We start from the raw sequence: 56,919 nt of genomic DNA, 5'->3' as shown, positions 1-56,919 counted from the left end.
AGTGAAACTTTATAATTTAAAAGATTTTAAGTCCTTTTTTCAAAAAAGGAAATGAAAGTATAACCAATTAAACTTAAAAGTGTATTAAACAAAGGATTAAATAGTATAAATATTTGTGTAAGTATTTATATAAGTATAATGGGGGCTATATTTTAGAGCACTCGTAATTTTTATTTTTTATATTAACAAATTGACTTTTAAGTGTTTTAAAATCTGGAATATAAACATAACCGCTAAGCGTATCTATAACGATACAAAGAGCATGCTTTTTTGATAACAAACGTATAATGCAATCTGAATTATTCTTTGCTAAAGTTTTTTCATAGGCATAATTGGCATTTTTTAACGGAGAATACACTCTGCCCATTTCATCAAATACTAATCTAGTAAATCCTGAACAAGATCCTTTGAATTCAACCTTTTCTATTCCGAATCTTTTTGTAAGATTAAATCTTTGTGTAGTTTTTTCATCATCTTTACTAATAACTCCACTTTGACCTGAATTCATTAATTTGTTATGATTGATTACATCAACAGCAATTTCTCTATCTATATTGATTTCAGTTTTACCTAAATTAGCATTTCCATCGCCATTTTTATCCAAGAAAATAGTATATGTTTGATCATAACCTGTGGCAGCTGATTTTATAAAATAAATCTGCCATTTACTTTTAAACCACTCTCTTTTTGCAATAGTCAACTCATCAACTCTTATACCTTCTTGCATCATGGCTAAACTTTGGGTATATTGGATATCATTAAGAATTTGTATCGCACCTTCTAGTAGATTGTCTTTTTTTAAGTAAAGACTGCCTAAATTAAAAACTATACCTAAAATGAGAATTATAAACACAAATTCCAACAAACTGAAAGCTTTAATCATAGTTTAAAATCTGATATACTTTTTCATATTTTCCAAGTTTTACTTTAACAATTTTTTTGTCCATATCATGCTTATCGGCTTGTTTTAAAGCTTTTAAATAAAACTTATTGCTATTTTTTATTCCATAAAATCGCAATCTTTTTTGCAAACTTGGGGCTGTTGCAAGCTCTAAAACATCTTGTTTTTTTAATTCTAGTGCCAATTCTTTAGCAAAATGATAATTATTGGCAAAATGACGATTTGGATTGTTTATAAAATAATACAATAATTGATTAGCGACGATTAAAAAGTAACAAAATATCAAAAAAATTATAGAACATTCTATAAAGATTTTATACCTTAATCGAAAAACTGGTAATCTCACCCTATAACTTTGCATTAAAGTTTTTATAAGCAAAGGAGTGCAAATAACACAAAAAGGCAAAAAATCATCTAAAAAAAGTTTTTGTCTTAAAGAAAGCAACAAACAAAATACAAATGTTACGCTCATTAAAAACCATAATAAATTTTTATATTTTTGAAAAGTCAAACGATAAATAGTATAAAAAAAATACACAAAAACCAAAGGAGAAAAACATGCAGCAAAAATTCCTAAGGTATCTAAAAAATAACCTCTTGGACGACCACCTGTATCAAAACCATAAAAACTGATACTCGCTCCAAACAAAACAAGAGATAAGGTAAATAAAATAGCATTTCTTTTATAAATCCCAAAAAAGAAAAAAGTTAAAAATAAAATATTAAAAGATTTATCAACAAATAATACTATAATCAATAATATATAAAAAAGCCATTTTTTTTCATATTCGCAAGCACATAATATAGCAAGGGTTAAAAAAATCACCAAAGATGCGGCATTAACCAGTAAAGCACTTGCAACAGTACCCGGCAATAAAACAAATAACAATAAAGAAAAAAAAGCATCAATTTTAGTTTTAGTATATTTTAAAGCTAGCAAATACAAAAGCAAACAACTTAAAAAATGAAAAAATAAAAAAGGAAGCCTTAAACCAAAATCATTTTGCCCAAAAATAAAAGTTCCAAAATGAGATATATAATAAAGCAAACTATGAGAAAAAATAAGTGATTTACCCTGCTCACCAAAATAAATATCAGCTTCATCAGCACTAATACTCAGTGTTGAAGTTCCATAAAGCAAAGCCAACAAATCAAGACTAAGTAAAATGATGATAAGTTTATAATTTTTGATTTTTTCCATAATGAAAATTTTACAAAATTAAACTTAAAATATCAATGCAAATCATACAAATATCAAATATCTTAAAAATTAACATCAAATTGATTTTAGTTTTTATAAGTATAATTTTAAATAAAAGAAGGCAAAAATGCAAACTATTGATCAAATTTTTCAAACACAAATCGATATTAAAAAATCTACTTTCTTATCTTTTCTTTGCCCTTTTAAAGATTTTAAATTTTTAATAGAAACACTAAAAAAAGAACATCCAAAAGCCGTTCATTTTGTCTATGCTTATCGTGTTTTAAATGATTTCAATCAAATTGTAGAAGATAAAAGTGATGATGGAGAGCCTAAAGGAACTTCTGGAATGCCAACTTTAAATGTTCTAAGGGGCTATGATCTTATCAATGCGGCTTTAATCACTGTAAGATATTTTGGCGGTATAAAACTTGGTACAGGGGGACTTGTAAGAGCTTATAGCGATGCAGCAAATGCTGTGATAAATAATTCTTCTTTACTTTCATTCGAATTGAAAAAAAATACAACCATTGCTATTGATTTAAAAAATTTAAATCGTTTTGAACATTTTTTAAAAACTTATTCTTTTAATTTCACAAAAGATTTTAAGGATTGCAAAGCTATATTACATATCAAATTAAATGAAAAAGAGGAGCAAGAATTTGAAATTTTTTGTAAAAATTTTGCACCTTTTGAAATAGAGAAATTATAAATTCTTGCAAGTAAATATAAAAGCTCCAAAATGGAGCTTTTGATTAAATTGCGTTCAATAAATCATTTAACAAAGTATTATTCTTACTTTGTTCATTTGCACCTTGTTGTGTAAGATCATTATGAACGCTAGCACTTTGAGCTCTCATAGACAGCTCGCCTTCATTTTGTCTAAAACGATAAGCGTAAACATTTGACATTTGAGCATAATTACTTAAATTTGAATTTGAGTTTTGCGCATTGCTTTGAAAACTACTGCTAGAATTTAAAGCATCTCCGCTTGACTTCTCATCCGCCTTATTTAACATATCCATAAAATCAGAATCTCCAGATGAAGAATAATCTTCAATCTGTTTATCCACCTGTTTATACTGACCACTAATAGCATCGTATTCATACGAGCTAATCGTTCTATAATTTACCTGCATAGTTTTCTCCTTTCAAAATATGCAAAAACTATACAAGCAAAAAGCGTTCCTTTTTATGTAAAAATTAATGTTTTTTAATCATGGTGAGTAGGCAAATGCTCCACATCAAGCTCATTGTTGGCTATAAATTCCTCCTTGGCTTTTTTACAGTTTTCATCACGCATTTTGCGGTATTCATTGCGAATGGTGATTTCTTTATCGCTTAGAGGTCTATCTTCTAAAAAACTGATATGAAAATAAGTATCATCGCTCTTTGAATAAGTTTTATAAAAATCTATATAGTCAAAATAATCCTTGCCATTATCAAACTCTACGACCTCTTCTATATAAATCGTAGGTCCAAAACCCTTGTGATTTTGCGTATAGTGCCCAAAACCTGCGCTGTATTGAATTCTAAATTTAGCCATCATTTTCTCCTAAAAATTCTTGATAAGTTCCACGAAAATCCGTAAGCTTACCATTTTCTAAATGCCAAATTCTATTAGCAAAAGCAGAAACTAACTCCCTATCGTGGCTGATACAAAGCACTACACCTTTGAAATTATACAAAGCTTCACCTAGTGCAATAATACTTTCAAGATCTAAATGGTTATCAGGCTCATCTAAAAGCAAGAAATTTGGACGCTCTAGCATTAAACGAGAAAGCATTAAACGGTGTTTTTCACCCCCACTTAAACTTGCTGCCATCTTTTCTTGATCACTGCCACTAAAAAGCATTCTACCTAAACACTTACGGATTTCATCTAGATCTTTAAATTTTTCACTCATCAACCATTCATAAAGTTTCAAATTTTCACAAATTAAATTACTTGTATCTTGAGGAAAATATCCAAGCTCTATAGTTGCCCCAAGATGTATAGATCCACTATCTGGACTTATAGCATGGGCGATGATTTTTGCCAAAGTACTTTTGCCCACACCATTTGCCCCAATCAAAGCGATTTTATCATTTTTTTCTATTTTTAGCTCCAAATTTGAAAACAATTGTTTATCATAAGCCTTGCCTATACCTTTAATTTCTAAAACTTCATTACCTATTTCACGATTAGTTCTAAATACTATACTAGGATCTCTACGGCTTGAAATTTTAATCTCTTCAAGCTCTAGTTTTTCAAGCGCCTTAGCACGGCTTGTGGCTTGTTTTGCTTTAGAAGCATTTGCACTAAAACGGCGAATGAAATTTTCTAATTCTTCTCTTTCTTTTAAGGTTTTATCGCGTTTAAGCTCAGCTTGTTTTGCCAAAAGCGTTGAAGCCATATACCAATCATCATAATTTCCCGCAAAATCACGAATTTGTTTAAAATCCACATCCAAAATCCTTGTGCAAATTTTATTTAAAAAATGCCTATCATGAGAGATGACAACCAAAGTTCCTTCATGTCTTAAAAGTTCATTTTCAAGCCAAGAAATCGCCTCTAAATCAAGGTTATTTGTAGGCTCATCTAAAAAAAGCGCATCGGCACCTAAAAACAAAACTTGAGCTAACAAAACTTTAAATTTATCCGCACTTTGTAAGGTGCTCATTAAAGCATCGAAATCTTTAATCTTTAAAGAACTTAAAATTTTTTCACAACGTGTTTCACAATCATAATTTGGATCTTCTTCAGCCGTTATTATCTCAAGCTCACCTAAACGCTCATTGATCTCATCAGTAAATTCCTCGCTCATATAAAGCTTTTCTTTTTCTTTTAAGGCCTCATATAAACGCTTATTTGCACACATCACTGCATCTTTGATGGTGTAGTTTTCAAAAGCAAATTGATCCTGTCCTAAAACTGCGATTTTCAAGCCTTCATCAAATACTATTTCACCACTACTTGACTCAATTTCTCCTGAAAGAATTTTCAAAAAAGTCGATTTTCCCGCACCATTAGCACCGATAAGTCCGTATCTTTGTCCTCGAACAAGTTTTAAATTAACATTTTCAAATAAAAGCTGATTTGCAAAACGCATAGTAAGATTTTTTACTTCAACCATGATTTTCCTTAAATTTTTTACTTATAAAAATTTTTAAGAAATTGTATCAAAAAAAGACTTGAAATTAATTGAGTATAAAATATTAGTAAGTCATGAAATTAATTCTATTGACTTACTTTAATAAAAATATTATTGGAAATCTCCATTGATATAAGTTATATCTGTAATTTTCACTTGATTTATGTTAGAAACCTTATAAACAACACTCCAAAGACCTTTTCTCTGTTCCCCTTTTAATGCAGCATTAATCGTAGCCATACAAGAATCAAAATTAAGATCAAAATTTGAAATGGAATTAATTTCGATCATATCAGTGTAATTTACCATTCCATCATGCTTGGCTATTTCCTTGAGGCCTTTTGCATAATCTTCATAATCAATCCCTTGGGCTTTAAGTCCGGATAATTCATAAAGATTTTTAAAAATTTCACTAGGAATTTTTTCTTTAAGATTTGAAACAACTGCCGTATTATCACATTTGTCTAATGAGTTGGCCTGAAGCAAGGCAAACCCCATTAAGAAAAATAAAATTACTTTTTTAAACATATCTAAACTCCTCTAATTTTTAGGTTTTGCTACTAAAATACCATTTTTATATTCTTCTTCTCTTACAATCTCCCCTTTTTTATATTCTCTAAAGACTCCATTTTTAAGTCCATTTTTATAATTTTCTTCGTCTTCTAAGGCGCCATTTTCATCATAACGCTTTTGTACTCCATCAAATTTACCTTTATTATCAAAATTATAATCACACATTAAAGTTCCATTTTCATAATATTCCTTGTAATTACCTTCAAATTCTGGCATACCATCTTCATTATAGCCAAGTAGTTTTCCCTTTGCTCTCATATTTCCATTCTCATAATAGCTTGCAAAATCACCATATCCGCGATTATCTTTAAAATGCACCTCCTCAAGTAATTGCCCATTTCTAGAATATTCCCTGCTAATTCCATCTTTTTTTCCATTTTTATAATTTTCTTCAGCTCTTAGCTGACCATTGTCATAAAAAGCTCTTTTTAACCCATGTATTCTTGAATCTTTATTATAGGGAATTTCTTCTTTTAAATTTCCATTTGGATATTTGTTTTGCTGAACTCTAGCCACATCGCTAGGTTGTCCAGGAAAATCACTTCCACAACCACTTAACAACATCGCAATTAAACTACAAATGCTTAAAAATTTTGTCATTTTTTCTCCTATTTCTCATTTTTTTCTTTAATAATAATAGTTTGCTTAAAACTTCCCGTAAAAGACCATATTAAACAAACAAGCCAAACAATAATAGTCCAACCAAAAAACAAATTTAGCAAAGAAATTATCAGCCAATTAGAATGCTTTCTGCTCAAACCAATAATAGCGGGCAACATGTATAATACAAACAATAATATTGTTACAAAAATAGACCCGCCACTTGCACCTTCCATGTAATTCTCCTTAAATAAAAATTTTATAAAAACTATTATTCCATACTATAACTTAATTAATATTGAAATATTAAATATATTTTATATAAAAGATTGAATATTTCAAGTGTTTTTAATAAAGAAATTTTAATGTAAAATTTTTTAAAGGCTAAATTTTTAAGGTAAAAAATGACAAAAAAGAGCAAGCGTGATATGGCATATGAACTAGACATTGATGTTAGCACTTTATATAATTGGAGAAAATATAAACCCAATTTATATCGTATTGTTATGCTTGGCTTTAAATTTGATGAACTTTTAGATAATAGCAAAAAAACTCATGAAGAATTACTCCATATAGAACAAACCATACAAGATGAAATTGCTAAATTTAAATAAAATCCGCTTTTAAGCTTTTTTCTATACAATTATCACTTTTATTAAAATCAAGGATTTGATAATGTTTTTATTAGATTTTTTAATATCATTGAGTTTTATTTTTGAAATTTCAGCACTTGTATTATCCTTTTACTTTAAAAATTCAAAAATTTTCTTTTTAACTTTAGTGCTATTAGGAGCCAAGTTGCCTTATTTTTATACAAGTTTTTTTCAAGCTAATTTATTTGTAGCTTTATTTTTACCTATGATTTTTACTCTATTTTGCGTTGGAAAACATCATGTTTTAATTTTAAATAAAAAAAATATCGCTTCAATTACAACCCTTATTTTTATAGGCATTTTAAGTATCATTTTACCTAGAAATACTACTTTTAATAGTGCTGGTTTAGAATTTCATTTTATTGCATTAGATTTTTTTAAACCTGTGAGTGAATTAGGATTTTTATTTTTTTTAGTCGGCTTAATACTCATTTTTATCAAAACCTTTAAAACTAAAGAATATTATCTTCTTATCGCATTTTTTACTGCGTATTTTCAATTTTTATTCCAAGAAGGAGCAGGAATAAGATATTTTGAATTTGCAAGTTTGGTTTTTTGTTTTTATCTTTTAAATCACGCTTATAGGTTAGCTTTTTTTGACACCTTAACAAAGCTACCCAATGAAAAAAGCCTTACACGCTTTACAAAAGGAAAAAACAACTATATCATTGCCTTGCTTCATTTTAATGAACTAAAAGATACCAAAGAAAGCTATACCAAACTCATTTTAAAACAAATTGCAAAAATTTTAAAACGCTTTAGAGCAAAAATTTTTATCGTAGAAAATGATTTTATTTTAATTTTTAATGATAAAAATCAAGCTTTAAATCATCTTGCTTTTTTAGAATCCACCTTGAAAAACACGGAATTTAATTTAGAAAATGAAAATTTTAAACCGGATTTTAAATTGATTTGGCAAGAAAGTGAAGAAAATTTGGATAAAAATTTACAAAGTCTAAGAGCAAGACTCTTAGACTAAAAAATTATTTTTCGTTCGCTTCAACTTCGATATTTAAATTAATATCATCACTTAAAGTAATAGTTGAAGTACTTGTTGCAAATTTAAAATCAGAGCGTTTGATTTTTCCATTTAAAGAAAATCCTATTTTTTCTTTTCCATCTTTGCCTTTAGCTACACCGCCGATTTCAGCATCTAAAACGATATCTTTAGAAACTCCAGCTATAGTTAAAGTTCCTGTCATTTTGCCTTTTTCATTATCGATTTTTTCATATTTTTTCATTGTAAAAGTCATATCAGGATATTTTTTTGCTTTGAAAAAATCATCTTGTTGTAAGTGATTATCTCTTGTTTGATTTTCTGTATTTACAGATGCGATTTTTATAGTTACATCAAGCTTTTTAAATTCAGCACTCGCAGGATCAAAATCAATCACCGCAGAATAATCTTTGAAATTTCCTTTTACATTGCTAATTTGTAAATGTTTGATTTTAAAACCTACATCTGTATGTGCTTTATCTAAAGTATATTCTTTAGCAAACAAACCTGTGCTTAACAAAGACACCGCAACCAATGAACTCAATAAAACTTTTTTCATTTTTTTCCTTTTTTATAGTAATTTTCAATATAAAAATTTTATTAGATAAAACATAACAAATCATTAATAAAAATCAAAAAATTTTACTATTTAAAAATTTTACAAATTCTTCAAATTTAGGCAAATCAAGCTTTATTGTTTCTCTTTGCTGTTTTCCCCACATACACTCTGGAAAAAACGCATCTTCTTTAAATCTTGCCATAACATGAAAATGCACCCTTGGCACATAATTTGCAAAAGAGGCGATATTGATTTTTTCAGGTTTGTAAAATTCTATCATAGCCTTTTCACAAAATAAAATTTTTTCAAAAAGTTCCTTTTGCAACTCTAAAGGACAATCGCTAAATTCTTTATAAATTTCTTTAGTAAAAATTTTAAGCCAAGGCACTTGAGCCTCCTCTTTCTCTATATAAATCAAATCATTTTCATAAATCATTACATTCCTTTGAAATTGTATTTATGATTATTTTACAAAATTTATCAAATTTTTAAGTCAAAATGCGTTAAAATTCCTAAAAATTTAAAAAACAAAAAGGAGGATAAATGCAAATTAGTTCAAGTTATAACTCTTATGATTACTACTCTAGCAAACCTTCTTTTGATAAAACAAATCAATCTGATTCCACTCAAAAAGATGAAAAAAATCTTAGTGAAAATAAAGATGATAAAGAAAAAAATGGCGAACAAACCCAAATGGTTAATGGCGTAGAGCTAAGCCAAAAAGAAGTAGCTCAAGTTCGCGAACTCCAAAGTATCGATAGAAATGTAAAGGCTCATGAAGCTGCGCATCAAGCAGCGGGCGGCGGCTTAGCAGGTGCTGCAAGTTTTACTTATACAAGAGGCCCTGATAATCAAATGTATGCTACAGCGGGTGAAGTTCCTATCAGCATGCAAAAAGGAAACACACCAGAAGAAACTATAGCCAATGCAAGACAAATCGCAGCAGCAGCTATGGCTCCTGCTGATCCTAGCCCACAAGACTATAAAGTTGCAGCAAATGCTGCAAAAATGGAATTTGAAGCAAGAGCTGAAGCAATGAAGCTTAAAGCCGAAGAAGCCAAAGAAAAAGAAGAAGAAAATAAAGAAAAAGATGACAAAAATTCAGAAAATAGCTTAGAAAAAACAGATAAAGATTCAAAAAACAACGATAAAAATTCAAATTTTGATAAAGACTTTAAAAATTTTGTTGCTAGAACTTATCAACAAAACTCACAAAATAACGACATTAAATTCAATATCGCATCTTAAAATTCTTAATTTAAATAAAAAATTTACTCCAATCTTCCTTATAAATAAAGCTTTGTTTTAAAATTAAACAGATATATCTAAAAAATTTATCTTTTTTATTATCTGCTTTATCCACATTTGTAGTATTACTTTGTTTCTCTTCTTTTTTGGCTTCTAATTTTTTTGTATATTCTTGCTGTTCCATAAGCTTTAAAGTATCATATATTTGATGAACTTCCTTGGGTATACATTTATGGAAAACGATGGCTTGAATTTGCATGTAAAATATTTAACATTTTTTATCCTTTTATAATTTAAATTTTTGCATTTTCAAGCTTTTATATCTATACTTTTTGGTGTAGAATTTAAAGAAAGGATTTTATTAAATTCTCCTGCATCATCATCACTAAATTTCATACCAAAAAGAATTTCTAATTCTTTACTAGTGCTAAATTTACCTTCTAACAGTTTTTTTACAAGTTCGTTTCTTGTGCTATCATCTTTGTAAGTTTCTTTGTTTTTACTTTCTGCTTGTATAGGTTTAAAAGCTTCTTCTTTGTTTTCTTCTGAATTTTTTTGCGATGAATTAATATTTCTAAAATCGACTAAATATTTTTGTTGAAGCTCAAGATATTTTGTTTTAAATTCGTCTATATTTTTACTTGTATGAAAAACTTTAATATAAGCTTCATCATAACTCACCCCATCAACTTCCATCCAATGGGGTGATTTTGTATTTTCATCTATCCATTTAAATAAGCTTTTAACCTCAGATTCTGAAAATTCATTTTTCCTAAGTTTATCTTCTATTGATCCTTCAACCAATTCTACTTTATCGCTTAGTTTCACATAATCCTTGTACATATTTATAAAACTATTACCAAGTTTTTCTCTTGCTTCTTTTGTAAGCTCAGGATTTCCATTTTCAATACTTTCATCTTTAATTTTAGTAAGTGTCTGCAGAGGATTATTTCCAAAATATCTATTAAAAGAACTTAAAGTAATCATCTTGCATACCACCCTCCAAGAGCAGACTACATTTGCCTTTTTGTATAATTGTAGTTTGAATAAGAATTTATACCATTAATCATTTTTGCCTTCCTTGATATTATATACTATATCGGAAGAAAATTAAAAATTTATAATCTTGAGAGTTTTCAAAAACTCTCAAGTTATTATCAAGCTAAGCTTTTTCCACTTTTATGATATTTTAAAATACCTTCAGCACAGCGATAAGCCAAAGCTCCCACAGTATCAGTTGGATTATATCCACTATTATGTTGGAAATTTCCTGCTCCTACAACAAAAAGATTATCCGCATCCCAGTGTTGTAAATAAGTATTAACCACACTAGTTTCTCTATCTGCGCCCATGGTTGTTCCACCTGTGTTATGAGTAGATTGATAAGGCACAACGCTATAATCCTTAAGATAAGCACCTTTTTTGATTGATTTTACTCCTTGCATTCTTTTTGCTACCTCAGCTGTTTTATCTGTGATAAATTTATGCAAAGCTCTATCTTGATCAGTGAAATTATAAGTTAAGCGTAAAAGTGGCATACCAAAAGCATCTTTATAAGTTGGATCAAGACTTAAATAATTATTCTTATGAGGCAAAGAAGCACCTTGCCCTCCTACGGTAATAGCTCTTGTGAAATTATAGTTTAATGCTTTTTTAAATTCGGCACCCCAAGTTGGAGCTCCTGCTGGAAGTGGGGCTGATTGTATAGGGCGAGTTCCAAGCTGAACGCTATAAATCATAGCTCCATGAAGGAATTTTTCCTTAGAATGATCAAAATTATCTCCGTTAAAATCATCACTCGTAGTTCCTAAAGCACCTGAACCCATAAAGGTGTTAAATTGCTCATCAAAGAAAGCTGTTGTGCCCATATTCATTTGGTAACAATAATTTCTACCTAAAGTTCCTTTACCTGTTTTTGGATCGTATTGCTCACCTATGTTGCTTACCATTAAAAGCTTAGCATTGTTAAACATATAACTTGTAAGTACAACTATATCAGCAGGCTGGATATACTCTTTCATCGTTCTAGTATCGACAAATTTTACCCCCGTTACTTTTCCGTCTTTTTTAAGAATTTGCGTTACATTACTATAAGTGCGTATGGTGTATTTACCTGTGCTCATAGCCTTTGGAATTACTGTGTTTAAAGGACTTGCTTTTGCACCATACTCACAACCAAAACGCTCACAATACGCACAGTATTGACAAGGAGCTAAATCTTGACCATCAGGGTTTGTATAGCCACCTTTAGAATTTGAAGCTGGCAAACGATAAGTGTGTAAATTTGAACTTTTTGCTGCACTTTCAAATCGTTTAAGCATTTTAGTATTTTCAAGAGGTTCTTGTGGATAAGGACTGGATCTAAAAGCTCCCATTTTTTCCGCTAAAGGATTTGGTTCACCTGATACCCCACAGGTTTTTTCAAATCTATCATAATAAGGCTCCATATCCTTATAAGTCACGCCCCAATCTTGCAAGGTATAATCATTACCTAATTTATTACCATATCTTTGTTTGCTTAGGGTTTGAATTTCAAAGTCATAAGGCATAAACCTAAAAGTCCAACCATTCCAATGCACCCCTGCACCGCCAACATTATTACCCAATAAAAACGAACCCATTTTACGATAAGGTAAGGCTAAACCACTAAGATCATGGCGAAAAGTCACAGTGTCTTTTGAGCAATCTTGCATCAAACCATAATTAATCCCATATCTCCACTCATCATGGATATAATTAAAATTTTCAGTACTTTGCATATGTCCGCGTTCTAAACTAAGTACATTCAAACCTGCTTTAGTAAGCTCTGCAGCCACTATACCTCCAGTCCATCCTGCTCCAACTGTTACTATATCTACTTTTTTTAATACTTCAGCCATTTTAACTCTCCATATCTGCTAAACCCATAGGTTCAATGTTAAAAAATTCATCACTTGCAATTTTATCCACATAGCTCATTTGTGCGCCTGGATATTGCATCATTCTCCAACCATTTTTATTATCATTTCCGCCATAAATTGGATCAGCTAAAACTCCAGCTACTGTCATATCTCTTAAAAGTGTGAAAAAATAAGAAGATTTAAAACCTGTAGTTTGAATTTTTCCTTTTTCAAAATCGCTTAAAATTTTATCCTGATCTCCACCTTTAAGCAAAGAAAAAGATTTTTTATAACGCTTTTGAGCATTTTCTTCAAGAGCATGCACGCCTTCTAAAAAAATATCTTTGCGTTGCATAGGAGTTTGATAGCCTTGTTCGGCTTTGCCCTCCATGAAAGGCCCTTGCATATATTCTCTATCATTATAACCATAAGCACTAGCTAGCTGATTATCGATAAAATAAGGCACGCCTAAACCTATAGCTCCTTCTCCTTGCTCATCTTTAGGATAAATTCTTTCACAGGCTGCACTTAAGGTATCAAATTCAGTTTGAGTTTGAAAAAACATTCTACCTCTAATTTTATTTGATTTTCCTTGTGAAGCTTGATGCGAATGCGTAAGTTCTGCTGCCTTTAAAACAGCACCGCCACCTATAGTGCTAGCTGCTACTACAGAACCACCTAGAAGCCCTAGTTTAAAAAAGCTTCTGCGATCAATAATATTGTCTTGCATTACTTCTCCTTGATAATAATTTAAACAAGACTATATTAGTCCTATTAATATAAATTTAACTTTAAAAAGCGATAAATCTTGTGTTATTCTTAATTTTATTTAAGTATATCTTTGAAAGTAATGAAAATAGAACTTTTAATAAAGCTCTATATCTTTAGAATTAAGTTCTTTATAAGCTGCACAAGCTTCTTGATGTTTTTGATCACAAGCCATACCAAAATATCTTTTTGCCTTTGTTAGATCTTGTTTTTCTAGTTGATTATAGCGTCCTAGCAAATAACAAGCCTCACCAAAACCTAAAGTGCAAGATTTAGAATAAAAAGCAAGAGCAGATTTTACACTTGCTTTAACAAGCTCTCCTTTATCATATAAAGATCCTAACTGATAACAAGCTCTTGCATTTTTTAAATCACAAGATCTTTTATAAAAACTTGAGGCCATTTGTCCATCTTTTTCTTTTTCATAAAATAAAGCTATATTATTACAACTTAATGATTCTCCTAAAGTGCAAGCTTTATTAAAAGCCAAAAGAGCTTCATTTTCATAACCTTGATTTTGCAAAAGCAAAGCCATATTAGAACACGCATTTGCTAAACCCAATTTACAAGCTTTATCATAAAATTTATAAGCTTGATTTAAATCCTTACTCACACCCCTAGCACTTTCATGCATAAAAGCTAAAGAAAAACAAGCTTTAGAAATATCTTTTTCACAAAGACTTTTAAAAATTTCATAAGCTTTATCAAATTTATTTGCCTCGTAAAGTTTTAAACCCTCTTCTAGTTCACTTAATGCAAATAATGAATTAAAAAATAAAAATAAAGTTAAAAATATTCTCATTAATCTTCCTTTATACTTTCTCTAACATTTAAAATCTGTGCTCTTCTTTTTTGAAGCTCTGCTTTTTTAAGATCTAAAAATTTATTTTTTTCTTGGATTAAATTTTGACTTTGTTCTAAAAAATTTTTTGCAATTTTTGTCAAAATAGGCTTATTAATAAGCAAAGTTTCAAACTCATAAACATTTAATTCATTTAAAACTCTTTCATAAATTTCACTTTTTTTAGGATAAAAAAGTACAAATTCAGAACTATCAAGCTCATAAAGAACACGACTTTCATTGATTTTACGACTAAAAAATGCAAGGCTTAGTTTCGTAGCATTTTCATAATTTGTAAAAGCCTTAAGATTTAATTTTTCAAAAAATAAATCAAGCTCTAAAATACTTTTAAATAAAAGCTCCTTAAAATCTTTCAAAAAGTACTCATCACTTGCATTGCAAAAAGCTCTTAATTCACTAAAATTTTTATCACTTTGGAAAATGTGATCTTTTTGTATGTTTGAAAATTCTGCTTTAAAAAGCAAAATTTCTCTTTCAAGTATGTTTATAAAATCTTTTAATTTCATCTTGATTTCTTCAAAAGATTTATAAAGTTCATTTTTGATTTTTTTAAACTCTTTACTCATCACATCACTATTATAAAACATCGCCAAAAAAGCATCGTCGCTTGAAATATAAGGCGCTTTATAATCATATCTTGTGTATAAATCTTTCTTTAAAAATCCTTTGCTTTCTTTGTAAAAATAAGCATCTTTTTCCTTAACACTTGCAAAAATTTCACTAGAAATTCTTTCGCTAATGCTTTTAAGCTGTTCTAAAATCTGATGATTTAAAATTTCAATCTCTTTTAAAAAATTTTCATACGCTAAAAGTAAATGCTTTTCATAACTTTGAAATTGATTTAATAAACGATCAAAAATACCTACAAAAAGTTGGTTTTCATCTTCTAAAATTTCGCATAAATTTAAAATTTTTCTTTTAACAAATTTTTCTTTTAAAACTGTTGTATCTAGCTGAGTTAAAAAATCAAGCAAAGATTGAAAATTAGATTTTTCATAGCTTTGCTCATCTTTAGCTTCTTTGCAAGAAATAGCAATAAGCTCATTAAAATATTTTAAAAACACACTTTTTGCATAATTTAAAACATTATCTAGCTCTTCTGCGCTTAATTTATCTTTTTGATTTAATACACAAATGCTATTTTCTCCTAAAAGTTCTAAATTTGCTTTTATGGCATCTTCTTCACTTTTTTTACCTGCATTATCAATTAAACTTAACCAAATCGCCCCATGAATATTTTTAAGTTCATCAAGAGTTGTTAAAGTATCATTTTCATTTGCATTTAAACCTGGAGTATCTACAAGAGTGATTTTTTCAAGTAAAGGAATGGGTGCAAAAATATGCAAACTTTTTGCTTGTTTTACTTCATTTCTTTGATCCGTATAAAAGGCTAATTTTTCTATATTTGTGATAATATCACTTCCATCTTCAAATTCTACTCTTAAAAAATATTCTTTTGCATAGCGTAAAAAAGTAGGTTTAAAAGTAACAGGAACAACACCCGTAGGCAAACAATCACGCCCTAAGATCAAATTTAGCAAACTTGATTTACCACTTGAAAACTGCCCTATAATAGCGATATTAACATTCTTATCCAAAGAAAACACAAGCTCTTTTAATTCATTTTCTAAAGCATAACTTGCGTGCATAAAAGGCTCGTTAAGTTCCTTGCAAAGCTCTTGAATACGCCCTTTAAAACTATCATCAAAACTCACGCTATAGGTATTTTCATAGGCTTTTATAAAATCATTTAAAAGATTAATCTGCATTTAAAAGCCCCATTTCAAGTTGTTTTAATTTTTCAATTTTTTCTAAATTTTCTTCAAAAGAATTTAAAATATTAGCATCTTGATTTTTCAGACTCTGTAAAACTTTTTCAAGACTTTCTAATTTTGATTTTTGATTTTTTTCATAATGTTTTAATTTATCATTTAAAAACTCAAAAAATGCTCCATTGATATTTAAAGAGTTTAAAATTTCGCTCATTTTAAATTCTTTAAAAGTATCAAAAATAACCGTATCTAAATTCGTTTCAAGCTCATATAAATCTGATTTTAGATTGCTTAATTTTTCAATTTTCAATCTTAAAAGTGCAAATTTTTCGCTTTGAAAAATACTATCTATATTTTTTGAAATTCCATCTTTAAAACCTTCAAAACCATTATCAAAATCATCTTTTAAAAAATCATATTTTAAAGATAAATTTGTTTTAAGCTCCTCGATTTTTTTAATATTTTCAAATTTAATTTCTCTTAAAATATCATTAATCCCATCTTTTGTGGTAATATCAACTATATTTAAAATACGAGAAAGATTAAGCTTTTGTGCATTATTTTTCAAATATTTAAACTCATCTATCAAGCGTTCTTTTAATTTTTTAGCCAAAAGTAAAACAAGATTATCTATGCCACTATCTATATTTTTAAGTTTTGCAATGGAATTTGAAATTTCATCTTGTGCTTCTTTTAATAAGGTGTTTTGCTTTTGAAGTTCAAGTAAAAGCTTTTGATTTTCTTCACTTACACCTTGTTTATTCTCCTTAATAAGACGATTTTGCATTTCATATTCGCTTAGAATATTTTTAAGCTCTAAATGCAATTCTTTTTTGTAAGCTCTTAAGGCAATCTTACTTTTTTCTCCTGCATAAAGCTCGTTAAAAAGATAGTTTTCAAATTCTTGCATACCACTTTTTTGCAAGCTTTCCTTGGACGCTAAACCTTTATAAAAATCACTTGCCATTTTAGCGCTCACACATAAAAAATCAATCTTTTCCACTAAATTTTCATCTAAATCCACAAGTCTTGATTTTAAGCTTTCCTTGGTATAAACAATGACTTCTTCTAAATCCTTTTTGCTTAACAAATCCGCTTTAGTTAAAACAATTAAAAACTTACTCAGCCTTGAATTTAAAAGACAATGCACCAAAAAGTCTGCATCTTTTTGAGTCAAGCTTTGAGAAGCATTCATTAAATGAATTAAAAAATCACTTTCTCTAAGATACTCATTTGTAACAATTTCTCTTTGAACTACAACATCATCAAGCCCTGGAGTATCAACTATAGAAATATTATTTTTTAAAAATTCTAAATGACTTTTAATTTCTATTTTTTTAATTAAAGCTGAAATTTTATTTTTAGCAGAACTGAAATTTTTAAGCTCACAAAGTGCGATATTTTGTATCAAAGGTTTATCTTTAATAAAATCTTCTATATTTACACTCTTATCCAGCTTATCAATAAATTCTTTTAAATCTGCATTAAAGTGCAAACTTTCAAGTATATTTTGCCATTCTTTTTTATCCCAAAAATATATCTTTGCTTCTTCACTCTTACCATAGCTTAATACTGTTAAATTAGCTGTTTCAGGTATGTTTGAAACCCCTAAAAAATCTTCTTTTAAAAGAGCATTTAAAAGACTTGATTTTCCTGCATTCATCACGCCAGTGATGGCTATATTAAACTCTAAATTTTGAAATTTTTCCAAAGTTTTTTGAAGTCTTGATTTTAAATTTTCATCAAAACTTAGCTTTTGAAGCTCTAAATTAATGGTGTTTAATTCTTTAAAATCATTTTGAAATAAAGCTTTTTGATCTATACTTTGAACTTTTTCTTGTAAAATAAAATCAAATATTTCGGTATTTTTCGAAATTTTTTCTAAAATTTTTAGAGCCTTAAGTAAATCTTGCTTTGAAATAAAACCTGATTTAAAAAGATTTAAAATACAAATTTGAGCATTTTGCATACTAAAAATATCCACTCTTAAATCAATTTTTTTGCAAAGCTCTTGAAATTCTTTTAAGAGAAAATATCTTTCATAATTGTCTTTATTGACACTTAAAATAATCGCACACTCGGCTGTATCAAGTTTGCTTTTATCTTGAAATTTAGCATCAAAATTTAAAAATTGGAGTTCATTTTGCCAAATTTTTTGGAATAATTCTTTCACAATCTTCCCCTTAAAAAGGGGAAAGATTTATTTATTTCTTTGAGCGACAAGTTGTCTTCTCATATAAGCGATTTTACTTTGTAAAGGTAATTCTTTAGGGCAATTATCTTCACAAGCAAGCAATGACATACAACCAAAAACACCATCATCATCGCCTACTAATTCATAAAAATCTTCCACACTTCTATGGTCATGCGGATCTTGTAAATATCTAGCTGTTCTTAAAAGCCCTGTAGCAGCTATGAAATTTGGGCGCATAAGTTTAGTTGCACAAGAAGCTACACAAATTCCACACTCTATACAACGATCAAGTTCAAAAGTTTCATCCGCAACTTCTGGCTCAATGCGTTCTTCAAGTTTAGAAATATCAGTTTCTTTTTCATTATGCACCCAGCTTTCAACACGCTTACACATGTCTTCAAACCACTCGCCTGTATTCACGCTTAAATCTTTAATATGCCTAAATGCAGGCATAGGCATAAGCTCTATCACTCCATCAGGATAATCTTTAGTCAAAGTTTTACAAGCAAGTTTTGGCACTCCATTAATCATCATTGCACAAGATCCGCAAATCCCTGCACGACAAACAAAGTCAAAACTCAGATCTGCATCCATTTTTTCACGGATCAAAGTCAAACATACAAAAACCGTCATAAAAGGAGTTTCTTCAAGCTCATAAGTCACAAAATGTGGTTTAGAAATTTTGCTTAAAGGATTGTATTTAAATGCCTTTATTGTCAATTTTCTACTCATAATCAACTCCTATTCTTTGGTTTGGTGCTTTATATTTAGCTTGCAATTCATAAGGCATTAAGGCGTTTTGAATTTCATAACGACCTTTGCCTTCAGCTTCCATTTTTTCACGGATAGCATCCACTTCAGCTTGGCGTTTTTCACTTAAAGGATTTTCTATAATATTTCCTTTAGCACCGTATCCACGGAATGCTGGTGGAATTTCCATTTTCATAATATCAAGCTCTTCGTATTCTATGCGTGGTAAGGTTTCGCCTTCTACCCAAAAAGTATTGGTTCTTTTCATCCAATTTAAATCATCTCTTTTTGGATAATCTTCCCTATAATGCGCCCCACGACTTTCTGTTCTTAAAAGCGCTCCATAAGCTACGCAAAGTGCTATTTTTAACATTCTTGGCACTCTATACGCTTCTTCAAGCTCTGGATTTGCACAATCAAGTTCTTTACAATGTACTTTAACGTCTTGAGAATCTTTATAAAGTTTTTCAAGTTCATCTACTGCTTCTTTCAAACCTTCACCTGTTCTAAAGATGGCCACCTTATCCCACATGATTTCTTTCATTCTGTTTTTGATTTCAAAAACATTATGTTTACCTTCTTTATCTACTAAAGATTTTAAATATTGATACTCTTTAGTTAAGAAGTCTTTTACTACATTTGTGTCAATTACTTCACCATTATTTTTACAATAATCTGCAAAATAATCTCCCACTATCATACCTGCTACAACAGTTTCAGCACATGAATTTCCACCTAAACGATTAAATCCGTGCATATCCCAGCAAGCTGCTTCTCCACAAGCAAAAAGTCCGTTTAACCATTGACTTTCACCCGTTGGTTTAGTTCTAATTCCACCCATAGAATAATGCTGCATTGGAAGAACTGGCGCCCAACCTTTTGGACCCTCATCTGCTGGATCAATACCATTAAAAGTTTTACAAATATCTTGTACATCGCGGAGATTTTTTTCCACATGAGCTCTTCCAAGTATAGAAATATCAAGCCATAAATGATCCCCATAAGGGCTTTTTACACCTTTGCCTTTACGAATATGTTCCATCATTCTACGACTTACCACATCACGGCTTGCAAGTTCTTTTTTCTCTGGTTCATAATCAGGCATAAAACGATATCCATCCACATCGCGTAAAATTCCACCATCACCACGACAGCCCTCAGTAAGCAAAATACCGCTTGGCACAATAGGAGTTGGATGAAATTGCACTGCTTCCATATTTGAAAGTCTGCAAAGCCCTGTTTCAAGAGCGATGGCTGCACCTGTTCCTTCACAAATTACCGCATTTGTAGTTTGTTTATAAATTCTACCATAGCCCCCTGTTGCTATCATGGTTCCTCTTGCAATATAAGCAATGAGTTGTCCATTAGTTAAATCTCTAGCGATCACACCTAAGCATTTTTTACCATCATGGATAATTCTTACTGCTTCCATTCTATCAATAATTTTTACTTGATGTTTAATAGCTTCATTTGCTACACCATAAAGCATACAATGCCCTGTTGCATCTGCGATATAGCAAGTTCTCCATTTTTTAGTTCCACCAAAATCTCTAGCATTAATAAGCCCGTGCGCTTCTTCTTTTTCTTCAATCACAGTTTTTTGTGCATTGATTACAACAGTTCTTGGACCTTTAGTAACTCTAGTCCAAGGCACACCCCAAGCCGCAAGCTCACGCACTGCTTTTGGCGCAGTTTGAGCAAACATTCTTGCTACTTCTTGATCACAGCCCCAATCACTTCCTTTTACTGTATCTGCAAAGTGAAGATCTTCATTATCACCCTCACCTTTTGCCCCATTTGCTAAACTTGCCTGCATACCTCCTTGCACCGCTGCAGAGTGAGAACGCTTCACTGGACAAATACTTAAAAGTGTTACACTTTGGCCACTCTTTGCTACTTCAATAGCCGCTCTAAGACCTGCTAATCCTCCGCCTATTACTAAAGCATCACTATATTGTATATTCATAATTTGCTCCATTGTAGTTTTTTATCATCGCAGTAGTTTGGGTTTGATTTTGGTAGTTTTCATAACCTATTTTTATAAATGCTGCAAGACTTAACACACCTAAAACTAGGAAGAAAATACTGATTATCCATTTAGCAGTTTTAAGCTTTTTGCGACTTTCTTTTACATTTTTTCCTTCAAACCAACCCCATTTAACACAAAGTCTATAAAGCCCTATACTTCCATGAAGTTCAACACAGACTAAAAGAACAGCATAAAAAAGCCACATAAAATGACTTACAACCCTATCTCCTGACATATCGCCGCTGATTTTATCTGCATTGGTTACAATAAAAATAAGATGAGCAGAACCTAAGAAAAACATAATAAAACCTGTAAAAGCTTGAACCCACCATAACGAAGTATCGCTGTGATTCATTTTTTTACTGTGTGTTCTTAGTATTTGATACTGACGGTAATTAATAGGAAATTTTCTCATTGCAAGTAAAGCATGAACGAAAAAAACCACTAAAACACAGGCGGCTAAAAATGAAGTAAGATAACTCATAACAGGATTATCGTAAACAAATTTTAATTCTAAAAAATGCACTACAGAATTAAAAAAATCCTCACTGACTAAAATTGTAGAAACAAAAAGCATATGCACCCACATAAAAAGACCTAAAAAAAGCCCTGAAGCACTTTGGATAAAGTCTAATTTCGCAGGCATTTTACTTTTTTTGCCCTCAATGCTCTTACCCAAATAACCTTCGATAAGCTCACGCATCTTTACTCCTTTGTAAAAAGAAATTAAAAAAAATCCATTTCATTATATTACAAAAGTCTTTAAGATAGATTAAATATTTACTTTTTTAAACTTTATACAAATATAAACTAACAAAGCTGTTATAAACATTATAAAACTTAAAATTTGCCCCATACTCATACCCCATAAAACAAAACCTATATCAAAATCAGGCTCGCGATAAAATTCACATATAAATCTTGCCAATGAATAAGCACCAGCATACACAAGAATCAATTCCCCTTGAAAGCTTTGCTTAAATCTTGCTAAATAAACTATAATAAAAACAACAATACCTTCTAAAAATGCTTCATAAAGTTGCGATGGATGGCGCAATACTCCATCAACATAAATTCCCCAAGGCACATTTGTAATGCGACCAAAAAGCTCTTGATTTAAAAAATTTCCTATACGACCAAAAACATAAGCCAATGGAACACTTAAAGCAACCAAATCAAGAAAAATCCAAGGATTTGTTTTATATTTTTTACAAAACAATAAAGTAGCTATCAAAAATCCTATAATTGCTCCATGATAACTCATACCTCGAATACCTACAAATTCACCATTAATATAAGGATTAAAAATTTGCCAAGGATGAGTAATATAATACATAGTATTTGCATCATAAATCAAAATATATCCAAGTCTTGCACCTAAAATAACCCCTATTTCAACCCATATAAAATAACTATCCAAATGTTTTTCATTAATGTCTAGTTGAAATTTTCTTACAAAAAATTTAGCCAAAAGCAAAGCCAAAAGCAAAGCTATAACATACATAATGCCATACCAATGCACCTTTAAACCAAAGATGCTAAAAGCTATAACATTAAAATTTGAATAAATATGCTGCCAAAATTCCATATATCTTTCCTAATTTTCCTTTATAAAAATATAACAAAAAAACTTTAACTTGCTATAATTAACACAAACACATTAAATAAAGGTAAAAAATGAAAAAATATATTTTACTTGCTAGTAGTATGTTAATTTTAGCAGCTTGTGGGGGTACAAGTAGTAATTTTGTCAATGTTTCTATGCCAAATTTTAAACCCCAAGTTCCAACAAAGGTTGAACCTATTAATTCTGGAGTAAGCATTGCTCTTGAGCCTATTAATATAGAACAAAATAACAATTATTCTGATTATTTTGAAAATTCAGTGCTTAAAATTCGCATAGAAAAAGAAATTGATCTTTTAAAACAAAATTTAGAAGAGCAGATCAAAACCATCGCTCAACTAAAAGGCTATAAAATAGTTACTACTAATCCAGACTACACTCTTAAAAGTTCAATCAGTATTTATACGGAAGAAAAAAATGCACAAAAAACAAGCAATTTTATGAGTGGAGATTATGTAAAATCCAATTTAGGTATAAATTTTAAAGGTAAAATAGATTTTATAGATGCACACAATCCACAAAATTCAACCAATCTTTCAAGTAGTACTAAACTAGATTCTTTAGTTGCACTTAACTATCCTATTAAAAATGATGATGGGGTTAATATGTTTAAAACTACTATCTCCACTGTACCAACTCAACTCAATAAAGGTTTAGAGCAACCTGCTTTTGAAATTGATAAAAGTTTTTTAGCTTTTTATAAAAATACATTAAATACACTTTATAACAATCTACCAAAAGCAACAGACATAGGCAAAACTATACCTAATACAAATAGTGGTTTTAATAGTTTTGATGGCGATGCTACCTTTGAAGAAAGCTTACCTCAAACAAATTCTAATCAAAATAATACAATTGAAAACACGCCTACACAAAATATTCCTACAAATCCATCTTCAACAAATCAAAATAATCAAAGTAAAAATCAAGATGGGGTAGAAATATTTGAATGATAAAACTTGTGAGAAAATTAAACTTTCTCACACAAAAAATAAGATTTTCTTATACAAAAAAATAACTATCATTCTACTTTAAAATCAATGCCTGTTGCATTGCATTTTTTATCATCTCTCTTTTATCTCGTATTTCAAAAAAAAGCTCAAAAGCAAAAACCCCTTGCCATAAAAGCATATCAAGCCCATCTTTAATTTTTAAATGATACTCTTTACACAATCTATAAAAAGGTGTTTCTCTGCCATAAATTACCTCAAAAGCAAATTTAGCTTTAGGTAAAATTCCATCTAAAAGCTCTCTATCACAAGGTAAATTTTCATCTTTTAATCCAGCAGAAGTTGAATTTACAACCAAATCAAAGTCAAAATCTTGCAAGTTTTTATAAAGATAAGTTGGATAAGCTAAGAAATCTTTAAATCTTTCTTTACTACGATTAGCTATATACACTTCTACGCCTTTTTGTTTTAATGCATAAGCAAGCGCCAAAGCTGTACCTCCAGCACCCAAAATCAAAGCTTTTTTTATATTATCAAAATCCTTAATAGCTTCTAAAAAACCTAAAGCATCAGTATTATAAGCGTAAATTTTATCTTCTTTTAAGCATAAAGTATTTGCAGAGCCAATATTTCTAGCAAAATCATCCTTCACATCAGCAATATCTAAAGCTTTTTCCTTAAAAGGCAAAGTAATATTAGCTCCACTAAGTCCTAATTTAAAAAAATCTTCTCTTAAACAGTTAGCATTTCTTAAATGATAGCGTGTATAAATGCTATCAAGTCCTAAGGCTTTGATAGCATTATTATGCATTCTAGGCGATTTAGAGTGAGAAATAGGATCGCCTATAACTGCTAAAAATTTCATTTTAAAGTAAAAGAAAAAGCATCTTTTGCAATATCCTTACGGATTTTAGCAAGTTCTGCTGCAATATCTGCCTTTTCAAATGGTCCTATTAAAACCTTGGTAATTTCTTTACCTCCAACTGTAGTTTTATAAAGTTTATAATCATAACCTTTTTGTTTTACAGAAGCAAGTTCTTTTGATTTTTGATCCAAATTACTTACTGAGAAAATTTGCACATAAATACCCGATGCTAAACCACTTGGATGTACAGGTTTAGCATCAACATTTTTAAATAAATCATTTGTATTTTGTTCTTTTTTAGGGATTTGTTTTGTACTTTCTTTTTCTTTTTTTACAGCTGTTTGTTTTTTTGCTTCTTCTTTAGGTTTTGCAGTTTGTGTTACTTCTTGTTTAGGAGTACTTGCTTGTGGAGTGGTATTTTCTGAAGTAGTTGCTGTGGGTTCTGCTGGAACTTCTTGATCAGGCATAGCAAAATTTGTAGTATCATTGTTATTTGAACTAGAGGTTGTTGTATTTTGAGTTGTATTTTGTTCATCTTGAAATTGTTTTCTTAATGCCTCAAATTGATCTTCTGCTGAAGTATTATCTGTAATTGGCATACTTTCAAAAGAAGTATCATTGTTATTGTCTTGAGTTGCTATAGGTTCACTTGGCAATACACTTTGATTTTGCGTATTTTCATCACCACTACCATTAATAAGCTTCATAACTATCATGATAGCTAAAAACAAAATAACTAAAGCAATAACTCGTAAAAGAATTTTTTTTACTTTTTCACTTTTATTACTTTTTTCTAAAATAATATCATCAAATTCATTTTTTTGATTTTCCATAATTTGTCCTTTCTTACATATGCTTAGACCAAGAACTTCCTCGTTCTTTTTGATAAACCTCATAAGGCAATATTAAAATATTAAATTCCCTAGGTACATCCATACTAGGAAACACCTTCCATTCTACTGGCATTTTACTTGCAAACATCATTGAAAGTTTAGACGCTAAAGAATAACCTTCGTTTAACGCCGTGTGTCCTTTGTGAATATAAAGATGTAAATGTCCTGGAGTTTTAGTCTTATAGGCTGTGAAATTTATAAAACCTTCTTCTCTTAAAATAAGTTGTGCACGGTGATAAAATCTTTCAGCATTAAAACCATTATAATCAAAGACAATATTTTCTACTTTATTATCTTTTGTTATTAAATCATGAGCGACAACAATTTTTTTAGCAGCGTGTTCTCTCATGACATTTAAATTTAAAGGAGCATCAACTCTTTCAAATTTATCAAAAAATAAGCGACCTCTATGTGTAATTTTATTTACAATTTTATCGCGTCTTATATAATAATGATCGCCAATTATTTTAATTAGCGACATATCCATTGGTGAAATCAAAACATAGCCCTTTCATAAATAATAAAATTACTTGCAAGTTTTTTTAATTCTTGTTTAATATTCTCTTGTAATTTTTCATTATTAATATCATCTAAAATATCTGCAATATAATTTGACACAATTTCCATTTCTTTTTCTTTAAAACCTCTGGCAGTAAGCGCTGGAGTTCCAAGTCTTAATCCACTTGTGATAAAAGGACTTCTAATCTCTCCTGGAACGGTATTTTTATTTGCAGTAATACCTGCATTTCCAAGAGCTAAATCTGCATCTTTTCCACTAAATTCACGATCTAAAAAACTCATTAAAACAAGGTGATTATCCGTTCCATCGCTAACAAGTTTAAATTTTCTATCCATTAAAACATTAGCTAAAACTTGAGCATTGGTTCTTACTTGTTTTGCATAAACTTTCCACTCATCGCTAAGATTAAATTTAAATCCTACTGCTTTTGCAGCAATTACATGCATCAAAGGACCACCTTGAATACCTGGAAAAATGGCAGAATTAATTTTTTTAGCAAGCTCTTCATCATTTGTCATAATAATACCACCTCTTGGACCACGCAAAGTTTTATGTGTGGTTGAGCTTACTACATGAGCGTGCGGAAAAGGACTTGGATGCTCGCCTGCCACAACAAGACCTGCAATATGTGCTATATCAGCAAAAAGATAGGCACCTATTTCATCAGCAATTTCTCTAAATTTAGCAAAATCAATCACTCTTGCATAAGCACTAGCTCCACAAACTATTAATTTTGGCTTTTCTTTCTTAGCGATTTCTCTTACTTTTTCATAATCAATTCTTCCATCAAGTTCTACGCCGTAAAAACAACTTTCGTACATTTTACCCGAAGAACTTACTTTTGCACCATGAGTTAAATGTCCACCATGACTTAAATCCATTCCTAAAATTTTATCACCTGGATTAATCAAAGCCGCATAAACACCTTGATTAGCTTGAGAACCTGAATTAGGCTGAACATTAGCAAATTTACAATTAAAAAGTTTTTTACATCTTTCAATAGCTAGAGTTTCAATCTCATCAACAAATTCACAACCACCATAATATCTTTTACCTGGATAACCTTCTGCGTATTTGTTCGTCAAGATACTTCCCATAACTTCCATTACTTCAGGTAAAGTGAAATTTTCACTCGCTATCATTTCAAGACCTTCGCATTGACGCTCTAACTCTTTGTTTGTTAAATCAAAAATTTCTTTATCAAACATTTCTAAACTCATTCTTTCTCCTTTAGTTCTGATTTTAATGGACGCATTGCAGGAAACAATATCACATCTCGAATAGATTTTTTATTTGTCAAAAGCATAACAAGTCTATCTATACCTATACCCTGCCCTGCCGTTGGAGGCATTCCATAACCCAAAGCATTTACAAAATCTTCATCCATTTCGCAAGCCTCTTCATCGCCTGCATTTTTAGCTTCAATTTGTTTTAAAAATCTCTCATATTGATCAAGAGGATCATTAAGCTCATTAAAACCATTTGCCAATTCTCTTCCACAAATAAACAACTCAAATCTCTCAGCAATCTGAGAATCCTCATCGCTACGTCTTGATAAAGGACTTATGGAAATAGGAAAATCAATCACAAAAGTAGGATTGATCAATTTTTCTTCCACATAATTATCAAAAAGTTCAGCTTGTAAATGTCCAAGTTCAAGCTTTTCATTCGCTTCAAAACCATCTACTTTTAATTTAGTAAGAATTTTTTCCTTATCTTCAATTAAATCCCTATCCAAACCACCATATTTACAAAGTGCATCTTTGTAAGTAATTCTTTCAAAAGGTTTAGAAAAATCTATCATTTTTCCATCAAATTCTATTGTTTTTCCCAAATTAAGTTTATCTAAAAGTAAAGCAAAAAGTTCTTCAGTTAAATCCATTAAATCTTTATAATTATGATAAGCCCAATAAAATTCTATAGTTGTAAATTCAGGATTATGGGTTAAATCCATACCTTCGTTTCTAAAACAACGATTGATTTCAAAAACTGCCTCAAAACCACCCACTACAAGTCTTTTAAGATAAAGTTCTGGAGCAATTCTTAAAAATCTTTCTACGCCTAAAGAATTGTGAAAAGTTACAAAAGGCTTAGCGTTTGCTCCACCTGCAATCGGATGCATCATAGGAGTTTCTACTTCTAAAAAGCCTTTATTTTCAAAAAAATGACGAATCAAACTCACCACTTTAGAACGCACTAAAAAATCTTTTCTAACTTCTGTATTCATTATCATATCAACATAACGTTTACGATATCTTTGCTCAATATCTGTTAATCCATGATATTTTTCAGGTAAAGGAACAATAGCTTTTGTAGCGAGTTTTACTTCACTTGCATGCAAACTAAACTCACCTGTTTTAGTTACAAAAGGAAAACCTTTAACCAAAACAATATCACCTACTTCTAAATTCTTTTTCAAAATCGCATAAAGTTCTTCACCTACACTATCTTTATTAAAATAAATTTGCAAATTTGTATCTTCATCTTCAATGTTTGCAAAAATCGATTTCCCAGCTATACGCAAAAGTTTCAAACGTCCTGCAACAACAGCATTGACACTTTCATCTCTTTTTTCAACTTGCTCTAAAATATAAGAAAATTTATCCTTAAAAGTCTTTAAAGACATTTCTTTTTCTAAAAAATGAGGATAAGGATTGATCCCTAAATTTTTTAATTCCTTGGCTTTTTCTATTCTTTGCTGCTCTAAAATATTATCAAACATTTATATTTTTACCTTTGCTTTTTGATTATTACAATCACCACAAACACCATAAAGCTGCATCAAATGCCCTGTAAGTTTAAAACCATGTTCTTTTGCAATCAAGGCTTGCTGTCTTTCTATAATAGGATTTTCAAACTCTATAATTTTTCCGCAATTTTTACATATCATATGATCATGGTGAGGTTTATTGGCAAGCTCGTATTTTTTACCTGCTGAACCAAAAGAAATGGAAGTTACCATTTCTGCTTCTTCAAGCAAATTTAAAGTACGATAAACAGTTGCAATTCCTACATTTAAATCGGGTTCAGCTTGTTTGATTTCCATATATAAACTTTCGGGTGTGTAATGAGTATCACTGTGATAAAGAGTTTTTAAAAGTACTTCTCTTTGCTTGGTATATTTAAGTCCGCCTTGTCTTAATATTTTTTTAAATCTCTCAAGTAAAACATCATATTCCACATTTTCTATCAGCATATCACTCCCCTTTTTGAGTATTGTTTAAATCACTTACAATATCTTGCAACTTTTCATTAGCATGATCTAGACTATTTTCTGTTAAAGGTTGATTCATAATAAAAGATCCAGTTTCTTTAAGCAAATTCAAAGTATAGCTATTTTTAGCAAAATTATCTAATTTATCATTTAAAAAATCGATTCTTGCTACACAAAAAACTAAAATTGCAAAAATTAAAAAGATTTTTGCCCCACCAAATATAAAGCCACCAATACGATCTAAAAAACCTAGGCCACTTAATTTGATCAACTTAGAAAGAAAATTACCTGCCAACAAACAAACTATCCAAAAAATAATTAATATGGCCAAAAATCCAGCAAATCCAGCTAAGCTTTGATTTTCTATCTTATAAAAAGTACTTTGTATAAATTCAGCCGCTTGAGTTGCGTATTTTGAAGCAATAAAAACACCACCAATAATACCCAAAAGTCCAAAAATTTCTTTTATCAAACCATTGATAATACCCTTAAGCCCTAAAAGCAAGGTAAATCCTAAAATAAAAGCATCAAACCAATAAAAATTCATTTCAATCACTCTCTGATTTTTTTTGTTTTAAATTTATTCTACAAATAAGCACTAAATGCTAAGTTAATCATTCTATGATTTTAGGAACAACAAAAAAATGTTCTTGTTTTTTTGGAGCACAATCTAAAACCTCATCAATAACATTGCTATTTCTTATCTCATCAATCCTCAAAGGAGCTCCACCTTTTATAGTACTCACAGTAATCTCTTGGGAATCTAGATCAAGTTCGTTTAATTTTTCAACAAAATTCACAATTTCACTTAACTGTACAATGGTTTCATTTCTGTTTTTTGTTATTTGTAAAGCACTTAATTTTTCAAGCTTGCTTAATAATTTCTCATCTATTTGCATTTCTTAAACCTTAATAAAAAAGTTAAAATTTTGAAAATTATATCATAAAAAGCTTTAAATTGTTTAGGATATTTTGCAATTTATATGATACAATACCATAATTTTTCTATACAAAAATAAAAATATTTTTTCAAGGATAAATTTTGGGACTAAAAGATAATTTAAAAGCTGTTAAAAATGAACTTAACACAGAAGAACAATTTATAGAAAATTTTATCAAAGGAGAGAGATTTATACGCAAGTATAAATTTTATATATCTGCTGTTGTGATAATTTTAGTTGCTTGGTTTGCTGGAAATTTTATAATCTCAAAAATAAACGATTATAAAACAAAAGAAGCAAATGAAATTTATGCCAATCTAATACAAGATCCTAGCAATAAAAATCTTTTAGAACAACTTAAAAATAAAAATACCAATCTTTACGCTATCTTTTTACTAAAAGAAAATATTAATGATTTTAATAATACAGCTCTCCAAAATGAACTAAAACAAATTTATAATAATGCTCAAACAAACACTTTACTTAAAAATATTATCGCATTATCTTTAAGGGATAAATCGATATTTTTAAAAAATTATGATAAATTATTAGAAGCTTACAAACTTTTAGAGCAAAATAAAATCGAAGAAGCTAATGTTTTACTTTCTCAGATAAAAGAAAATTCAAGTTTAAATCAAATAGCTAAAAACCTCAAACATTATCAAGGCATTACACAATGAAAAAAATATTTTTAACACTATTTTGTTTAATATTTCTATGTGCTTGTGGCACCAAAAGACAATATTTTGAACCAAAACAAACCGATGGAGATTTAAGTCATAATAGCAATTTAAAAAGTAAAATCGTTGATTGGAATCTAGTTTCTGCAAAACTTAGCAATAATACAGCTATCTTAAAAAATAATATCTCCATAGACAAGTTTAAACTTCCTAAAAATTATATGCTTCTAGCTTATCAAGATGGGGAATATTTTACTGCAGATAATAATGGAAATTTAAAAATTTTTGACAATTCTTATAATGAAATTTATAATTTTCAATTTGACGCTAGTGTTGTAGGAGTAGCTTCTAATGGAGATGATTTAGCCCTTGTACTTGCAAACAATACTATAGTTCTTGCAAATCGTTCTTTGGGTATTAAATTTAGTCAAACCCTAACCTCAGCTCCAGCTCAAGACAGTCGTACCGCTAATCCTATATTTTTAGACAATATCATCGTATATCCAACGCTAGATGGCAAAATTTTAATTCTTTCAAGAAGCAATCTTCAAGTCATTAAAGATGTGGTTATTTCAGCAGAAAATTTTTTCAACAATGTAATCCATCTAAGTGTAATCGGAGATAAACTTATAGCAGCAACAGCTAAAAAAATCATTGTTGTAAGCCCTGCTAGAACTCTTTATCTTGACGCTGACATAAAAGATGTTGCACTTAGTGATGATGGTATTTTTATACTAGAAAAAGATGGCACTATTATTAAAACTGATTATAACTTAAGAAAAATTGCAGAAAAAAAATTTGAATTTGCTATTTTTGTAAAAAGCAATATATACAATAATTATTTATATATTTTTGAAAAAACAGGCTATCTTATCAAAATGAATCTAAATTTAGATAATACACAAGTATTTAAACTTTCAGAAGCTGTTGATAAAATTTCTTTCATGGGGAATGGTAAATTTTACTACGGAGATAAAATTTTAGATTTGCTATGATAAAAATTTTAGAACAAACAATAAAGTCTTTAAAATTAAATTTAAAGCCCTATGACTTAAGTATGTTGACTAGAAAAAAAAGTTATATTTGTGCTAAAGATCAAAATAACATTCTTTTTATGTATACAGGAAAAACAAAATTTTTAATGAAAGATGCCTTATTTTTAGAAAATCTAGCACAGCAAATTAACATAAATAACAAATATTTTTTTAGTATGGCTTCTCTTTGCTCTAAAGCAAAAAATCATCTAGAAATGAAAGGATTTAATATCTATGTTGCTCTGTGATATTGGGAATTCAAATGCTAATTTCCTAGATGATAACAAATATTTTACTCTTAGTATAGATCAGTTTTTAGAATTTAAAAATGAACAAAAAATTTTTTATATCAATGTCAATGAACATCTCAAAGAACATTTAAAAAATCAAAAAAATTTTATCAATCTTGAACCTTATTTTTTATTTGATACAATTTATCAAGGATTAGGAATCGATCGCATAGCAGCTTGTTATACTATTGAAGATGGGGTTGTTGTAGATGCAGGTAGTGCTATTACAATTGATATTATTTCTAATTCTATACATCTTGGTGGTTTTATCTTGCCAGGTATTGCAAATTATAAAAAAATTTATAGCCATATTTCACCGCGATTAAAAAGTGAATTTAATACTCAAGTTAGTCTTGATGCATTCCCGCAAAAAACCATGGATGCTTTAAGTTATGGTGTTTTTAAAGGAATTTACCTACTGATAAAAGATGCCGCTCAAAATAAAAAGCTTTATTTCACTGGTGGAGATGGGCAATTTTTAGCAAATTATTTCGATCACGCAATTTATGATAAACTTTTAATCTTTCGAGGAATGAAAAAGATTATAAAAGAAAATCCCAATTTACTTTATTAAAAATGTTACAAAAATTCTCATTGATATCAAACCTTAATGAAATTTAACTTTTTGTAAAACAAATTCAATTAAACTTCTATTTAGAAAAAAGTTTATTAAAATAAAAAAAGGAAAAACAATGAGCCAACAAGAATTTGATGTGCTTGTCATCGGAGCTGGAATTTCAGGAGCAGCATTATTTTACGAGCTTGCAAGATATACAAATATTAAAAATATTGCTTTGATAGAAAAATATAATACAGCTGCAACATTAAATTCTAAGGGAACGAGTAATTCTCAAACCATTCATTGTGGAGATATTGAAACCAATTATACTTTAGAAAAAGCGCGAAAAGTAAAAAGAACAGCTGATATGATAGTTAAATATGGACTCATGCAAAATGCGCAAAATAATTTCATGTTTTCTCATCAAAAAATGGCTCTAGCTGTTGGAGATATAGAATGTGATTATATGAAAAAACGCTATGAAGAATTTAAAGAACTTTATCCTTATATAAAATTTTTCAATAAAACAAAAATCAAACAAATTGAACCCAAAGTTGTTTTAGGAGAAGATTGCAATCAAGATAGACCTGAAAATATCTGCGCCATGGGTGTTGAAAGTGGCGAGGTTTTTACAACTGTAGATTTTGGGAAAATGAGCATAAATCTAATAGAACAAGCACAAAAACAAAATAAAAATACTTTCGTTGCCTTTAATCAAGAAATTATTCACATAGAAAAAAAAGATGATATTTTTATATTAAAAACCTCAAATCATCAAGAATACCATGCCAAAAGCGTAGTTGTCAATGCTGGGGCGCACTCTTTATATTTAGCACATAAAATGAACTTAGGTATGGATAAGTCTTGTTGGCCTGTTGCAGGAAGTTTTTATTTAACCAAACAAAAACTTTTAAATGGCAAGGTTTATATGGTGCAAAATCCTAAACTTCCATTTGCAGCTCTTCATGGAGATCCTGATTTGCTTGCTGATATGAACACTCGCTTTGGACCTACTGCACTTGTTATTCCAAAACTAGAACGTTATCATGGTCTAAAATCAGTTCCAGAATTTTTTGAAGCACTAAAACTTGATAAAACTGTTTTAAAAGTAACTTTTAATATGTTTAAAGATGCAACAATTAGAAATTACATCTTTTATAATTATCTTTTTGAACTACCTTTTATTGATAAAAGCTTATTTGTTAAAGATGCCAAAAAAATAGTCCCAAGTCTTAAAGCAAGCGATATTTATTATGCAAAAGGTTTTGGAGGCGTAAGACCGCAAGTTATTGATAAAACTAAAGGAGAATTAATGCTAGGTGAAGCAAGCATCACAGAAACCCCTGGTATTATTTTCAATATGACTCCAAGCCCTGGAGCAACAAGTTGTTTAGGAAATGCTGAAAGAGATGCAAAGCTTGTATGTAATTATCTAGGAATGGAATTTAACGAAGATAAATTTTCTTCAGAATTATTGTAATCATTTTGTTTCTATTTTTAGCTACAATAATTTCAAAAGGAGTTTACCATGCTTAAAAAAACAAAAATTGTAGCCACAGTAGGTCCAGCAAGTGAAAAGGAAGAAATTCTACGCCAAATGATTATCAATGGTGTAAATGTTTTCCGTTTAAACTTTTCTCATGGAACACATGAGTATCATAAAAAAAACTTAGATACCATAAGAAAAGTAGCTAAAGAATTGCATATTCGTATTGGAATTTTACAAGACATTAGTGGTCCTAAAATTCGTACAGGTGAACTTAAAGAACCATTTGAATTAAAAAAGGGTGATAGACTTGATTTTTATCGTGAAACAATTTTAGGGGAGAAGATTGCTCAAAATCATTATAAAATCAGTATTAATCAAAAATCTATTTTAGATATGTTAAAAATTGATGAATATATTTATCTATATGATGGATCAATTCGTGCTAAAGTAGTAAACATAGATGATCAAAAAATTGAAACCATTATAGAAAATGATGGTTTTTTAAACTCAAATAAAGGTATTAATTTTCCGAATACTAAAATCAATATTGATGTTATTACACAAAAAGATAAAAATGATTTACTTTGGGGTATAAAAAATGAAGTAGATTTTTTAGCAATATCTTTCGTACAAAATGCGCACGATATTGATGAAGTTCGTGAAATTTTAGCACAAAATAACGCAAAAATATCTATTTTTGCAAAAATTGAAAAATTTGATGCAGTAGAAAATATTGATGAAATTATTAAATCTAGCGATGGTATAATGGTTGCAAGAGGAGATTTAGGTATTGAGGTGCCTTATTATAAAGTTCCTAATATCCAAAAAGAAATCATACAAAAAGCAAACAATGCCTCTAAGCCTGTTATTACTGCGACTCAGATGCTTTTTTCATTAGCCAAAAGCAAAACCGCCACAAGGGCTGAAATTTCAGATGTTGCAAATGCTGTTTTAGATGGAACAGATGCAGTAATGCTAAGTGAAGAAAGTGCCGTTGGTATAGATCCTGCAAACGCTGTTGGTATAATGTGCCAAACTATAATAGAAACAGAAAAACGCTATCCATATAACAAATTTAATGATTTTAATGATTTAGACAATACAGATAAAATCATGCGTTCTTCAGCTCATCTTGCAACAGATCTTAACGCTGATGCTATTTTTTCTTTAACAAGTAGCGGAAAATCTGCTATTAAGATTGCGAGATATCGTCCAAATATAGAAATCATAGCAGTAGGGCATTCTGAAAAAACCTTAAACTCTTTAAGTATAGTTTGGGGAGTTAATCCTGCAATCTTGGTTAATAAAAGTAATGAACTTACAGAATTATTAAAAGACTCTGTAAGATCAAGTGTTGAAAAAGGTTTTATGGATGAAGATAAATGCTATCTTCTAACTGCAGGCTTTCCAACAGGAGTAGAAGGTACTAGCAATCTTATCCGCATTCTCAATAAAGAGCAAATTGCTTATTATCTACAATAAAACATTAAATTCCTTTGAAAATAAGGAATTTAATGTCCTTATAAATTTTTTAAGTCAAAAGTCGATATAAATCAAAGCCTCACACAAAGGAGCAAATATGCAAGTGAATACTTTTTCAAATATCGCTAGCATGGCACAAACACAAGTTAGCAATAAGAAGGCAGATGATGCTAAGGAAAACACAAAAGACAAAAATGTTCAAAGTGCTAATTCTAGCAAGGATGTAGATAAAAATACCCTTGAAAAATTAAATGCACTTGGTGGAAAGGGCATTACACAAATTTACCTAGTTCAGTTTCAACAGCAAACAATGAATGCTGTAATAGGTTCGAGCAATGCCCAAACTGGACTAGATAGTCTTTTAAATGGTGCCAATTTAGATACTGCGAAATCTATACTTACAAATATTGATTTTGCATCCTTAGGCTACAGTGGCAAAAATCCACTTGATATGAATACAGATGAACTTCAACAACTTGTAAGTGAAGATGGTTTTTTTGGAGTGGAAAATACAGCCAATCGCATCGCGGATTTTGTTATTAAAGGCGGTGGCGACGATGTTGAAAAATTGAAAAAAGGTCTTGAAGGTATGAAAAAAGGATTTGAGCAAGCAGAAAAAATGTGGGGTGGAGAACTTCCTCAAATCAGTCAAAATACAATAGATGCGGCACTTAAAAAAGTTAGCGATCGCATTGATGAACTAGGCGGAAAAACTCTAGATCTTCAAGCTTAACTAAAAATGCTTAGAAATTTCTAAGCATTTTTAGTTGTTATTAATATCAAAAGTAAAAAATTCACTCTTAAAATTATTAGGTAAAGTTTTATACTGAGATATTGCAGCTTCATAGTTCTTTACTTCTTGATACAACATACCAAGAGCTGCTTTACTTTCTTTGTTATTTTTATCTGTAAGTTTAGAAAGCTGCAAAAGCGCTATAGCTGAATTTGGATTATTTGCACCTATGGCTGCTACGGCTGCTAAAAATAAAGTTTTAGTATCTTTAGCTCCATAATCATCAATCAAAGAATTATAAAGCGCATAAGCCTCCTCGTATTGCTGTGCAAAAATATCCAAATAAGCTAAAGTTTGTAAAATACCCTCATCTTTTGCTCCTGAAACATTAATCAACTCTTTAATTTTCTGTCTTTCTAAATTTAAAAGCCCTGCAATATGCATTAAATTAACATAAAATTCCCTAGCTATATTTGGCCCACCAAAAACACTACGATAATCAAGTTTTAAATTTTTAAAATGAATTTGAGCATTTTGAGCATATTCTTTAATATTTAAATTTGAATTTAAAGAATTAAAATACAAAATATTTGCCAAAATATCTTCAGGCAACTCTGAACGCAATTTAGCAATTTTCACATCTACTTGATTATTAAGGTTATTATTTTTAGCAACAATAGCTTCAAAAATCAAACTCAAAGGCGTGTCTTTTTTTGTTTCATCTAAATAAGGAAGCATAGAAATATAATTATTATTAACTAAAAACAACATACTTTTTTGCATATTAGCTTTAAAATTAGAATCAGCAGCTATATTATCAAGAATTTCATTGTAAAGTTTAGTTGTATCAATATCAATTAATTTTGCACAAAACATAGCAAAAGCACCTGCTAAGTAATTTTTAGGATTAAGATGATATGAACTTGAAAAATGCTTATAAGCAAGTTCATAATTTTGCATTTGGGCATAAGTTAAAGCCAAATTATAATGTAAAATACTATGTTCTGGATAATCCTTGATAAGTTTTTGAAATTCTTGGTTAGCAAGGCGTAACTTCTGATTTAATGCATAGTTAATAATATTGGCAATTTTTACATTGGTAGATGAAAGAGCCTTGCTTGTATTAAGATAAACTCCCGCATCAGCACTATCATCAACGAAATCTGTAACATTAGCTTTTTTAATATATAAAGCAGCCTGCTTACTATCAAAAACTTGATAAGGCGCAAAATAAAAAAGCAAATCGAATTGATCTTTTTGTTTTTTTAACAAATCTTTTGAAAAAGAATTTTGAGCAACTGCTATATTAAAAAGATCCTTATTTAAACGAACTTGAATTTTATAAGCATCTAAAATCTTATATCTATCTTTATCATTATCATAAGAATTTTGTAAGCGCGCTAACATATCTTGATAATTTCCTGTTTTAATATCAACCAATGTTAAAGCCGCCAAACTCTGATTAAAATCTCTTTCAATTTTCATCGCTGTACTTAAAGCGACTTTAGCTTTAGCATATTCTCCTATTCTAGCGTATAAAAGACCTAAAGATAAACTAGATTCAAAATTGCCTTGAGAATTTAATTGCTGTATAGCCTTGGAATCAAAGTCCATTTTTGCATAAATTTTAGCAGACAAATACTTTGCAACATCAGAATACGGCTCCATATCTGTTCTTTGTAACATTTGTAAAGCCTCAGGGTAATATCCTTTGTAATAATTAATCAAGCTTAAATAATAATCATATAATTTTGATTTTCCTTCTTTTGGAAGATACACTTGAGCTAAATCAATATAATATCTAAATTTTTCCTTATCATTAAGCTTTAAAGCACAAACAGCAGCATTGATAGCAGCTACACTTTGATTTTCTCCATTGGCTATAGCTTTCTTGAAGCTTTCAAAAGCTTCTTGGAATTTATTCTCATTCATTTGAGAAACGCCTAAATTATAATTAGATAAAGATTCATTATATACGGCAACTTGCTCATAAACTTTTAAAGCCTGTTCAACCTCACCCTTTAAATATAAAGCATTTGCTTTTTGGATCATACCATCAATTCTTTGCATATCATTGTATTTATATGATTCATCAGGCATAACAACAGGTTGTTCTAAAGGCTTAGAAGCTATAATATCTGGTTTAATTTTTCCTTCACTAAAAGTTAAATAAAAAAGCGTAAAAACTAAAATACAAATAATCCCCAAAGATAAACCTACAAGAGACATAAACTTACGATCTTTATACCAAGGCGTAGGCTCTTGACTTTCAACTTCTTCAAAAGTTGATACATCTTCAGGCGCACTTTCTCTTGTAAATTTAAAACCACTTTCACTATTTTCTTGAGGTAATTCTTCTGGCAATGATGCAAATTCTTCATCTTCTGGAGCTTGCCCCTCTTGCCCTTTAAATCCCTCTAAACTCTCATCAAGTCTTGGTTGATTTAAGCCATCTTCGGGTTTTTCTAGTATTATATCTTCTTGTTCAGCCATCTATACTCTTTAAAAATATTTTTTCAAAACATCAGGAATATGAATTTTTCCTTCTTTATCTTGATAATTTTCCATAATCGCTACCAAGGTTCTTCCTACTGCCAAAGATGAGCCATTAAGAGTGTGAACAAGTTCATTTTTTCCTTGTTCGTTTTTATAGCGAATTTTAGCGCGTCTTGCTTGAAAATCACGACAATTTGAAACCGAGCTGATCTCACGATATTTATTTTGTCCTGGAAGCCACACTTCAAGATCTACAGTTTTTGCCGCACTAAAACCCAAATCTCCGGTGCAAAGCATCAAATGTCTATGCGCTAAACCTAAAGAACTCAGTAAATCACTTGCACACTCAAGCATTTCATTAAACACGCTATCACTTTGCTCAGGTTTAGCAATACTTACAAGCTCTACTTTTTCAAACTGGTGTTGTCTTATAATACCTCTTGTATCACGCCCTGCACTGCCTGCTTCTTTTCTAAAACAAGCGCTATAACAAGTCATTTTTATAGGTAAAGTTTCACTAGCTAAAATTTCCCCGCTGTAAAGATTGGTTACTGGAATTTCAGAAGTTGAGATTAAATACAAATCCTCATCATCTACCTTATACATATCTTCTTTAAATTTTGGCAACTGACCCGTCCCAAACATAGTAGCACCATTTACCAAAAAAGGTACATTAACAAATTCAAATCCACGACTTCTATTAAAATCTATCATATAATTTACCAAAGCACGGCTTAATAAAGCTCCTTCATTTTTAAGCACACAAAAACGACTTTGTGAAATTTTTACCCCACGCATAAAATCAAACCAATTTAAACTCTCGCCTAATTCAAAATGTTCTTTTGGAGTAAAATCAAAGCTAGGTGGATTTAAAACTTTTTTAAGTTCCACATTTTCATCTTCATCTTCACCCACAGGCACACATTCATCAGGGATATTTGGGATGGCATGAGCGATTTCTTCAAGCTCATTTTCTAAAACATTTACTTTAGCGCTTTGCTCATTAATTTTGCTTTTATTTTCACTTAATTTTGCTTTTAAACTTTCTTTATCTTCGGCTGTAGCAAGCTCTTTACTGAATTTATTTTGAAAAGCTTGAAATTCTTCTAAAGCTGTTTTTTCTTTTTTTAAACTTGCAAAAAGTTCAGCAAGTTTTTTTAAGATATTTTCATCAACTTTTTTATTTTTTAACTTTTTAGCCACTTCATCAAAATTATTTTGCAAATTTTTTAAATCTAACATTTTCTACTCCTTAAAGTCCGATTTTTTCATAAATTTTTTGCATTTTTTCTTGGGCGATTTTTCTTGCTTTTGTCGCACCAAAATCTAAAATTTCTTTCAAATGCGAAGGCTTTTCTAAAAGCTCATTATATTTTTCTCTTGCTTCTTTAAAATAAGCATTTGCAAGTTCATTTAAATACATTTTAAAATGTCCATAACCCTCGCCACCTTTTTCATAGCGTATTTGTAATTCTTTTTGCCCTGCTTCATCTAAAAAAAGCTTTGCGATTTTAAAAACATTGCAGTTTTTAAAATCTTTTGGATCTTCTAAAGCGGTGCTATCTGTAACTATGGAAGAAATTTGTTTTTTTAAGGTTTTTTCACTGCTAAAAATATCTATAGTATTTTGATAAGATTTACTCATTTTTGCCCCATCAGTGCCTACAACTACAGCTACTTCTTCATTAACTTTAGCCTCTGGAAGGGTAAAAATTTCACCCCATTCATTATTAACTTTTAAAGCAATATCGCGTGCGATTTCAACATGCTGGATTTGATCTTTTCCTACAGGGACAATTTGTGTATCAAAAAGCAAAATATCAGCTGCCATTAAAACAGGATAAGAAAAAAGCCCATGTGAAGCACTAAGCCCCTTAGCAACTTTATCCTTATAACTATGCGCACGCTCTAATAAACCCATAGGAGTAAATTGCGATAAAATCCAATAAAGCTCCATAACTTCCTTAACATCACTTTGCAACCAAAAAACGCTTTTTTGAGGATCTATACCAAGGCTTAAAAAAGCCGCAGCAGCTTTTAAGGAATTTTGTTTAAGTTTTTCTCCATCTTGAGAAGAAGTCATGGCATGATAATTAGCAATAAACATAAACATTTGGCTTTTTTCTTGTGCATCTACCATTTGCTTAATCGCACCAAAATAATTACCTATATGCAAATCGCCACTTGGCTGAAGGCCTGTTAATACTCTCATTTTATCACCTTTTTAATCTCGCTTAAAAGCTCATCTATATTTTTATTTTCTATATTTAAAATAAAATTTGCCTTTTGTTCATACTTGCTTAAACGCTCATTATATAATTTTTTTGCTTTAATTTCATCATAAAATAAAGGTCTTTTAGAAATTTCATCTTTGTCTAAACGCTTTTTTAAATATTCAAAATCTGCTTTTAAATAAATACAAAAACCTGCTTTTTCTAAATTTGAAACATTAACAAAACCCCCACCTGTAGCAATACAAGCTTTCTCACAAGAACTAAAAAAATCAGCCATTTTTTGCTCTTGTTCTCTAAAAAAATTTTCCCTTTTTTGTTCAAAAATTTCACTGACTTTTTGATTAAATTTTTGTTCTATTAAAAAATCACTATCTAAAAAAACAAGATCTAAATCCTTAGCTAAAGCTCTTGCTAAAGTGCTTTTTCCAGAACCCATAAATCCTATAAAAACGATATTTTTAGCTTTCATCATTTTCTTTACTGCCCTTTTTACGCGAAGCAATCACTAAAGGCACACCTTCAAAATTAAATTCTTTTCTGATTTGATTTTGTAAATAACGCTTATAGCTAAAATGCAAGGCCTTAGGACGATTCATAATAAGTGCAATTTTTGGCGGTGCTAAGTCATATTGTACTGCATAATAAATTTTAACCAATTTCCCATAATCATGCGGCAAAGGATGTGCTCTTGTGGCATTTTCTATCAAGGTATTAAGCTTAGAAGTTTGGATTTTTTGAGTGAAATTTTCAAAAATTTGCAAAATTTTATCGAGTAAAACATGCACCCTTTTTCCACTTAAAGCTGATACGCTAATCACGGGTGCGTAAGCTAGAAATTTAAAACGATCAAGACGCAATTCTTTTACAGTCTTATCAAAATCCATCTCACTTTTATCCCATTTATTTAAAACAATAATCACACCCAAATAATGCTTAGCCACAAGCCCAGCAATGCGTTCATCAAGCTCGTTAAAGCCCTCATGCGCATCTAAAACCAAAAGTGCTATTTGAGAATGAGATAAAATTTTTTCCGTGCGATTTAGGGCAAAGCGTTCGAGTCCTTGAATTTTACCCCTTTTTCTAATACCTGCAGTATCAACAAATTCTATCACTTTATCTTTATGAACTACACTTTCATTAACAGGATCTATAGTAGTTCCTGCAATAGAACTTACAACACTGCGTTCTTGTTTAACCAAAGCATTTAAAAGACTTGATTTTCCAACATTTACACGCCCTACAATACCCACTCTGATATGATTTTGATCGACTTCTTTAAATTGAAATTCTTTTCCTTCTTCATAATACTCTAAAAAATCTTCTAAATTTTCTTCTTCATCGGGGATTAAAAACTCTTCATGTAAAAATTTTTCAAGCCATTCATAAAGTTCATCTAAGCCTACATTATGGGTTACTGAAAGATTAAAGATTTCCTTTACGCCAAAATTTGCAAACTCCCAAGCCCTTTCTTCATCTTTTTTATTATCTACTTTATTAATCACTAAGGCTATAGGTTTTCCAAGTTTTTTTAAAGAATAAAAAAACTGTCTATCCTCATCATCAGGCGCTAATTTCCCATCAACTAGATAAAGTATGATATCGCTTTCTTTAGCTACTTTTAAAGTGTTTTTTTTCACATTTTTAAAAAGTTCATCACTTTCATCAAGCCCTCCACTATCAATAAGCATGGCTTTTTTTGAATGAATATGAATTTGCGTTTTATTTGTATCTCTAGTTGTGCCTGAAATATCACTTGTAATAGCTATTCTTTGTCTTGCCATTCTATTAAAAAGGCTTGATTTTCCCACATTTGGCTTACCTATAAGTATAATGCTTTGCATTTTTTTCCTAGAAAATTATATTTTTAAAATTATATAAAATTTGGCTTAATATTAAGCAAAAAAGACTAGAATTAACCCAGATTTTAGTCAAGGAAAAAAAATGCTAAAAGTAATCAAGCATAATTTAGGAATTTATTTCATGATTTTAGCATGTTTGGATTTTGCACTTATGGGAGCTTGTGCAAAAATTCTTAGCAAGGAAATGAGTTCTATAGAAATTATGTTTTTTAGAAATATCATAGGAATTTTTTTCATAGTCTATCTTTTAAAACGATCTAAGGCACATAAAGAAGGGGGATATTTTTGGCTCTTGGTATTTCGTGGAGTAGTAGGCACGCTTTCACTATATATGTTTTTCTATAATGTTTCAAATATTACACTAGGTGGAGCTTTTGCTTTTCAAAAAACTGCTCCTATTTTTATTACTTTAATAGCTTTTGTTGTTTTTAAAGAAAATATTGGCATCAAAGGCTGGATAGGAATTTTAATAGCATTTGGTGGAGTGCTTTTAATCGCTCAGCCTTGGGCTCATAATTTAAATCATTCAGGCTTTGATTTAAAAAATTCAGTTATAGGTATCACGAGTGGATTTTTAGCCGCTTTAGCTCTTACAAGTGTAAGAGAACTTAGAAAATCTTACACTACAGAACAAATTGCCTTTTCTTTTATCCTTTTAGGAACCTTAATGCCTTTAATTTCTATGATCAGTGCTGAATTTTTTGAACCACAGCATCTTGATTCTTTACATTTAGATTTCATTCTAGCACCTTTTGTGATGCCAAGTCTTACAGCTTGGCTTATCATTGCCATTATGGGAACTTTAGGCACCATTTATCAAATTCATGTCACTAAAGCTTATGGTATCGCTAAACAAGCAGGAGTGGTTGCCGGAGTTAGTTATCTTGATGTAGTATTTAGTATGATAGTTGGGATAATTTTGGGAGATAATTTACCAAGCACTATGGTTTTTTTAGGTATAATAGGCATTATTTTTGGTGGATTAATTTTAGTTAAGAACAAAGGAAAAAAATGAAAAAAATGATACTCATTGCTGGTCCTTGCGTGATAGAAAGCAAAGATTTGATTTTTAAAGTTGCTGAACAGTTAAAAAATTTTAATGAAAATCCAAATATAGAATTTTATTTCAAATCAAGTTTTGATAAGGCCAATCGCACAAGTATTAATTCTTTTCGAGGTCCTGGTCTTGAAGAAGGATTAAAAATTTTACAAAGCGTAAAAGATGAATTTGGTATGAAAATCTTAACCGATATACACGAAAGCAATCAAGCAAACCCTGTAAGTGAAGTAGCTGATGTCTTGCAAATTCCTGCTTTTTTATGTCGTCAAACCGATTTACTTGTAGCCGCAGCAAAAACTAAGGCAAAAATTAATATCAAAAAAGGACAATTTTTAAACCCAAGCGATATCAAATACAGCGTTAAAAAAGTTCTACAAACCCGTGGTATAGAAGATGAAGGCTATGAAGCTGCTCAAAGAAATGGTGTTTTTGTAGCTGAAAGAGGGGCTAGCTTTGGCTATGGAAATTTAGTAGTAGATATGCGTTCTTTAGTTATCATGCGTGAATTTGCTCCAGTTATTTTTGATGCTACCCATAGCGTACAAATGCCAGGGGCTGCAGGTGGAAGTAGCGGAGGGAAAAGCGAATTTGTAGAACCTTTAGCAAGAGCGGCAGCAGCCGTAGGCATAGATGGCTTTTTCTTTGAAACACATATTAATCCTTGCGAGGCTTTATGCGATGGACCTAATATGCTTAATCTTACACGCCTTAAAAATTGCGTTAATACATTACTAGAAATACAAAATATCATAAAGGAAAACAAATGAATATTATTGAAGGAAAATTAAATTTAGACTCAAATACAAAAATTGCTATCATTAATGCAAGATTTAATCATATCATCACAGATCGCCTTGTAGAAGGAGCAAAAGATGCTTTTTTAAGACACGGGGGCAAAGAGGAAAATCTAAGCCTTATACTTGTTCCTGGTGCTTTTGAGCTTCCGTATGCATTAAAAAAAGCTATAGAAAGCAAAAAATTTGATGCAATTTGTTGCGTAGGTGCAGTAATTCGTGGCTCAACTCCGCATTTTGACTATGTTTCAGCAGAAACCACCAAAGGCATAGCCAATGTGAGTTTAAATCATAATATCCCTGTAAGCTTTGGTGTTTTAACTACAGATACAATAGAACAAGCCATAGAAAGAGCTGGAAGCAAGGCAGGTAATAAAGGCTTTGAAGCTATGACAACTGTAATCGAGATGTTAAATTTAAGCAAGGAGCTTTAATGGCAACGCGTCATCAAGTTCGCCAAAGCGTCATCTCCTTACTTTATGCTTTTGAATTAAATTCTCAAAACAACGTTTTTGTAGATGAAATTTTAGATGAAAAAAAAATACGCAATGAACAAAAAAATTTTACTTTAAATTTATATCATGGAATTTTAGATAATTTAAACAATATTGATGAAACCTTAAATTCATTTCTAAATGATAATCAAATTACAGCTTTAGGACATATAGAAAGAGCTATACTAAGACTTGGAGCTTATGAGTTACTTTTTACCGATACTCCTAGCGCCATTGTTATCAATGAGGCTATAGAACTTGCCAAAGAACTTGCCAATGACAATTCTCCAAAATTTATAAATGGAGTTTTAGATGCCTTAATAAAGGCTAAAAAATGAAGCTTTGTGTTGCACTTGATCTTTCTACAAAAGAAGAATGCTTGCAACTTGCCAAAGAATTAAAAAATTTAGACATATGGTTAAAAGTAGGTTTAAGAGCATATTTAAGAGATGGCTTTAAATTCATAGAAGAACTTAAAAAAGTTGATGATTTTAAAATATTTCTTGATCTTAAAATTCATGATATTCCCAACACTATGGCAGATGCTTGCGAAGAAATATCAAAACTTGGTGTTGATATGATCAATATCCACGCAAGTGCTGGAAAAATAGCCATGCAAGAAGTTATGACACGGCTTAGCAAATTTTCAAAAAGACCTTTAGTTTTAGCAGTTTCTGCTCTTACGAGTTTTGATGAAGAAAATTTCTTTAGTATTTATAGACAAAAAATCGAAGAAGCTGTAATTAATTTTTCAAAAATATCCTATGAAAATGGACTTGATGGTATGGTATGCTCTGTTTTTGAAAGTAAAAAAATTAAAGAGCACACAAGTTCAAATTTCTTAACCCTTACTCCTGGAATTCGTCCTTTTGGAGAAACAAGTGATGATCAAAAACGTGTTGCTAATCTTGCAATGGCTAGAGAAAATTTGAGTGATTATATCGTTGTGGGAAGGCCTATATATAAAAATGAAAATCCTAGGGCTGTATGTGAAAAAATTTTAAACAAAATACACAGAAAAAATATAAGCGAAAACGATATAGAGCAAAATTATGAAGTAATTCAGCAAAAAGAATGGGATATGTGTAATCACTTTGAAGAATGGATTAAAACTCAGCCTGATAAAGAACATGCTTTAAAAGAATTTTATGCTAAGTGTGGGATAAAATATTGAATTATCAACAATTAGAATGCGATTACTTTAATCTTTACAATCAGTTTCTTAGCGTGGATTTTCAAATTTCATTATTTGAAAAAGATCATAAAGGTTTAATTAAAGATTTTATATTTTTTTATTATCAAATTTTAAAACAAAAAGACTTGAGCTACTTGCTTGAGGTAAGAAATAAAATTTCCCTGAAAGTTTATAATTATATGCAAGAGCACTCCACTTCTCCAAAAGATTTAAGTCTTATTTGTCTAAGAGAAAATAAACATATTGAATTTTTTCAAATATTTTACAAGGCTCTCGCTTATTTTGTAGCCTTTAGAAAAAAACTTGATGGAGAACAAAAAATTAAAAATTTGATTTCAAATATCAATGACTGTTTTGGCTATCATTTCTTGAATTCTGACTTTAACAATCTTCAAAATTTTCAAAAAAGCGATTTGTTCACCTTACCTGAAAAACATCTTAAATATTTTCACTTCGCCATGATTCATCTTTGTTTCATGGTTTTAAATCCTTTAAATTTTAAAGACTCTAATCGGCATCTTGATAAAGCGATTAATTATCTTGTCGATGGAACTTTTGAAATTTATGAGCTCATCTTTAAAGAATATTTTTTATTGTTTTCAAAAGATAAAGAGCTCAAGGATGAACTTAGAAAATTAAAAAAATTAGAATTTAAAATTCTAATGCAAGAAACTTCAAAAATTAAACTACTTAATCACTATAAAGAATTTTGCGAAGAAATATTCTACAATATAGAACTTGAAAAAATCACACAAAATTAATCCTGTATTAACATTGTTATAGTTTAATAATAAAAATTTTTAACAAGGAAAAATTATGATTATAACTCCTGAGAATTTATATAAAAAAAGAAGAGATTTTTTAAAACTTGGAGCGGGTGCTTTAATAAGTTCAAGCGTGCTTGCTTCTAAACTATCTGCTTTAAATTTCACAAGCGATACTAATCCAAACAAACTTGAAATCAGCGATGAAGAACTGGCTACAAATTATGTCAATTTTTATGAATTTTCAACAGATAAAAGAAAGGCTGTATCATTGGCACAAAATTTCAATACTCAAAATTGGAAAATCGATATCAGTGGAGAAATAGAAAAACCTTTAACTTTAAGCATGGAAGATATTTTAAAATTTCCACTAGAAGAAAGAATTTATCGTTTTCGCTGTGTTGAAACTTGGTCTATGGTGGTACCTTGGGTAGGCTTTGAATTGCGTCGTTTGATTGAAATGGCAAAACCTACAAGCGAGGCAAAATTTGTTAAATTTACCACTCTTTTAGATAAGAGCCAATTTCCCGATCAAGACGCTTTATTTCCAACTATAGACTATCCTTATGTAGAAGGACTTCGCATGGATGAAGCTATGCATCCTCTTACCTTGCTTGCAGTAGGAATGTATAAAAAAGCCTTAAAGCCTCAAAATGGCGCTCCAATACGCCTTGTTGTTCCTTGGAAATATGGCTTTAAAAGTATTAAATCCATAGTTAAAATAGAATTTACCAAAGAACAGCCTAAATCCACTTGGGAAAGTTACGCTCCAAGTGAATATGGTTTTTATGCTAATGTCAATCCTAATGTTTCTCATCCTAGATGGTCTCAAGCTAACGAGAGGGCTTTAGGAGACTTCTTTACCAAACCTACTTTAATGTTTAATGGATATGAAAAAGAAGTGGCAAGTTTATATAAAAACATGGACTTGAAAGTGAATTTTTAATGCAGACAAAATACTTTAAATTTCTTGCTTATTTTAGCTTTATCATAAGTTTAATCTATGGCTTTTATCATATCATAAAAGCCTTTGATTTTGTAAAAGAAGCCTATATTTACACTGGAATATTTGCTTTAATCTTTTTAAATTTAAGTCTTTTATTTTCTTTACCTAAATTTAAAAAAACAAAAAATTATCCTAAAATTTTAGGTATTTTTGCAGCTTTTTGGGCGATTTTGCACTTTTTAAATTATTTTATTTTTGATAGAAATGCTCAAATTTTAAGGCTTTTCGATGATATTTCACATCGTTTATTAGAAGCAAGTGGATTTATCGCATTTTTAATCATATTTTTAATGCTTTTAAGTTCTTTTAAAATCTTTAAAAAACTTAGTAAAATCAGAAAACTAGGATATTTATGCTTAGTTTTGGCAAGTTATCATTATTTTTTAACCCCAAAAATTCCTATGTTTTGGGAATGGAGTGCTTTAATTATAGCTTTGTTTTATTTTATAGTTCGCTATACAAAAACATTAAAAAAGTTAAAATCCAACAATCTTACTTTTATCAAAACTTGAATTTAATTCTTTTTGTATGCTTTCTATAAAATCTTGCATTTTAAAAACCCCATCTTTTGATACAGCTACTTTCAAAGCTGTATTCTTCACCACCATTAAAATTTGTGCTCCACTTAATTCATAATTTGATAAAATATTTATATCAAAATCTTTTTCAAATAATGCTTTTTTAGGTAGAAATTTTTCCCAAATTTTAAGCCTATCTTTAAAATCAGGTTTTTTAAATTCTATCTTATAATCAAATCTTCTTGAAAATGCACTATCTAAGCTTTCTAAAAAATTTGTCGTAGCGATAATCACACCACTAAAACGCTCAATTTGCTCTAAGAATATATTTTGCATTTGATTATGCATTTTATCGCTACCACTACTTCCATCTACACGCGTACTTAAAAACTGATCAGCTTCATTGAGAAGTAAAATAGGACTTTGTTTACAAGTTTGCACGATATTTTTATAAGTATCAAAAATTTTTCTTACATTTTGCTCACTCTCTCCAACCCATTTGCTCAAAATTTTAGAACAGTCAAAACTAAGAACAGATTTTTTCATTGATTTAGCCATAGCTAAAGCTGACATAGTTTTTCCAGTACCAGCAGGACCATAAAAAATAATTTTAGCTTCTATATTTTTATTACTCTTTATACCCCAAGAATGAAGTCTTTCTAGGACTTTTTTATCTTGTTGTTTTAAAATATTTTCTAAAAGCTCTTTTGTATTTTCAGGCATAATAATATCATTGATGTCAGTGCTTGGTTCTATAAGCTCGAAAATATCTTGATCTTTTAAAACACTTTCAATTTTGATTTTTTTACTTTGTTTTGGTTCAAAATTTATAATTCTTTGTAAAATTTCATCGATAATAAAAAAACTTTTAGAAATATCTCCAAAAGCATTTAAATATTCATCATACTCGATTAAGTTTAAAAGAGGAGCATTTTCTTGTAATAATTTTTTATTTTTATGCCTTTCTAAATCATTTTCACTGATTAAAGAAAGTAAAGAATTCATTTCTCTAGAAATCGAACTTTCATTACTTAAGGCGTATTCTTCTTTTAAAAGTGCTAGAAAAATAATTTGTTCTTTATGTTCAAGATTGTATTCTTTAAAAATATCAGCCAATACATTATAAAATTTACTTTTTTTTAGTCTTTCTTTGATATGTTTTTCATAAAGTTTAATTTGATTTTTTATTTCACTATTATAAGCACTTTTTTGTATAAAACTTAATCTTTCGTATAATTGAATACGCGCAAATTCATCTTTTAAATATTCTAAATAATCTGCATAAGCCTCTTGTTTCTCAAAATTTAAACGAGGTTTTGCTTCTAAAAATTCTAAAAAATATTCACTTAGACTAAGCTCACTTTGCAATAAGGCAAGAGTTAATGTTTGAGTTTTATTATTTTCTAAACTTTTAAAAAAACTCGAATTTTGATTTACAAAACCTCTTTCGATAAGTTTTTTTAAATCCTCCAAAGCATCAAGATAAAGATACTTATCATTTCCAAAAATTGTCGATAATAAAGTAAAGGCATTGATAGAAGAAATAGAAACGACATAATTTCTACAAAGTTCTCTAAGAATCAAAGCCTCATTTTTAGCACACTTAAGCTCTTTATAAATTTGAGTATCTTCTATATTTTTCAAACTTAAAAAATTTTTTAATTTTTCCATTATTTTTTAAATTCCTTAAGCTCATCTTCGTTAAATTCTACGCAAATATTTTCATCTAAAAAATGACCTTCAAAAGGTAGATAACAAATTTTTAGTTTTCCATTATTAAGCAAAAAATTATTATTAAATTGTAAATTTTGCAGATCTTCAAAACACTCATCACATGTATTTTTAAGCTTCTCATGTAAAAGATTTTGAAATTTTTGATTTTCAGTATTATACAAATCATTTAGTTTTACAAATGCGTGAGCATTAATATCATAAACAAAATTATTTAACTCTAAAATAGCACGGCTCATACCATCTTCATAAAAATAATACCATTCTTCAAAACTAATTTTTCCATCTTGTAAAAAAATAGGTTTTTGGCGAATTTGTTCAAAACTAAATACACCCTTATGAACAGGATGAAATTCTTTAAAATCATCATTAAAACCTATAAAATCAAGACTACGCTTTATACGAATGCCATCTTGCGTTTCGACAAGTTCTAAAGTAGTTGTTCCTAAATTTTCTCCTTGAAAATTTTTATTATCATATGTAAGCATTTTAGAAGAATTGATTTTATATTTTTTACGCTCATCTTGCCAAAAATCATTTATCTTAACGAGTGGAATCTCTAAATTTCCATTTATATCATCAATAATTAAAAAACTAGAACTTGTTTGATTTTTATCCCTGTCAAAAAGTGGAGTCATAGGCGCATTATCATAAACTATGGCAAAAATTTCTTTATCCTGCAAATGATAAAAATACAATTCACCTTTATAAACTTGCGCTAAAGCTAGATTTACAAAGCAAAATACCAGTAAAAAAAATTTCAAACTCTATCCTTTAATTTTGAATATGCGTTAAGATAATTTTAGCATGTGAAATTTTATCAAAAAAACTTACTTTATTATCACAAACTTGATAAAAAATTTCATAATTTTTTGCTTTTAAATTTTGTTCAAAGCCACAATCAGTTTTTTCTAAATTTTTACCCTGCCATAAAGCATTTGCCTTTAAAATATCACTTAAAATATCATCATAATATACATTTTTAAAAAATTTTTGATTAAACACTTTTTTATCATAACACACTGCATTGATACAAATTTTATCTTTGATTTTGAGTTCAAAAAAAGCTTGCCCTAGTTTATAAACTTCTAAATTTAAAGCATTATTTTCTTTTTTTAAAAAAGCTGCGTCATTGATTTTTATCATAGGAGAAGCAATCAAAACCATCAAGCTTTGACTCGAAAAATTTTGATTTTTCACACTACAAGCACAAAGAAAAAAAATAAAACACAGAGCTAAACAATGCTTCAAATTTGACCTTATTTGAGATTTTTAAAACTGATATTTAACTCTAAATCAAGCTCTTTTACAAGCTTCATCACAGCTTGTAAATCATCGATTTGTTTTGCTGCAACACGAATTTCTTCACCACGAATCGAAGAATTAACTTTAAGTTTGCTATCTTTGATAGCTTTATTGATTTTTTTAGCATTTTCACTATCAATAGCATCGTTTGCTTTCAAATTTAAACGAAACATTGCTCCACTTTCACGAGAAAGCTCTTTAATAGCATTAGGATTAATTCCTCTTTTGATAAGTTTAGAAATCACTATATCTTTTAAAACATCAAGCTTTCCTTCACTAGAAGAACTGAGTTTAAAAATACTCTCTTTTTCGCTTAAATCAATCTCACACTTAATTCCTTTTAAGTCATAACGACTATCAAGTTCTTTTTTAGCTTGTTCAAAAGCATTTTTTAATTCTTGCTTATCTAAAGCTGCTGAAATATCAAAACTATGCTCACTTGCCATTTTCTATCCATTCTTTTAAATTATTATAAACTATATCCATTAAAGCATTTAAAGCTTCCTTACTCGCCCATGCAACATGAGGGGTGATAATAAGATTTTCTTTATTTTTAATGCTTAAAAGCGGATGATTTTTCATCATAGGTTCAATTTCTAAAACATCAAGCCCTACACGAATATTTTTTTCATCTATGATTTTAGCTAAATCATTTTCATTGATAATCCCACCTCTTCCTACATTAATCAAAATCGCATTATCTTTTAAAAGCTTTAATTCTTCAAAGGTGAGTAAATTTTTAGTTTTTTCATTTAAAGGTGCGTGGATACTAATAATATCACAAGTTTTCAATAAATCTTTTAATTCCAAATGTACAAAATCTGCGTTTTTATTAGCTCCACTCGTAGAATAATAATAAATTTCGGCTCCAAAAGCCTTTGAAATTTTTGCCACTTCTTTACCTATGGTTCCTAAACCTATAATACCATGTTTTTTACCACTTAAGGTGTTTAAAATTCTACTATAATCTGTAAAAATAGGACTTTCACACCATTTACCCTCTTTGCTCCATTTGTCATAATAAAGCACTTGATTTAAAAAAGCAAACATAAATGCAAAAGTATGTTGCACCACACTCATAGTAGAATACCCAGCAGCATTTTTTACAATAATACCTTTTTCTTTAGCATACTCAATATCGATATTATTAACCCCTGTAGCAGTTTCCAAAATGAGTTTTAAATTTTTACAAGCATCAATCACATCTTTATCAATTACAACCTTGTTTGTCATGGCGACATTAGCATCTTTTAAACGCTCTATGGTTTGCTCTTTATTTGTTGTGGTATAAATTTGCAAAGAACCAAATTTTTCAAAAACACTTAAATCATAATCCCCTAAAGTTGCCGCATCTAAACAAACAATTTTCATTTCTAATCCTTTATAATATGTCCTACAAATTTAGAATAATTATCAAGCACAAGTCCTCCTTTTCTAAATCCTAAGCCACACCCTTCATAAGCAAAGAAAACACCTGCTTGATAGTATTCGTTTTCACATGAATTAAACTCTACATATTCTTGATAAATAGCCTTATTATTCCCATAAGGACCTACATTCTCATGCAAAGTTTTTCCATCTTTAATTATACTGATATTTGCACCTTCTCTACCAAAAACAGGTTTTTTAACATAGTTTTTACCTTCCAAAGGAGTATCTTTTGTTTCTAAAAGTAATGGATGATTTGGATAAAGTTCCCATAGAATTTTTAAAATTCCCTTAGATTGAAATAAAAGCGTATAAGCAGGATTTAAAATAATTGCTCTTTGATTACGCATGATTTGAGTTAAAAGCATAGCAAGTTCACCCTCTTCTATGGCTATATCTTCCCAAGGAATAAGCTTAAACCAATACTCATAATTTTCACCCTCTTTAAAAATACCCTCTTCGCTAAATTCTACCTCATCTACAAAGGAAAAATTAGTTTGAAAACCTGCTTCATTGGCTATATGTGCAAGCAATTTTGTAGTGATTTCCTCTTCTTTACTTCCTGCAACACTTGAAAAAAGAATTTTCCATCCTTGATAATGCTCTTCAAACCCTTCAACACTTTCATCAAGGGTAATAAGTCTTTTAAAATTATCCATCAAACTTTCATAAATGCTGTTAAATTGTGCGCTTTCATCCATTCCATTTTGTTTTAAAAGTGCCCATTGTAAAATCGCACTTTCAAAAAGAGCAGTAGGGGTATCAGCATTAAATTCTATAAGTTTTATAGGCTTGCCATCAAGTCCACCCGCTAAATCAAAACGCCCATATAAATGCCAATGAACCTCATTTTCCCAACTCATCTTAATCGCATCAATAAGATTAAAAGGAATTCCAAGCTCATCAAAACGATCATTATTAATCACTTCTTGCGCTGCAGCAATAAACATATCATAAAGCTCATTTACCGCTTCATAATAAGCATTAGCTTCACTTTCCTTAACACAAACTAACTTATTGCTAATATAATCACTTCCATCTTCATCTGTATGCCAAGAAAAACCTATATTTTCTAAATAATCTTTTTGAAGTTTGTCTACTTGTAATAATTGCATTATTTATCCTTAAGAGCCAAAAGAAGAACTAGAACTTGTGGCTTTAGAGCCTCCACCAAAAAAACCTGATTTTTTAGCACTTGAAGCAGAGCTTGTTGTGCCTGCTTTATTAAAACTATTAACACTCCTTTGATAAGCACTTTGATTTGAAAAAGCACCGCGTTGTTGGTTGGCAAAATTTTGATTATTGAAAAGTTTTGAACCTATCCAACTTCCTAAAATAGCACCTGCAGCACTTGCGAGTAAAGTTTCCCCTAAACTCAATCCCCCACTACTGATTTGTCCATTGTCTTTAGTTAAATTTGAAGTTCCATTATCAATTTTAGCTGCTTCTTCTTTAATCAAAGCATCCATTTCTTCTTTGGATAAAATTCTTTCTGTACCATTAAGATCTTTTAAAACTACCCTTGTTTCATCACTTGGATATTGATCTTTGATTTTATACTGCCCTGGAGCTGTTTCTTCGATAATTACAAAAGCTCCTTGAGCATTAGCCGCTTGATTTAAAGTATCTGCATTGTCATTATTACTTCCACAACCTGCTAAAGCACCTCCAGCAACAGCTGCTAAACCACCTATCATACCAATTTGAATGATTTTTTTGATTTTTTTCATAAGTTTATCCTAAAAACAGAAAATTTAAATTAGAAATTTTAACAAAAAATAATAAATACTTTTTAATTTAATACCAAATGAAGTTTGTAGATATAAAAAAGCCCTTTCGGGCTTTTGGGTTAGAGTCTTGACTCGTAGCGTCTAAGCATATAAAGTCTTTTAAGCATTTTTTTGCGTGCTGAAATTTTTTGTTTTTTGCGAATTTCAGTCATAGGCTCAAAAAATCTTCTTGCTCTTACTTCAGTCACAACTAGATTTCTATCTACTTGTTTTTTGAATTTACGATACGCTTCATCAAAAGACTCGTTAGGATGCACCTTGATTCCTGGCACAGTCCTCACCACCTTTCTGTGTAAATTTTTGTTGTGAAATATAATTATAAAACACTTCTTATTAATTCTAACTTAGAAAGCATTTAAAAATTGTTTTAGTTTTTATCGGTTATAATCCTTAATTACAAAGTGCTAAAAAATTATAATTAAGGTCTAAAAATGCAAGGACACATTACAAACTATACAAAAAAACGATATTTTGTATATTTAATTGCAAGTATTATCATATTTTCCCTACCTTTCATAAGAATTAATGAGAATCATTTTTTTCTTTTAAGTTTTGATCATTCTAAATTAAACCTATTTTTTATTTCTTTTTCAACACAAGAATTTTATCTCATGCCTTTTGTTCTTATATTTCTTTTTTTATTTATTTTTTTTATTACAACTTTAGGTGGAAGAATTTGGTGTGCTTGGAGTTGTCCACAAACGATTTTTAGAGTTATATATAGAGATATCATACAAACTAAATTTCTTAAAATTCGCAAAAATATCAATAACAAACAAAAAGAATATGAGAGGCAATATTTTAAAAAATTTCTTGGAATGATAATTTTTTATTTTATATCTTTAGTTGCTGTTAGTAATTTACTTTGGTACTTTATTCCTCCTGAAGATTTTTTCAATTATATTCAAAATCCTGGCGAGCATCTACTTTTACTTGGAATTTTATTTTGTGCTAGCTTACTTTTTACTTTGGATATTACCTATTTACAAGAAAAATTTTGTGTTTATGTCTGTCCTTATGCAAGAATACAATCTGTAATGTTCGATCATGATACAATGCAAGTGATCTACGATGAAAAACGCGGGGGCTTGATCTATGATGGACACACCAAACTTCATAAAAAACCGCCTGAGGGAGAATGCATAGGTTGCGAAGCCTGTGTTAGTATCTGTCCAACTCATATTGACATACGCAAAGGAATGCAACTTGAATGTATTAATTGTCTTGAATGTGCCGATGCTTGCTCTAAGGTTCAAAGCAAATTTAATCGTCCAAGTTTGATCAATTGGACAAGTGCAAAAGCTATTGAAACGCGTTCTAAGGTTCATTATTTAAGATTTAGAACGATAGCATATTTTATAGTTCTTTTAATTGCTTTACTGGCTTTAATCATCATGGGAAGCAAAAAAGAAAGCATGCTTTTAAATATCAATCGTAGTAGTGAATTATATAATATTTCAAATGTTAAAGGTGAATTAGTCATTTCAAATGCTTATACCTTTTTGTTTCAAAATACAGATTCTAAACCTCATGAATATTATTTTACAGCAAATTTAGAAGGAATAAATGATGGAATTGAAATCATAAGACCAAACAAACCTTTTAAATTAAAAGCAGGAGAACAAGTCAAAAAAATAGTTGTTATCAGGGCTACAAAAAATTTAGCAAATAATGATAAAAAAGACGTAATCTTTCCTTTACATATAAAAGCTTACGCAAAGGATAATGAAAAAATTTCGGTTTTTAGAAAAAGTATATTTGTATACCCTAAAAGCACTCTTATAAAGGATAAAAATGAACTCAAATAGAACACCATCACAAAAAGTTTTAGCCAGACAAGAAAAAATCAAA

Annotated in this window: 63 protein-coding genes and 1 pseudogene (1 of these 64 only partly in view); 22 read left to right on the top strand and 42 right to left on the bottom strand. The window is 29.8% G+C overall.

Translation table 11 applies throughout. The features are described from left to right. Positions 1–145: 145 nt before the first annotated feature. Both FBE96_RS02105 and FBE96_RS02100 read right to left on the bottom strand, forming a co-directional pair. Positions 146–883 carry a hypothetical protein gene (locus tag FBE96_RS02105; RefSeq protein WP_002868719.1) on the bottom strand — a complete coding sequence of 246 codons (738 nt, stop codon included), beginning with the start codon at positions 881–883 and terminating at the stop codon, positions 146–148. Continuing rightward, positions 876–2,102, bottom strand: coding sequence for a hypothetical protein (locus tag FBE96_RS02100; protein ID WP_002872086.1), 1,227 nt, complete (start codon positions 2,100–2,102; stop codon positions 876–878). The genes FBE96_RS02105 and FBE96_RS02100 overlap by 8 nt, the downstream gene beginning before the upstream one ends. A gap of 127 nt (positions 2,103–2,229) precedes the next feature. Between FBE96_RS02100 and FBE96_RS02095 the strand changes: the two genes are divergently transcribed. Then, positions 2,230–2,814 (top strand): YigZ family protein, encoded by a 585-nt coding sequence (locus FBE96_RS02095; RefSeq protein WP_002858665.1) that lies wholly within the window; start codon positions 2,230–2,232, stop codon positions 2,812–2,814. Between the two features lie 43 nt (positions 2,815–2,857). Here the strand turns inward: FBE96_RS02095 and FBE96_RS02090 are convergent, their stop codons facing one another. The 6 genes from FBE96_RS02090 to FBE96_RS02065 all read right to left on the bottom strand — a co-directional run bounded on the left by FBE96_RS02090 (position 2,858) and on the right by FBE96_RS02065 (position 6,645). Beyond that, positions 2,858–3,241: a hypothetical protein gene (locus FBE96_RS02090; RefSeq protein ID WP_002858752.1), complete on the bottom strand. Its 384-nt coding sequence runs from the start codon at positions 3,239–3,241 to the stop codon at positions 2,858–2,860. 74 nt (positions 3,242–3,315) lie between these two features. Continuing rightward, on the bottom strand, positions 3,316–3,651 hold the full coding sequence (locus FBE96_RS02085; protein ID WP_002859498.1) for a hypothetical protein: 336 nt from the start codon (positions 3,649–3,651) through the stop codon (positions 3,316–3,318). After that, positions 3,641–5,218, bottom strand: coding sequence for an ABC-F family ATP-binding cassette domain-containing protein (locus FBE96_RS02080; RefSeq protein WP_002858735.1), 1,578 nt, complete (start codon positions 5,216–5,218; stop codon positions 3,641–3,643). Before FBE96_RS02080 ends, FBE96_RS02085 begins: the two co-directional genes overlap by 11 nt. 129 nt (positions 5,219–5,347) lie before the next feature. Beyond that, complete coding sequence (locus FBE96_RS02075; protein ID WP_002824822.1) at positions 5,348–5,764, bottom strand: hypothetical protein; 417 nt, start codon at positions 5,762–5,764, stop codon at positions 5,348–5,350. Positions 5,765–5,776: 12 nt separating this feature from the next. Next, positions 5,777–6,409 (bottom strand): toxin-antitoxin system YwqK family antitoxin, encoded by a 633-nt coding sequence (locus FBE96_RS02070; RefSeq protein ID WP_002818736.1) that lies wholly within the window; start codon positions 6,407–6,409, stop codon positions 5,777–5,779. An 8-nt stretch (positions 6,410–6,417) separates the two neighbouring features. Continuing rightward, positions 6,418–6,645 (bottom strand): superinfection immunity protein, encoded by a 228-nt coding sequence (locus tag FBE96_RS02065; protein ID WP_002855619.1) that lies wholly within the window; start codon positions 6,643–6,645, stop codon positions 6,418–6,420. 168 nt (positions 6,646–6,813) lie between these two features. Here FBE96_RS02065 and FBE96_RS02060 point away from each other — a divergent pair, with 168 nt between their 5' ends. Next, positions 6,814–7,023: a transcriptional regulator gene (locus tag FBE96_RS02060; protein ID WP_002858725.1), complete on the top strand. Its 210-nt coding sequence runs from the start codon at positions 6,814–6,816 to the stop codon at positions 7,021–7,023. 88 nt (positions 7,024–7,111) lie between these two features. Then, positions 7,112–8,041: a hypothetical protein gene (locus FBE96_RS02055; RefSeq protein WP_223209688.1), complete on the top strand. Its 930-nt coding sequence runs from the start codon at positions 7,112–7,114 to the stop codon at positions 8,039–8,041. Positions 8,042–8,045: 4 nt separating this feature from the next. Here the strand turns inward: FBE96_RS02055 and FBE96_RS02050 are convergent, their stop codons facing one another. Both FBE96_RS02050 and FBE96_RS02045 read right to left on the bottom strand, forming a co-directional pair. Further along, entirely contained in the window at positions 8,046–8,618 is a 573-nt protein-coding gene (locus FBE96_RS02050; RefSeq protein ID WP_002855621.1) for a YceI family protein, read from the bottom strand. 73 nt (positions 8,619–8,691) lie between these two features. Beyond that, a complete protein-coding gene (locus FBE96_RS02045) occupies positions 8,692–9,054 on the bottom strand; it encodes an HIT family protein (protein ID WP_002858673.1) in 363 nt (120 codons plus the stop codon). Between the two features lie 107 nt (positions 9,055–9,161). Here FBE96_RS02045 and FBE96_RS02040 point away from each other — a divergent pair, with 107 nt between their 5' ends. Continuing rightward, positions 9,162–9,866, top strand: coding sequence for a putative metalloprotease CJM1_0395 family protein (locus FBE96_RS02040; RefSeq protein ID WP_002859493.1), 705 nt, complete (start codon positions 9,162–9,164; stop codon positions 9,864–9,866). 82 nt (positions 9,867–9,948) lie between these two features. On the opposite strand, the pseudogene FBE96_RS02035 reads toward FBE96_RS02040, so the two are convergent. From FBE96_RS02035 to lgt, 11 genes and pseudogenes are all read right to left on the bottom strand, one after another. Next, positions 9,949–10,141, bottom strand: a pseudogene (locus FBE96_RS02035) (hypothetical protein); the annotation flags it as partial. Positions 10,142–10,175: 34 nt separating this feature from the next. Next, positions 10,176–10,853: a hypothetical protein gene (locus FBE96_RS02030; RefSeq protein ID WP_052836726.1), complete on the bottom strand. Its 678-nt coding sequence runs from the start codon at positions 10,851–10,853 to the stop codon at positions 10,176–10,178. A 170-nt stretch (positions 10,854–11,023) separates the two neighbouring features. Then, complete coding sequence (locus FBE96_RS02025; protein ID WP_032585977.1) at positions 11,024–12,745, bottom strand: GMC family oxidoreductase; 1,722 nt, start codon at positions 12,743–12,745, stop codon at positions 11,024–11,026. Between the two features lies 1 nt (position 12,746). Then, positions 12,747–13,475, bottom strand: coding sequence for a gluconate 2-dehydrogenase subunit 3 family protein (locus FBE96_RS02020; RefSeq protein ID WP_002857555.1), 729 nt, complete (start codon positions 13,473–13,475; stop codon positions 12,747–12,749). A gap of 135 nt (positions 13,476–13,610) precedes the next feature. Continuing rightward, the gene (locus FBE96_RS02015; protein WP_002858736.1) at positions 13,611–14,315 is read right to left on the bottom strand and encodes a tetratricopeptide repeat protein; all 705 of its coding nucleotides are present in this window, start codon (positions 14,313–14,315) and stop codon (positions 13,611–13,613) included. Next, a complete protein-coding gene (locus tag FBE96_RS02010; protein ID WP_002858743.1) occupies positions 14,315–16,144 on the bottom strand; it encodes a dynamin family protein in 1,830 nt (609 codons plus the stop codon). The genes FBE96_RS02015 and FBE96_RS02010 overlap by 1 nt, the downstream gene beginning before the upstream one ends. After that, on the bottom strand, positions 16,134–18,320 hold the full coding sequence (locus tag FBE96_RS02005) for a dynamin family protein (RefSeq protein ID WP_002899280.1): 2,187 nt from the start codon (positions 18,318–18,320) through the stop codon (positions 16,134–16,136). The genes FBE96_RS02010 and FBE96_RS02005 overlap by 11 nt, the downstream gene beginning before the upstream one ends. Positions 18,321–18,347: 27 nt before the next feature. Continuing rightward, positions 18,348–19,073, bottom strand: a complete 726-nt coding sequence (locus FBE96_RS02000) for a fumarate reductase iron-sulfur subunit (protein ID WP_002854302.1) — start codon at positions 19,071–19,073, stop codon at positions 18,348–18,350. Then, positions 19,066–21,057: a fumarate reductase flavoprotein subunit gene (locus FBE96_RS01995; RefSeq protein ID WP_002854193.1), complete on the bottom strand. Its 1,992-nt coding sequence runs from the start codon at positions 21,055–21,057 to the stop codon at positions 19,066–19,068. The genes FBE96_RS02000 and FBE96_RS01995 overlap by 8 nt, the downstream gene beginning before the upstream one ends. Next, positions 21,041–21,823, bottom strand: a complete 783-nt coding sequence (locus FBE96_RS01990) for a fumarate reductase cytochrome b subunit (protein ID WP_002854660.1) — start codon at positions 21,821–21,823, stop codon at positions 21,041–21,043. Before FBE96_RS01990 ends, FBE96_RS01995 begins: the two co-directional genes overlap by 17 nt. A 69-nt stretch (positions 21,824–21,892) precedes the next feature. Further along, a complete protein-coding gene (gene lgt / locus FBE96_RS01985; RefSeq protein WP_002906559.1) occupies positions 21,893–22,708 on the bottom strand; it encodes a prolipoprotein diacylglyceryl transferase in 816 nt (271 codons plus the stop codon). A gap of 89 nt (positions 22,709–22,797) precedes the next feature. Here lgt and FBE96_RS01980 point away from each other — a divergent pair, with 89 nt between their 5' ends. Continuing rightward, positions 22,798–23,697 (top strand): membrane lipoprotein lipid attachment site-containing protein, encoded by a 900-nt coding sequence (locus tag FBE96_RS01980; protein ID WP_002857417.1) that lies wholly within the window; start codon positions 22,798–22,800, stop codon positions 23,695–23,697. A 73-nt stretch (positions 23,698–23,770) separates the two neighbouring features. On the opposite strand, the gene FBE96_RS01975 is transcribed toward FBE96_RS01980, so the two are convergent. From FBE96_RS01975 to gatC, 8 genes are all read right to left on the bottom strand, one after another. Further along, positions 23,771–24,559, bottom strand: coding sequence for a shikimate dehydrogenase (locus FBE96_RS01975; RefSeq protein WP_002854447.1), 789 nt, complete (start codon positions 24,557–24,559; stop codon positions 23,771–23,773). Beyond that, complete coding sequence (locus tag FBE96_RS01970; RefSeq protein WP_145599586.1) at positions 24,556–25,392, bottom strand: SPOR domain-containing protein; 837 nt, start codon at positions 25,390–25,392, stop codon at positions 24,556–24,558. The genes FBE96_RS01975 and FBE96_RS01970 overlap by 4 nt, the downstream gene beginning before the upstream one ends. 13 nt (positions 25,393–25,405) lie before the next feature. Further along, positions 25,406–25,951: a DUF1882 domain-containing protein gene (locus FBE96_RS01965; RefSeq protein WP_002859481.1), complete on the bottom strand. Its 546-nt coding sequence runs from the start codon at positions 25,949–25,951 to the stop codon at positions 25,406–25,408. Then, positions 25,948–27,192, bottom strand: a complete 1,245-nt coding sequence (locus FBE96_RS01960; protein ID WP_002854503.1) for a serine hydroxymethyltransferase — start codon at positions 27,190–27,192, stop codon at positions 25,948–25,950. Before FBE96_RS01960 ends, FBE96_RS01965 begins: the two co-directional genes overlap by 4 nt. After that, positions 27,189–28,694 carry a lysine--tRNA ligase gene (gene lysS, locus FBE96_RS01955; RefSeq protein ID WP_002906302.1) on the bottom strand — a complete coding sequence of 502 codons (1,506 nt, stop codon included), beginning with the start codon at positions 28,692–28,694 and terminating at the stop codon, positions 27,189–27,191. The genes FBE96_RS01960 and lysS overlap by 4 nt, the downstream gene beginning before the upstream one ends. Then, the gene (locus FBE96_RS01950; protein ID WP_002854230.1) at positions 28,695–29,168 is read right to left on the bottom strand and encodes a Fur family transcriptional regulator; all 474 of its coding nucleotides are present in this window, start codon (positions 29,166–29,168) and stop codon (positions 28,695–28,697) included. It abuts the gene before it with no gap. Position 29,169: 1 nt separating this feature from the next. Next, on the bottom strand, positions 29,170–29,733 hold the full coding sequence (locus FBE96_RS01945; RefSeq protein ID WP_002857472.1) for a CvpA family protein: 564 nt from the start codon (positions 29,731–29,733) through the stop codon (positions 29,170–29,172). A gap of 67 nt (positions 29,734–29,800) precedes the next feature. Beyond that, positions 29,801–30,085, bottom strand: coding sequence for an Asp-tRNA(Asn)/Glu-tRNA(Gln) amidotransferase subunit GatC (gene gatC, locus FBE96_RS01940; RefSeq protein ID WP_002854550.1), 285 nt, complete (start codon positions 30,083–30,085; stop codon positions 29,801–29,803). A gap of 143 nt (positions 30,086–30,228) precedes the next feature. On the opposite strand from gatC, the gene FBE96_RS01935 reads away from it, so the two are divergent. The 7 genes from FBE96_RS01935 (at position 30,229) to FBE96_RS01905 (ending at position 36,394) form a co-directional block, all read left to right on the top strand. Beyond that, the gene (locus tag FBE96_RS01935) at positions 30,229–30,807 is read left to right on the top strand and encodes a hypothetical protein (protein ID WP_002854632.1); all 579 of its coding nucleotides are present in this window, start codon (positions 30,229–30,231) and stop codon (positions 30,805–30,807) included. After that, the gene (locus FBE96_RS01930) at positions 30,804–31,802 is read left to right on the top strand and encodes a hypothetical protein (protein ID WP_002868695.1); all 999 of its coding nucleotides are present in this window, start codon (positions 30,804–30,806) and stop codon (positions 31,800–31,802) included. Before FBE96_RS01935 ends, FBE96_RS01930 begins: the two co-directional genes overlap by 4 nt. Beyond that, entirely contained in the window at positions 31,799–32,089 is a 291-nt protein-coding gene (locus tag FBE96_RS01925; protein ID WP_002859475.1) for a hypothetical protein, read from the top strand. The genes FBE96_RS01930 and FBE96_RS01925 overlap by 4 nt, the downstream gene beginning before the upstream one ends. Next, entirely contained in the window at positions 32,076–32,705 is a 630-nt protein-coding gene (locus tag FBE96_RS01920; protein ID WP_002854234.1) for a type III pantothenate kinase, read from the top strand. Before FBE96_RS01925 ends, FBE96_RS01920 begins: the two co-directional genes overlap by 14 nt. 118 nt (positions 32,706–32,823) lie before the next feature. Next, positions 32,824–34,170, top strand: a complete 1,347-nt coding sequence (locus FBE96_RS01915; protein ID WP_002868692.1) for an FAD-dependent oxidoreductase — start codon at positions 32,824–32,826, stop codon at positions 34,168–34,170. A gap of 48 nt (positions 34,171–34,218) precedes the next feature. Further along, the gene (pyk, locus tag FBE96_RS01910; RefSeq protein WP_002857427.1) at positions 34,219–35,661 is read left to right on the top strand and encodes a pyruvate kinase; all 1,443 of its coding nucleotides are present in this window, start codon (positions 34,219–34,221) and stop codon (positions 35,659–35,661) included. A 97-nt stretch (positions 35,662–35,758) separates the two neighbouring features. Continuing rightward, positions 35,759–36,394 carry a hypothetical protein gene (locus FBE96_RS01905; RefSeq protein ID WP_002859472.1) on the top strand — a complete coding sequence of 212 codons (636 nt, stop codon included), beginning with the start codon at positions 35,759–35,761 and terminating at the stop codon, positions 36,392–36,394. 30 nt (positions 36,395–36,424) lie between these two features. Here the strand turns inward: FBE96_RS01905 and pflB are convergent, their stop codons facing one another. Genes pflB through der form a run of 5 tightly spaced genes read right to left on the bottom strand, consistent with a single transcriptional unit; the run spans position 36,425 to position 42,965 of the window. Beyond that, positions 36,425–38,887 carry a motility protein PflB gene (gene pflB, locus FBE96_RS01900; RefSeq protein ID WP_002854338.1) on the bottom strand — a complete coding sequence of 821 codons (2,463 nt, stop codon included), beginning with the start codon at positions 38,885–38,887 and terminating at the stop codon, positions 36,425–36,427. Positions 38,888–38,896: 9 nt separating this feature from the next. Continuing rightward, positions 38,897–40,132, bottom strand: a complete 1,236-nt coding sequence (gene serS / locus FBE96_RS01895) for a serine--tRNA ligase (protein WP_002857478.1) — start codon at positions 40,130–40,132, stop codon at positions 38,897–38,899. 10 nt (positions 40,133–40,142) lie between these two features. Continuing rightward, positions 40,143–41,102, bottom strand: coding sequence for a tryptophan--tRNA ligase (gene trpS, locus FBE96_RS01890; protein ID WP_002854553.1), 960 nt, complete (start codon positions 41,100–41,102; stop codon positions 40,143–40,145). After that, positions 41,099–41,596: a shikimate kinase gene (locus FBE96_RS01885; RefSeq protein WP_002904001.1), complete on the bottom strand. Its 498-nt coding sequence runs from the start codon at positions 41,594–41,596 to the stop codon at positions 41,099–41,101. Before FBE96_RS01885 ends, trpS begins: the two co-directional genes overlap by 4 nt. Then, complete coding sequence (der, locus tag FBE96_RS01880) at positions 41,583–42,965, bottom strand: ribosome biogenesis GTPase Der (protein WP_002858744.1); 1,383 nt, start codon at positions 42,963–42,965, stop codon at positions 41,583–41,585. The genes FBE96_RS01885 and der overlap by 14 nt, the downstream gene beginning before the upstream one ends. A 100-nt stretch (positions 42,966–43,065) precedes the next feature. On the opposite strand from der, the gene FBE96_RS01875 reads away from it, so the two are divergent. From FBE96_RS01875 to FBE96_RS01840, 8 genes are read left to right on the top strand one after another with little or no spacing between them, the layout of a single operon-like run. Further along, the gene (locus tag FBE96_RS01875) at positions 43,066–43,998 is read left to right on the top strand and encodes a DMT family transporter (protein WP_002865582.1); all 933 of its coding nucleotides are present in this window, start codon (positions 43,066–43,068) and stop codon (positions 43,996–43,998) included. Next, positions 43,995–44,810: a 3-deoxy-8-phosphooctulonate synthase gene (gene kdsA / locus FBE96_RS01870; RefSeq protein ID WP_002858652.1), complete on the top strand. Its 816-nt coding sequence runs from the start codon at positions 43,995–43,997 to the stop codon at positions 44,808–44,810. The genes FBE96_RS01875 and kdsA overlap by 4 nt, the downstream gene beginning before the upstream one ends. Continuing rightward, positions 44,807–45,271: a 6,7-dimethyl-8-ribityllumazine synthase gene (gene ribE / locus FBE96_RS01865; protein WP_002854278.1), complete on the top strand. Its 465-nt coding sequence runs from the start codon at positions 44,807–44,809 to the stop codon at positions 45,269–45,271. Before kdsA ends, ribE begins: the two co-directional genes overlap by 4 nt. Further along, positions 45,271–45,669 (top strand): transcription antitermination factor NusB, encoded by a 399-nt coding sequence (gene nusB / locus FBE96_RS01860; protein ID WP_002789667.1) that lies wholly within the window; start codon positions 45,271–45,273, stop codon positions 45,667–45,669. Before ribE ends, nusB begins: the two co-directional genes overlap by 1 nt. Further along, a complete protein-coding gene (pyrF, locus tag FBE96_RS01855) occupies positions 45,666–46,505 on the top strand; it encodes an orotidine-5'-phosphate decarboxylase (protein ID WP_002894559.1) in 840 nt (279 codons plus the stop codon). The genes nusB and pyrF overlap by 4 nt, the downstream gene beginning before the upstream one ends. Beyond that, a complete protein-coding gene (locus tag FBE96_RS01850; RefSeq protein WP_002824766.1) occupies positions 46,502–47,287 on the top strand; it encodes a hypothetical protein in 786 nt (261 codons plus the stop codon). Before pyrF ends, FBE96_RS01850 begins: the two co-directional genes overlap by 4 nt. A gap of 55 nt (positions 47,288–47,342) precedes the next feature. Then, positions 47,343–48,236 carry a protein-methionine-sulfoxide reductase catalytic subunit MsrP gene (gene msrP, locus FBE96_RS01845; protein WP_002872445.1) on the top strand — a complete coding sequence of 298 codons (894 nt, stop codon included), beginning with the start codon at positions 47,343–47,345 and terminating at the stop codon, positions 48,234–48,236. Next, positions 48,236–48,808, top strand: coding sequence for a sulfite oxidase heme-binding subunit YedZ (locus tag FBE96_RS01840; protein WP_002905612.1), 573 nt, complete (start codon positions 48,236–48,238; stop codon positions 48,806–48,808). The genes msrP and FBE96_RS01840 overlap by 1 nt, the downstream gene beginning before the upstream one ends. Here the strand turns inward: FBE96_RS01840 and FBE96_RS01835 are convergent. The 8 genes from FBE96_RS01835 to rpsU form a co-directional block, all read right to left on the bottom strand. Next, positions 48,773–50,485 (bottom strand): ATP-binding protein, encoded by a 1,713-nt coding sequence (locus tag FBE96_RS01835; protein WP_002854291.1) that lies wholly within the window; start codon positions 50,483–50,485, stop codon positions 48,773–48,775. The two genes, FBE96_RS01840 and FBE96_RS01835, sit on opposite strands and share 36 nt — an antisense overlap. Beyond that, a complete protein-coding gene (locus tag FBE96_RS01830; RefSeq protein ID WP_002905615.1) occupies positions 50,485–51,309 on the bottom strand; it encodes a hypothetical protein in 825 nt (274 codons plus the stop codon). Before FBE96_RS01830 ends, FBE96_RS01835 begins: the two co-directional genes overlap by 1 nt. A gap of 10 nt (positions 51,310–51,319) precedes the next feature. Beyond that, positions 51,320–51,796 (bottom strand): hypothetical protein, encoded by a 477-nt coding sequence (locus FBE96_RS01825; RefSeq protein WP_002905617.1) that lies wholly within the window; start codon positions 51,794–51,796, stop codon positions 51,320–51,322. An 8-nt stretch (positions 51,797–51,804) separates the two neighbouring features. After that, positions 51,805–52,296 carry a YajQ family cyclic di-GMP-binding protein gene (locus FBE96_RS01820; RefSeq protein WP_002873362.1) on the bottom strand — a complete coding sequence of 164 codons (492 nt, stop codon included), beginning with the start codon at positions 52,294–52,296 and terminating at the stop codon, positions 51,805–51,807. Beyond that, positions 52,286–53,221: a D-2-hydroxyacid dehydrogenase gene (locus FBE96_RS01815; RefSeq protein WP_002905619.1), complete on the bottom strand. Its 936-nt coding sequence runs from the start codon at positions 53,219–53,221 to the stop codon at positions 52,286–52,288. The genes FBE96_RS01820 and FBE96_RS01815 overlap by 11 nt, the downstream gene beginning before the upstream one ends. Before the next feature lie 2 nt (positions 53,222–53,223). Further along, complete coding sequence (locus FBE96_RS01810) at positions 53,224–54,393, bottom strand: glutathionylspermidine synthase family protein (RefSeq protein ID WP_002858689.1); 1,170 nt, start codon at positions 54,391–54,393, stop codon at positions 53,224–53,226. Between the two features lie 9 nt (positions 54,394–54,402). Next, entirely contained in the window at positions 54,403–55,008 is a 606-nt protein-coding gene (locus FBE96_RS01805) for a UPF0323 family lipoprotein (protein ID WP_002854351.1), read from the bottom strand. 119 nt (positions 55,009–55,127) lie between these two features. Then, positions 55,128–55,340: a 30S ribosomal protein S21 gene (gene rpsU, locus FBE96_RS01800; protein ID WP_002780697.1), complete on the bottom strand. Its 213-nt coding sequence runs from the start codon at positions 55,338–55,340 to the stop codon at positions 55,128–55,130. A 159-nt stretch (positions 55,341–55,499) separates the two neighbouring features. Here rpsU and ccoG point away from each other — a divergent pair, with 159 nt between their 5' ends. Together ccoG and cmeR are read left to right on the top strand one after the other, a co-directional pair. Beyond that, entirely contained in the window at positions 55,500–56,876 is a 1,377-nt protein-coding gene (gene ccoG / locus FBE96_RS01795; protein WP_145599587.1) for a cytochrome c oxidase accessory protein CcoG, read from the top strand. Next, positions 56,863–56,919: the 5' portion of a multidrug efflux system transcriptional regulator CmeR gene (gene cmeR / locus FBE96_RS01790; protein WP_002843095.1), read on the top strand. It continues 576 nt past the right edge of the window; the window shows 57 of its 633 coding nt (coding positions 1–57); it begins with the start codon at positions 56,863–56,865; the stop codon falls past the right edge of the window. The genes ccoG and cmeR overlap by 14 nt, the downstream gene beginning before the upstream one ends.

The sequence above is a fragment of the Campylobacter sp. CFSAN093241 genome (assembly GCF_012889595.1).
GTDB lineage: Bacteria > Campylobacterota > Campylobacteria > Campylobacterales > Campylobacteraceae > Campylobacter_D > Campylobacter_D jejuni.
Note: the sequence above shows the minus strand (reverse complement) of the source record. Positions and strands in the feature narration are given on the sequence as shown.

What these genes read in the sequence shown, in the direction of transcription:
- FBE96_RS02105 (WP_002868719.1), bottom strand. Translation starts at nt 883, where the DNA reads ATGATTAAAGCTTTCAGTTTGTTGGAATTTGTGTTTATAATTCTCATT.
- FBE96_RS02100 (WP_002872086.1), bottom strand. Translation starts at nt 2,102, where the DNA reads ATGGAAAAAATCAAAAATTATAAACTTATCATCATTTTACTTAGTCTT.
- FBE96_RS02095 (WP_002858665.1), top strand. Translation starts at nt 2,230, where the DNA reads ATGCAAACTATTGATCAAATTTTTCAAACACAAATCGATATTAAAAAA.
- FBE96_RS02090 (WP_002858752.1), bottom strand. Translation starts at nt 3,241, where the DNA reads ATGCAGGTAAATTATAGAACGATTAGCTCGTATGAATACGATGCTATT.
- FBE96_RS02085 (WP_002859498.1), bottom strand. Translation starts at nt 3,651, where the DNA reads ATGATGGCTAAATTTAGAATTCAATACAGCGCAGGTTTTGGGCACTAT.
- FBE96_RS02080 (WP_002858735.1), bottom strand. Translation starts at nt 5,218, where the DNA reads ATGGTTGAAGTAAAAAATCTTACTATGCGTTTTGCAAATCAGCTTTTA.
- FBE96_RS02075 (WP_002824822.1), bottom strand. Translation starts at nt 5,764, where the DNA reads ATGTTTAAAAAAGTAATTTTATTTTTCTTAATGGGGTTTGCCTTGCTT.
- FBE96_RS02070 (WP_002818736.1), bottom strand. Translation starts at nt 6,409, where the DNA reads ATGACAAAATTTTTAAGCATTTGTAGTTTAATTGCGATGTTGTTAAGT.
- FBE96_RS02065 (WP_002855619.1), bottom strand. Translation starts at nt 6,645, where the DNA reads ATGGAAGGTGCAAGTGGCGGGTCTATTTTTGTAACAATATTATTGTTT.
- FBE96_RS02060 (WP_002858725.1), top strand. Translation starts at nt 6,814, where the DNA reads ATGACAAAAAAGAGCAAGCGTGATATGGCATATGAACTAGACATTGAT.
- FBE96_RS02050 (WP_002855621.1), bottom strand. Translation starts at nt 8,618, where the DNA reads ATGAAAAAAGTTTTATTGAGTTCATTGGTTGCGGTGTCTTTGTTAAGC.
- FBE96_RS02045 (WP_002858673.1), bottom strand. Translation starts at nt 9,054, where the DNA reads ATGATTTATGAAAATGATTTGATTTATATAGAGAAAGAGGAGGCTCAA.
- FBE96_RS02040 (WP_002859493.1), top strand. Translation starts at nt 9,162, where the DNA reads ATGCAAATTAGTTCAAGTTATAACTCTTATGATTACTACTCTAGCAAA.
- FBE96_RS02030 (WP_052836726.1), bottom strand. Translation starts at nt 10,853, where the DNA reads ATGATTACTTTAAGTTCTTTTAATAGATATTTTGGAAATAATCCTCTG.
- FBE96_RS02025 (WP_032585977.1), bottom strand. Translation starts at nt 12,745, where the DNA reads ATGGCTGAAGTATTAAAAAAAGTAGATATAGTAACAGTTGGAGCAGGA.
- FBE96_RS02020 (WP_002857555.1), bottom strand. Translation starts at nt 13,475, where the DNA reads ATGCAAGACAATATTATTGATCGCAGAAGCTTTTTTAAACTAGGGCTT.
- FBE96_RS02015 (WP_002858736.1), bottom strand. Translation starts at nt 14,315, where the DNA reads ATGAGAATATTTTTAACTTTATTTTTATTTTTTAATTCATTATTTGCA.
- FBE96_RS02010 (WP_002858743.1), bottom strand. Translation starts at nt 16,144, where the DNA reads ATGCAGATTAATCTTTTAAATGATTTTATAAAAGCCTATGAAAATACC.
- FBE96_RS02000 (WP_002854302.1), bottom strand. Translation starts at nt 19,073, where the DNA reads ATGAGTAGAAAATTGACAATAAAGGCATTTAAATACAATCCTTTAAGC.
- FBE96_RS01995 (WP_002854193.1), bottom strand. Translation starts at nt 21,057, where the DNA reads ATGAATATACAATATAGTGATGCTTTAGTAATAGGCGGAGGATTAGCA.
- FBE96_RS01990 (WP_002854660.1), bottom strand. Translation starts at nt 21,823, where the DNA reads ATGCGTGAGCTTATCGAAGGTTATTTGGGTAAGAGCATTGAGGGCAAA.
- lgt (WP_002906559.1), bottom strand. Translation starts at nt 22,708, where the DNA reads ATGGAATTTTGGCAGCATATTTATTCAAATTTTAATGTTATAGCTTTT.
- FBE96_RS01980 (WP_002857417.1), top strand. Translation starts at nt 22,798, where the DNA reads ATGAAAAAATATATTTTACTTGCTAGTAGTATGTTAATTTTAGCAGCT.
- FBE96_RS01975 (WP_002854447.1), bottom strand. Translation starts at nt 24,559, where the DNA reads ATGAAATTTTTAGCAGTTATAGGCGATCCTATTTCTCACTCTAAATCG.
- FBE96_RS01970 (WP_145599586.1), bottom strand. Translation starts at nt 25,392, where the DNA reads ATGGAAAATCAAAAAAATGAATTTGATGATATTATTTTAGAAAAAAGT.
- FBE96_RS01960 (WP_002854503.1), bottom strand. Translation starts at nt 27,192, where the DNA reads ATGAGTTTAGAAATGTTTGATAAAGAAATTTTTGATTTAACAAACAAA.
- lysS (WP_002906302.1), bottom strand. Translation starts at nt 28,694, where the DNA reads ATGTTTGATAATATTTTAGAGCAGCAAAGAATAGAAAAAGCCAAGGAA.
- FBE96_RS01950 (WP_002854230.1), bottom strand. Translation starts at nt 29,168, where the DNA reads ATGCTGATAGAAAATGTGGAATATGATGTTTTACTTGAGAGATTTAAA.
- FBE96_RS01945 (WP_002857472.1), bottom strand. Translation starts at nt 29,733, where the DNA reads ATGAATTTTTATTGGTTTGATGCTTTTATTTTAGGATTTACCTTGCTT.
- gatC (WP_002854550.1), bottom strand. Translation starts at nt 30,085, where the DNA reads ATGCAAATAGATGAGAAATTATTAAGCAAGCTTGAAAAATTAAGTGCT.
- FBE96_RS01930 (WP_002868695.1), top strand. Translation starts at nt 30,804, where the DNA reads ATGAAAAAAATATTTTTAACACTATTTTGTTTAATATTTCTATGTGCT.
- FBE96_RS01925 (WP_002859475.1), top strand. Translation starts at nt 31,799, where the DNA reads ATGATAAAAATTTTAGAACAAACAATAAAGTCTTTAAAATTAAATTTA.
- FBE96_RS01920 (WP_002854234.1), top strand. Translation starts at nt 32,076, where the DNA reads ATGTTGCTCTGTGATATTGGGAATTCAAATGCTAATTTCCTAGATGAT.
- FBE96_RS01915 (WP_002868692.1), top strand. Translation starts at nt 32,824, where the DNA reads ATGAGCCAACAAGAATTTGATGTGCTTGTCATCGGAGCTGGAATTTCA.
- pyk (WP_002857427.1), top strand. Translation starts at nt 34,219, where the DNA reads ATGCTTAAAAAAACAAAAATTGTAGCCACAGTAGGTCCAGCAAGTGAA.
- FBE96_RS01905 (WP_002859472.1), top strand. Translation starts at nt 35,759, where the DNA reads ATGCAAGTGAATACTTTTTCAAATATCGCTAGCATGGCACAAACACAA.
- pflB (WP_002854338.1), bottom strand. Translation starts at nt 38,887, where the DNA reads ATGGCTGAACAAGAAGATATAATACTAGAAAAACCCGAAGATGGCTTA.
- serS (WP_002857478.1), bottom strand. Translation starts at nt 40,132, where the DNA reads ATGTTAGATTTAAAAAATTTGCAAAATAATTTTGATGAAGTGGCTAAA.
- trpS (WP_002854553.1), bottom strand. Translation starts at nt 41,102, where the DNA reads ATGAGAGTATTAACAGGCCTTCAGCCAAGTGGCGATTTGCATATAGGT.
- FBE96_RS01885 (WP_002904001.1), bottom strand. Translation starts at nt 41,596, where the DNA reads ATGATGAAAGCTAAAAATATCGTTTTTATAGGATTTATGGGTTCTGGA.
- der (WP_002858744.1), bottom strand. Translation starts at nt 42,965, where the DNA reads ATGCAAAGCATTATACTTATAGGTAAGCCAAATGTGGGAAAATCAAGC.
- FBE96_RS01875 (WP_002865582.1), top strand. Translation starts at nt 43,066, where the DNA reads ATGCTAAAAGTAATCAAGCATAATTTAGGAATTTATTTCATGATTTTA.
- kdsA (WP_002858652.1), top strand. Translation starts at nt 43,995, where the DNA reads ATGAAAAAAATGATACTCATTGCTGGTCCTTGCGTGATAGAAAGCAAA.
- ribE (WP_002854278.1), top strand. Translation starts at nt 44,807, where the DNA reads ATGAATATTATTGAAGGAAAATTAAATTTAGACTCAAATACAAAAATT.
- nusB (WP_002789667.1), top strand. Translation starts at nt 45,271, where the DNA reads ATGGCAACGCGTCATCAAGTTCGCCAAAGCGTCATCTCCTTACTTTAT.
- pyrF (WP_002894559.1), top strand. Translation starts at nt 45,666, where the DNA reads ATGAAGCTTTGTGTTGCACTTGATCTTTCTACAAAAGAAGAATGCTTG.
- msrP (WP_002872445.1), top strand. Translation starts at nt 47,343, where the DNA reads ATGATTATAACTCCTGAGAATTTATATAAAAAAAGAAGAGATTTTTTA.
- FBE96_RS01840 (WP_002905612.1), top strand. Translation starts at nt 48,236, where the DNA reads ATGCAGACAAAATACTTTAAATTTCTTGCTTATTTTAGCTTTATCATA.
- FBE96_RS01835 (WP_002854291.1), bottom strand. Translation starts at nt 50,485, where the DNA reads ATGGAAAAATTAAAAAATTTTTTAAGTTTGAAAAATATAGAAGATACT.
- FBE96_RS01820 (WP_002873362.1), bottom strand. Translation starts at nt 52,296, where the DNA reads ATGGCAAGTGAGCATAGTTTTGATATTTCAGCAGCTTTAGATAAGCAA.
- FBE96_RS01815 (WP_002905619.1), bottom strand. Translation starts at nt 53,221, where the DNA reads ATGAAAATTGTTTGTTTAGATGCGGCAACTTTAGGGGATTATGATTTA.
- FBE96_RS01810 (WP_002858689.1), bottom strand. Translation starts at nt 54,393, where the DNA reads ATGCAATTATTACAAGTAGACAAACTTCAAAAAGATTATTTAGAAAAT.
- FBE96_RS01805 (WP_002854351.1), bottom strand. Translation starts at nt 55,008, where the DNA reads ATGAAAAAAATCAAAAAAATCATTCAAATTGGTATGATAGGTGGTTTA.
- ccoG (WP_145599587.1), top strand. Translation starts at nt 55,500, where the DNA reads ATGCAAGGACACATTACAAACTATACAAAAAAACGATATTTTGTATAT.